This is a genomic window from Rhodococcus sp. EPR-134 (assembly GCF_001647205.1).
GTDB classification, from domain to species: Bacteria; Actinomycetota; Actinomycetes; order Mycobacteriales; family Mycobacteriaceae; genus Rhodococcus_F; species Rhodococcus_F qingshengii.
In genome coordinates this window covers 1-57,671 of sequence record NZ_LVCT01000672.1, presented here as the reverse complement: position 1 = coordinate 57,671, position 57,671 = coordinate 1, and the positions used below count along the sequence as shown (strand labels likewise).

At 62.2% G+C, this 57,671-nt stretch carries 54 protein-coding genes and 1 pseudogene (1 of these 55 running past the window's edge); 23 read left to right on the top strand and 32 right to left on the bottom strand.

Translation table 11 applies throughout. The annotated features are described in order from the left end of the window. A protein-coding gene (locus tag A2J01_RS29300) for a DUF222 domain-containing protein (protein WP_231916047.1) crosses the window boundary here: on the top strand, window positions 1-366 show its final stretch. The gene continues 714 nt to the left of window position 1, outside the view; 366 of the gene's 1,080 nt are visible here — the last part of the coding sequence; its start codon lies beyond the left edge, outside the window; its stop codon occupies window positions 364-366. 381 nt (window positions 367-747) lie between these two features. Here the strand turns inward: A2J01_RS29300 and A2J01_RS36670 are convergent, their stop codons facing one another. Further along, window positions 748-903 (bottom strand): hypothetical protein, encoded by a 156-nt coding sequence (locus A2J01_RS36670; protein WP_197494331.1) that lies wholly within the window; start codon window positions 901-903, stop codon window positions 748-750. Between the two features lie 135 nt (window positions 904-1,038). Here A2J01_RS36670 and A2J01_RS29295 point away from each other — a divergent pair, with 135 nt between their 5' ends. Next, entirely contained in the window at window positions 1,039-1,863 is an 825-nt protein-coding gene (locus A2J01_RS29295) for a mycofactocin-coupled SDR family oxidoreductase (RefSeq protein ID WP_003940537.1), read from the top strand. Between the two features lie 31 nt (window positions 1,864-1,894). On the opposite strand, the gene A2J01_RS29290 is transcribed toward A2J01_RS29295, so the two are convergent. The 7 genes from A2J01_RS29290 to A2J01_RS29260 form a co-directional block, all read right to left on the bottom strand. Then, window positions 1,895-2,683 carry an SDR family NAD(P)-dependent oxidoreductase gene (locus tag A2J01_RS29290; RefSeq protein ID WP_064114134.1) on the bottom strand — a complete coding sequence of 263 codons (789 nt, stop codon included), beginning with the start codon at window positions 2,681-2,683 and terminating at the stop codon, window positions 1,895-1,897. A gap of 78 nt (window positions 2,684-2,761) precedes the next feature. After that, entirely contained in the window at window positions 2,762-3,412 is a 651-nt protein-coding gene (locus tag A2J01_RS29285) for a PaaI family thioesterase (RefSeq protein ID WP_003940283.1), read from the bottom strand. After that, window positions 3,412-4,281, bottom strand: a complete 870-nt coding sequence (locus tag A2J01_RS29280) for a MaoC/PaaZ C-terminal domain-containing protein (protein WP_064114133.1) — start codon at window positions 4,279-4,281, stop codon at window positions 3,412-3,414. The genes A2J01_RS29285 and A2J01_RS29280 overlap by 1 nt, the downstream gene beginning before the upstream one ends. Beyond that, window positions 4,281-5,483, bottom strand: coding sequence for a lipid-transfer protein (locus A2J01_RS29275; RefSeq protein ID WP_064074283.1), 1,203 nt, complete (start codon window positions 5,481-5,483; stop codon window positions 4,281-4,283). The genes A2J01_RS29280 and A2J01_RS29275 overlap by 1 nt, the downstream gene beginning before the upstream one ends. A 7-nt stretch (window positions 5,484-5,490) precedes the next feature. Continuing rightward, on the bottom strand, window positions 5,491-7,671 hold the full coding sequence (locus A2J01_RS29270; protein ID WP_064114132.1) for an acyl-CoA dehydrogenase: 2,181 nt from the start codon (window positions 7,669-7,671) through the stop codon (window positions 5,491-5,493). Window positions 7,672-7,705: 34 nt separating this feature from the next. Next, window positions 7,706-8,869 (bottom strand): steroid 3-ketoacyl-CoA thiolase, encoded by a 1,164-nt coding sequence (locus A2J01_RS29265; RefSeq protein WP_007732681.1) that lies wholly within the window; start codon window positions 8,867-8,869, stop codon window positions 7,706-7,708. A 192-nt stretch (window positions 8,870-9,061) separates the two neighbouring features. After that, complete coding sequence (locus A2J01_RS29260) at window positions 9,062-9,688, bottom strand: TetR family transcriptional regulator (RefSeq protein ID WP_030536987.1); 627 nt, start codon at window positions 9,686-9,688, stop codon at window positions 9,062-9,064. Window positions 9,689-9,841: 153 nt separating this feature from the next. On the opposite strand from A2J01_RS29260, the gene A2J01_RS29255 reads away from it, so the two are divergent. Further along, window positions 9,842-11,374: an FAD-dependent oxidoreductase gene (locus A2J01_RS29255; RefSeq protein WP_064114139.1), complete on the top strand. Its 1,533-nt coding sequence runs from the start codon at window positions 9,842-9,844 to the stop codon at window positions 11,372-11,374. A 79-nt stretch (window positions 11,375-11,453) separates the two neighbouring features. On the opposite strand, the gene A2J01_RS29250 is transcribed toward A2J01_RS29255, so the two are convergent. From A2J01_RS29250 to hsaA, 7 genes are all read right to left on the bottom strand, one after another. After that, window positions 11,454-12,005 (bottom strand): pyridoxamine 5'-phosphate oxidase family protein, encoded by a 552-nt coding sequence (locus A2J01_RS29250; protein WP_064114131.1) that lies wholly within the window; start codon window positions 12,003-12,005, stop codon window positions 11,454-11,456. 30 nt (window positions 12,006-12,035) lie between these two features. Beyond that, the gene (locus A2J01_RS29245; RefSeq protein WP_042924836.1) at window positions 12,036-13,052 is read right to left on the bottom strand and encodes a TIGR03617 family F420-dependent LLM class oxidoreductase; all 1,017 of its coding nucleotides are present in this window, start codon (window positions 13,050-13,052) and stop codon (window positions 12,036-12,038) included. A gap of 1 nt (window position 13,053) precedes the next feature. After that, complete coding sequence (locus tag A2J01_RS29240) at window positions 13,054-13,935, bottom strand: SMP-30/gluconolactonase/LRE family protein (protein ID WP_030536983.1); 882 nt, start codon at window positions 13,933-13,935, stop codon at window positions 13,054-13,056. An 81-nt stretch (window positions 13,936-14,016) separates the two neighbouring features. After that, window positions 14,017-14,478 (bottom strand): SRPBCC family protein, encoded by a 462-nt coding sequence (locus tag A2J01_RS29235; protein WP_042448421.1) that lies wholly within the window; start codon window positions 14,476-14,478, stop codon window positions 14,017-14,019. Further along, window positions 14,471-14,830 (bottom strand): ArsR/SmtB family transcription factor, encoded by a 360-nt coding sequence (locus A2J01_RS29230; RefSeq protein ID WP_003940373.1) that lies wholly within the window; start codon window positions 14,828-14,830, stop codon window positions 14,471-14,473. The genes A2J01_RS29235 and A2J01_RS29230 overlap by 8 nt, the downstream gene beginning before the upstream one ends. Window positions 14,831-14,895: 65 nt before the next feature. After that, a complete protein-coding gene (locus A2J01_RS29225; protein ID WP_042448424.1) occupies window positions 14,896-16,188 on the bottom strand; it encodes a glutamine synthetase family protein in 1,293 nt (430 codons plus the stop codon). A gap of 38 nt (window positions 16,189-16,226) precedes the next feature. Next, a complete protein-coding gene (gene hsaA / locus A2J01_RS29220; RefSeq protein ID WP_042448427.1) occupies window positions 16,227-17,393 on the bottom strand; it encodes a 3-hydroxy-9,10-secoandrosta-1,3,5(10)-triene-9,17-dione monooxygenase oxygenase subunit in 1,167 nt (388 codons plus the stop codon). 237 nt (window positions 17,394-17,630) lie between these two features. On the opposite strand from hsaA, the gene A2J01_RS29215 reads away from it, so the two are divergent. Genes A2J01_RS29215 through A2J01_RS29200 form a run of 4 tightly spaced genes read left to right on the top strand, consistent with a single transcriptional unit; the run spans window position 17,631 to window position 20,397 of the window. Further along, the gene (locus A2J01_RS29215; RefSeq protein ID WP_064114130.1) at window positions 17,631-18,794 is read left to right on the top strand and encodes a Rieske 2Fe-2S domain-containing protein; all 1,164 of its coding nucleotides are present in this window, start codon (window positions 17,631-17,633) and stop codon (window positions 18,792-18,794) included. Next, a complete protein-coding gene (locus tag A2J01_RS29210) occupies window positions 18,772-19,068 on the top strand; it encodes a hypothetical protein (RefSeq protein ID WP_047270703.1) in 297 nt (98 codons plus the stop codon). Before A2J01_RS29215 ends, A2J01_RS29210 begins: the two co-directional genes overlap by 23 nt. Window positions 19,069-19,098: 30 nt before the next feature. Then, a complete protein-coding gene (locus A2J01_RS29205; RefSeq protein WP_020909164.1) occupies window positions 19,099-19,887 on the top strand; it encodes an SDR family NAD(P)-dependent oxidoreductase in 789 nt (262 codons plus the stop codon). Window positions 19,888-19,938: 51 nt separating this feature from the next. After that, complete coding sequence (locus tag A2J01_RS29200) at window positions 19,939-20,397, top strand: nuclear transport factor 2 family protein (protein ID WP_030536978.1); 459 nt, start codon at window positions 19,939-19,941, stop codon at window positions 20,395-20,397. Window position 20,398: 1 nt separating this feature from the next. Here A2J01_RS29200 and A2J01_RS29195 read toward each other — a convergent pair whose 3' ends face one another. Then, a complete protein-coding gene (locus A2J01_RS29195) occupies window positions 20,399-21,193 on the bottom strand; it encodes an SDR family NAD(P)-dependent oxidoreductase (RefSeq protein ID WP_003940521.1) in 795 nt (264 codons plus the stop codon). Between the two features lie 214 nt (window positions 21,194-21,407). On the opposite strand from A2J01_RS29195, the gene A2J01_RS29190 reads away from it, so the two are divergent. After that, a complete protein-coding gene (locus A2J01_RS29190; RefSeq protein ID WP_064114129.1) occupies window positions 21,408-21,986 on the top strand; it encodes a GNAT family N-acetyltransferase in 579 nt (192 codons plus the stop codon). On the opposite strand, the gene A2J01_RS29185 is transcribed toward A2J01_RS29190, so the two are convergent. The 6 genes from A2J01_RS29185 to A2J01_RS29160 form a co-directional block, all read right to left on the bottom strand. Further along, entirely contained in the window at window positions 21,977-22,483 is a 507-nt protein-coding gene (locus A2J01_RS29185) for a ClbS/DfsB family four-helix bundle protein (RefSeq protein ID WP_003939682.1), read from the bottom strand. The genes A2J01_RS29190 and A2J01_RS29185 overlap by 10 nt on opposite strands. Window positions 22,484-22,570: 87 nt before the next feature. After that, window positions 22,571-23,506 carry an alpha/beta fold hydrolase gene (locus A2J01_RS29180; RefSeq protein WP_007732711.1) on the bottom strand — a complete coding sequence of 312 codons (936 nt, stop codon included), beginning with the start codon at window positions 23,504-23,506 and terminating at the stop codon, window positions 22,571-22,573. 32 nt (window positions 23,507-23,538) lie between these two features. After that, entirely contained in the window at window positions 23,539-24,618 is a 1,080-nt protein-coding gene (locus tag A2J01_RS29175; protein WP_064114128.1) for a dipeptidase, read from the bottom strand. Between the two features lie 97 nt (window positions 24,619-24,715). Beyond that, the gene (locus tag A2J01_RS29170) at window positions 24,716-26,110 is read right to left on the bottom strand and encodes a serine hydrolase domain-containing protein (protein ID WP_003940270.1); all 1,395 of its coding nucleotides are present in this window, start codon (window positions 26,108-26,110) and stop codon (window positions 24,716-24,718) included. Between the two features lie 217 nt (window positions 26,111-26,327). Next, window positions 26,328-27,083, bottom strand: a complete 756-nt coding sequence (gene hutC / locus A2J01_RS29165; protein ID WP_024487384.1) for a histidine utilization repressor — start codon at window positions 27,081-27,083, stop codon at window positions 26,328-26,330. 109 nt (window positions 27,084-27,192) lie between these two features. Next, window positions 27,193-31,839 carry an NAD-glutamate dehydrogenase gene (locus A2J01_RS29160; protein WP_231916040.1) on the bottom strand — a complete coding sequence of 1,549 codons (4,647 nt, stop codon included), beginning with the start codon at window positions 31,837-31,839 and terminating at the stop codon, window positions 27,193-27,195. 234 nt (window positions 31,840-32,073) lie between these two features. On the opposite strand from A2J01_RS29160, the gene A2J01_RS29155 reads away from it, so the two are divergent. The 12 genes from A2J01_RS29155 (at window position 32,074) to A2J01_RS36110 (ending at window position 45,963) form a co-directional block, all read left to right on the top strand. Then, on the top strand, window positions 32,074-33,243 hold the full coding sequence (locus tag A2J01_RS29155) for an acyl-CoA dehydrogenase family protein (RefSeq protein ID WP_007732726.1): 1,170 nt from the start codon (window positions 32,074-32,076) through the stop codon (window positions 33,241-33,243). 11 nt (window positions 33,244-33,254) lie between these two features. Continuing rightward, window positions 33,255-34,397, top strand: a complete 1,143-nt coding sequence (locus A2J01_RS29150) for a CaiB/BaiF CoA transferase family protein (RefSeq protein ID WP_064114126.1) — start codon at window positions 33,255-33,257, stop codon at window positions 34,395-34,397. A gap of 37 nt (window positions 34,398-34,434) precedes the next feature. After that, the gene (locus A2J01_RS29145) at window positions 34,435-35,097 is read left to right on the top strand and encodes an IclR family transcriptional regulator (protein WP_030536970.1); all 663 of its coding nucleotides are present in this window, start codon (window positions 34,435-34,437) and stop codon (window positions 35,095-35,097) included. Window positions 35,098-35,188: 91 nt separating this feature from the next. Beyond that, the gene (locus A2J01_RS29140) at window positions 35,189-35,980 is read left to right on the top strand and encodes an IclR family transcriptional regulator (RefSeq protein ID WP_042448445.1); all 792 of its coding nucleotides are present in this window, start codon (window positions 35,189-35,191) and stop codon (window positions 35,978-35,980) included. Between the two features lie 109 nt (window positions 35,981-36,089). Then, window positions 36,090-37,658 carry a histidine ammonia-lyase gene (gene hutH, locus A2J01_RS29135; protein ID WP_007732730.1) on the top strand — a complete coding sequence of 523 codons (1,569 nt, stop codon included), beginning with the start codon at window positions 36,090-36,092 and terminating at the stop codon, window positions 37,656-37,658. Next, on the top strand, window positions 37,655-38,728 hold the full coding sequence (locus A2J01_RS29130; protein WP_064114125.1) for a histidinol-phosphate transaminase: 1,074 nt from the start codon (window positions 37,655-37,657) through the stop codon (window positions 38,726-38,728). The genes hutH and A2J01_RS29130 overlap by 4 nt, the downstream gene beginning before the upstream one ends. A gap of 16 nt (window positions 38,729-38,744) precedes the next feature. Continuing rightward, on the top strand, window positions 38,745-40,109 hold the full coding sequence (locus A2J01_RS29125) for an FAD-binding oxidoreductase (protein WP_003940494.1): 1,365 nt from the start codon (window positions 38,745-38,747) through the stop codon (window positions 40,107-40,109). Between the two features lie 203 nt (window positions 40,110-40,312). Next, on the top strand, window positions 40,313-41,749 hold the full coding sequence (locus A2J01_RS29120) for a purine-cytosine permease family protein (RefSeq protein WP_003940251.1): 1,437 nt from the start codon (window positions 40,313-40,315) through the stop codon (window positions 41,747-41,749). A 42-nt stretch (window positions 41,750-41,791) separates the two neighbouring features. Beyond that, window positions 41,792-43,465, top strand: a complete 1,674-nt coding sequence (gene hutU, locus A2J01_RS29115) for a urocanate hydratase (RefSeq protein ID WP_064114124.1) — start codon at window positions 41,792-41,794, stop codon at window positions 43,463-43,465. A 37-nt stretch (window positions 43,466-43,502) separates the two neighbouring features. Further along, a complete protein-coding gene (gene hutI / locus A2J01_RS29110; RefSeq protein WP_064114123.1) occupies window positions 43,503-44,693 on the top strand; it encodes an imidazolonepropionase in 1,191 nt (396 codons plus the stop codon). Between the two features lie 21 nt (window positions 44,694-44,714). Next, window positions 44,715-45,683 (top strand): formimidoylglutamase, encoded by a 969-nt coding sequence (gene hutG, locus A2J01_RS29105; protein WP_064114122.1) that lies wholly within the window; start codon window positions 44,715-44,717, stop codon window positions 45,681-45,683. A 121-nt stretch (window positions 45,684-45,804) separates the two neighbouring features. Beyond that, window positions 45,805-45,963: a hypothetical protein gene (locus A2J01_RS36110; RefSeq protein ID WP_155277930.1), complete on the top strand. Its 159-nt coding sequence runs from the start codon at window positions 45,805-45,807 to the stop codon at window positions 45,961-45,963. Window positions 45,964-46,485: 522 nt separating this feature from the next. On the opposite strand, the gene A2J01_RS29095 is transcribed toward A2J01_RS36110, so the two are convergent. The 6 genes from A2J01_RS29095 to A2J01_RS29070 form a co-directional block, all read right to left on the bottom strand. Further along, window positions 46,486-47,394: an ABC transporter substrate-binding protein gene (locus tag A2J01_RS29095; protein ID WP_030536963.1), complete on the bottom strand. Its 909-nt coding sequence runs from the start codon at window positions 47,392-47,394 to the stop codon at window positions 46,486-46,488. Between the two features lie 11 nt (window positions 47,395-47,405). Next, complete coding sequence (locus A2J01_RS29090; protein WP_064114121.1) at window positions 47,406-48,146, bottom strand: ABC transporter permease; 741 nt, start codon at window positions 48,144-48,146, stop codon at window positions 47,406-47,408. Next, window positions 48,143-48,793, bottom strand: coding sequence for an ABC transporter permease (locus tag A2J01_RS29085; RefSeq protein WP_003940005.1), 651 nt, complete (start codon window positions 48,791-48,793; stop codon window positions 48,143-48,145). The genes A2J01_RS29090 and A2J01_RS29085 overlap by 4 nt, the downstream gene beginning before the upstream one ends. Next, window positions 48,790-49,905: an ABC transporter ATP-binding protein gene (locus A2J01_RS29080; protein ID WP_003940114.1), complete on the bottom strand. Its 1,116-nt coding sequence runs from the start codon at window positions 49,903-49,905 to the stop codon at window positions 48,790-48,792. The genes A2J01_RS29085 and A2J01_RS29080 overlap by 4 nt, the downstream gene beginning before the upstream one ends. 99 nt (window positions 49,906-50,004) lie before the next feature. After that, entirely contained in the window at window positions 50,005-51,477 is a 1,473-nt protein-coding gene (locus tag A2J01_RS29075; RefSeq protein ID WP_003940419.1) for an aromatic amino acid ammonia-lyase, read from the bottom strand. Between the two features lie 196 nt (window positions 51,478-51,673). Further along, window positions 51,674-52,348 carry a TetR/AcrR family transcriptional regulator gene (locus tag A2J01_RS29070; protein WP_058037649.1) on the bottom strand — a complete coding sequence of 225 codons (675 nt, stop codon included), beginning with the start codon at window positions 52,346-52,348 and terminating at the stop codon, window positions 51,674-51,676. Window positions 52,349-52,458: 110 nt separating this feature from the next. On the opposite strand from A2J01_RS29070, the gene A2J01_RS29065 reads away from it, so the two are divergent. Further along, window positions 52,459-52,833: a nitroreductase family deazaflavin-dependent oxidoreductase gene (locus A2J01_RS29065; RefSeq protein WP_064114120.1), complete on the top strand. Its 375-nt coding sequence runs from the start codon at window positions 52,459-52,461 to the stop codon at window positions 52,831-52,833. A 9-nt stretch (window positions 52,834-52,842) separates the two neighbouring features. Here the strand turns inward: A2J01_RS29065 and A2J01_RS29060 are convergent, their stop codons facing one another. The 4 genes from A2J01_RS29060 to A2J01_RS29045 form a co-directional block, all read right to left on the bottom strand. Further along, window positions 52,843-53,394, bottom strand: coding sequence for a TetR/AcrR family transcriptional regulator (locus A2J01_RS29060; protein ID WP_007732757.1), 552 nt, complete (start codon window positions 53,392-53,394; stop codon window positions 52,843-52,845). 27 nt (window positions 53,395-53,421) lie between these two features. Continuing rightward, window positions 53,422-54,108, bottom strand: coding sequence for an ABC transporter ATP-binding protein (locus A2J01_RS29055; protein ID WP_003939803.1), 687 nt, complete (start codon window positions 54,106-54,108; stop codon window positions 53,422-53,424). Then, on the bottom strand, window positions 54,105-55,235 hold the full coding sequence (locus A2J01_RS29050) for an ABC transporter permease (RefSeq protein WP_030536958.1): 1,131 nt from the start codon (window positions 55,233-55,235) through the stop codon (window positions 54,105-54,107). The genes A2J01_RS29055 and A2J01_RS29050 overlap by 4 nt, the downstream gene beginning before the upstream one ends. 142 nt (window positions 55,236-55,377) lie before the next feature. Next, entirely contained in the window at window positions 55,378-56,328 is a 951-nt protein-coding gene (locus A2J01_RS29045; protein ID WP_064114119.1) for a TauD/TfdA dioxygenase family protein, read from the bottom strand. Between the two features lie 175 nt (window positions 56,329-56,503). Between A2J01_RS29045 and A2J01_RS29040 the strand changes: the two genes are divergently transcribed. Next, window positions 56,504-57,271, top strand: a complete 768-nt coding sequence (locus A2J01_RS29040) for a MerR family transcriptional regulator (protein ID WP_030536956.1) — start codon at window positions 56,504-56,506, stop codon at window positions 57,269-57,271. Between the two features lie 78 nt (window positions 57,272-57,349). Continuing rightward, window positions 57,350-57,671: pseudogene (locus tag A2J01_RS29035) on the top strand (alpha/beta hydrolase); the annotation flags it as partial.

Here is a 57,671-nt window from a genome sequence, read left to right as displayed (position 1 = left end):
GTTGTCGTTCGTCGGCCCGTGGTTCACGTCGTGATGACTGATTCCACTCTGCACGGTGGCGGCGAGCCCGCCCACCTCGACGGGTACGGGGTGATCAGCGCTGAGCATGCTCGCGATATCGCCCGTGACGCCGTAATTCGAAACGTCCGAGCACCTGCTGATGACGTCGCAGAGCCGGTGCCTGCTTCGGCGCGCGTCTACCGACCGGGCGCCGTTCTCGATACCTGGTTACGGATCATCGCGGGCAGCTGCCAATGGCTGCATTGTGATGTCCCGGCCTGGAATTCCGATCTGGACCACAATGAACCGTTCCATCACGGCACGGCGACCCCGAATGCGGCGGTAAAACGGTCGCGTCGAATTTGAGTGCGTTCTGCCGCAACCATCATCGCCTCAAGCATTCCGACCGGTGGCGGTTCACGTCGAACGTGGATCGGACCATGTCGCTGACGTCGCCGACCGGGCATTGTTACCGAACGCGACCCGCAGGATTGATGGCTGGATCGCACGAACCGACACCGCCCCAGGGCGGTCGAAATCGGCGGACCCAGGCGGAGAACAAAGCTGCCCGTATCCAGAGTGAACGCAATCGCCAGCGCCGACGGATACAGAAACGAGCAGAGGAGCACGTTCAATACAAGCGGCGGAAATCACCGCGAGCCCGCCGAGAACCCAACGACTACGGGGACGACCCGCCACCGTTCTGAGATACCGAGCGGTGTCGAGGCGCGCCGACGGGTCGCAGGGTCAGTCTGACGTCGGCTTGGTGCCTTCTTCTGGTGCCGGATCGTCGTCGGCAAGCGGATCTATGGTGTCGACACCTTCGAGGACGGTCAGCTCTTCTTCCGCCTCGGCGAGGAGCCCTTTGGCTTCAGCTTCGACCTTCTTCACCCAATCGGACATCCCGAGCCTCTTCTCTTCCGAAGCGAGTTCCCGCTGTAACTGAACTCAGACTACGTCGCCGGCGACGAATTTCGCCGTCCCCTCGGGTCAGTACTCATGACCGAGTAATCATGATTCACGACGGACGGAGCACGCATGCCCGGACAGTTGGAAGGCAAAACCGCACTGATCACCGGGGCCGCCCGAGGTCAGGGCAGGAGCCACGCCGTGCGATTGGCGCAGGAGGGCGCGAACATCATTGCGCTCGACATCTGCCGTCAGATCGAATCGGTGGCCTACCCGATGGGAACCGCCGACGATTTGCGGCAGACAACAGCAGCGGTCGAGAACCTGGGACGAAGTATCGTCGCGCGAGAAGTGGATGTTCGCGATCTGTCCGCACTGCGAACTGCGGTATCCGAAGGAATTGCGGAGCTGGGCAGCGTCGACATCGTCCTGGCCAACGCCGGTATCGGCATGATGTCCCCGGATATCGACGATGCTCGCGCCTTCCGCGACCAGATGGAGGTCAACCTATTCGGCGTCTGGAATACCGTCCAGGCCGCAGCGCCCGCGATGATCGAACAAGGTACAGGTGGCGCAATAGTCCTTACCGGATCAACTCTGGGACTTGTCGGTCGTGGAGGTGACGGCACCGGCGGATCCGACGGCTACTGCGCGAGTAAACACGCCATCGTGGGGCTTGGGCGCACGTGGTCGCACTGGCTTGCTCCCCACAATATTCGTGTCAACTCCGTGCACCCGACTGGCGCGAATACACCGATGGTCGTCAACGACGCGGTCGCGAAGCTGTTTGCGGACTCCCCGACATCGAGCGGAGCCGACGTGGGCAACCTCTTGAACGTCGAGTTGATCGAAGCTGCCGACGTCAGCAACGCGATAGCCTGGCTGGTTTCGGATCAGGCTCGATACGTCACAGGTATCGCGTTGCCGGTCGACGCCGGGTTCACGGCCAAATAGATGCCGGATACACCGGCCGAGTCGCCGTCGATCAGTCGACGGTCGGCGCCCACTGCACGCCGTTGATGTGCCCACCACCGTCGACGAAGAGGGTGTTGCCGGTGACGTAACGGCTGTCGTCACTTGCCAGGAAGGCCGCAACGGGGCCGATGTCGTCGAGGGGATCGCCGATCCGCCCCATCGGGTTCTGTGCGGCCATCACTGCCACGTTCTCCGGATTGGCTTCGGCGACACGCTTGTACGCCGCACTCTGCGCACCGGGACAGATGACGTTGCAGTTCACCTGCTTGGGAGCCCACTCGCGGGCAGCAGTGCGAGTCAGGGTTCGCAATGCTTCCTTCGCCGCGTTGTACTGCACCGAGTACATGTGAGCATTCACGCCGTTGAGGCTGCACATGTTGATCACGCGGCCCGTGCCGTGACGCTCCAGTTCCGGCAGGGCAGCCTGCATCGCCCAGAATGCCGCCATCACTGCCATGTCGAAACCGCCGCGCAATTGCTCGTCGGTCACCTTCTCGAGCCGAGCGAAACCGAAAGTCCGCCAAGCATTGTTGACCAGGATGTCGAGGCGTCCGAACCGCTCGACGGACTTGTCGACCATGGCAACAACCTGAGCTTTGTCAGTGACGTCGGTCCGGACGAATTCCGCCTCCGCGCCCCATTCGTCCCGCAACCACTGGGTGGTTTCGAGGCCCGCTGCCTCGTCGATCTCGGCAACCAACACCGACGCGCCTTCACGCGCGAACGCGCCCGCCACTCCGCGCCCGATGCCCATACCGGCACCGGTGACCACTGCTACACGTCCGTCGAGCTTGCCCACTGGGCCCTCCTTCGTCAGAACCCCTGTGCGCCTTTTTGGTAGTTCCCACTACCAAAAAGGCGCACGGGGGCGAAGCCCCTACCTGGGGCGCGGCACGGTCTTGTCGATGAACAGTCCCTCTACCGATACACACAATTCGCCGTCCGCAGTTTTGATCTCACCGACGGTGTGAATCTTGCGGCCGTCCTTGGACAGGAATTTGCCGCTGATCGTGAGTGGCTCGAACAGCGGAGTCGGGCGATGGTACCGAGTGCTCAATTGTGCTGTCATGCCGGAAGTTCCACCCCAGGCGTTCGCGACGCCGAGAACGTGATCGAGCAGCAGCGCCGAAACACCGCCGTGCACATGGCCGGGAGGGCCCTGGTACGGCAGCGTCAACGTGACCACTCCCTGCACCGACCCGTCAGCGAGCCCTTCCAGAACGAGCGGCGGCGCAATGGCGTTCTCGGGGCCGGTCACGGGGTCGTGACGAGTCACGCCCTCACCGTTCCACATGTCGATCAACCGCTCGGCCACCTCGGGTGAGTGCTGTTCGAGATGCTCTGCAATGCTGTTGAGCTCCTCCGCAACCCGGTCCAAATTGGCGTTTCCGCGGTCGGTGCGCAGCATCGCGTCGACAACGCGACGCGCTGCTGCCGTGGCCCGGTCGACCGGGGCGTCCTGCGGCGGCGACGTCAGAATCGTGCCGCCCGGATGTGTCGCTGCTGTGGGGTGCGAACCGAGGTCCATCAGTTGATCTCCATTTTTGCGTGCGTGAGAACCGGGGAGTTCTCGCGTTCGGGGCACGTCGCCGCCAACGTCAGTGTGTTGCCGTCCTGCCATACCGAGGTGGTGATGGATTCGCCGGGGAAGAGCGAACCTGCAAACCGCACCGAGTAGTTCTTCACCCGCGTCGGATCTCCGTCGAGAATCCCGTCTACCACGGCCTTGCAGACGATGCCGTACGACGCGAGGCCGTGCAGAATCGGTGCATCGAAGCCCGCCATCTTCGCGAAGGAGGGATCAGCGTGCAGCGGGTTCATGTCTCCACTGAGTCGGTACACCAGCGCCTGTGAGGGACTCGTGCTCGACGTCAGTACCTTGTCGGGCGCTCGATCAGGCACCCCGGCAACAACTTCGGGCCCGGTGTTGCCGCCGAATCCACCTTCGCCGCGCGCCCAGATCTGCATTCCGGTGGTCCATAACGGATTCCCGTCCAGGTCCTCGGCCGCCGTCTCGAGAACGATCACAGCTGCCTTTCCCTTGTCCCAGACATCGGCGACCCGAGAGGAAATACGGGCAGCACCCGTCGACGGGATGGGCGCGTGAAGTGCCAGCGACTGCCCACCGTGCAGGATCTTTCGCAGATCGATGTCGATTCCCGGCATACTCATCGACGGTGCGGGCAGTACACCCGCCGAAACTCCCTGGCCTGCAACCATTGCAAACGTCGGGAGTACCTTCAGCCCCTTTTCGTACACCCAGGTCAGTTCGGCGGGATCGAGAGCATTCGCCCCTGCCCCGAGTCCCAATTGGTAGAGCATGACGTCGCGATCGGTCCACGACGCCTCGCGCACAGTCGGTTCGGCGGCCAACGCCACCTCGAGATCGATAGCCATCAGTTCTCCAAAGTTCCGGCTCGGTAGACCGTCACGACGCACGCGCCGCCCAGTCCGAGGTTGTGTTGCAAGCCAATACGAGCGCCTTCGACCTGCCGCGCATCCGCGGTCCCGCGGAGCTGCCACGTGAGTTCGGCGCACTGCGCCAAGCCCGTCGCGCCCAGCGGGTGTCCCTTCGAGATCAAACCACCCGACGGGTTGACGACCCACTGGCCGCCGTACGTGGTCGCGCCGGATTCGACGAGATTTCCGCCTTCTCCGACCGCGCACATCCCCAGGCCCTCGTAGGTGATGATCTCGTTGATCGCGAAGCAGTCGTGCAGTTCGATGACGTCGACGTCATCGATGGTGATCCCGGCCTGCGCAAAGACCTGCTCTGCCGCAGCTGCCGTCATAGGCGCGCCGACCACGTCGATCATCGACTTCTCGGCGAACGCTGCCTCGGTGTCAGTGGTCAACGCCTGTGCGACGATTTCGATCGCCCGGTCTTCGAGGCCGTGCTCACGCACGAACTTCTCGCTCACGACGATCGCGGCTCCGGCGCCGTCCGAGGTCGGCGAGCACTGCGAACGTGTCAGCGGCTCGTGAATCATCTTGTCGCCGAGTACCTGTTCGAGGGTGTACTCGTCACGGAACTGTGCGTACGGATTGTTCACCGAATGCTTGTGATTCTTGACCGCCACCGCTGCGATCTGCTCGACCGTGGTGCCGTACTTCTTCATGTGCTCGACGGCAGCGTTACCGAACAGCTGAGCTGTCATCGGCGATCGGGCGAACCCGTAACCCTCGACCATGATCTTCAGCTGAGAGTCCAAGGTCGTGACCTTGGGCATCTCACCGTTACCGGTCAACGCCGTTTTGGTCATCTTCTCGAAGCCGACGGCCAAGGCGCACTCGGCTTGTCCGGCCTGGACCCACTCGCGCGCCATCATCAGCGCCGTCGAGCCGGTCGCGCAGTTGTTGTTGACGTTGAAGATCGGAATGCCGGTCAGACCGGTCTCGTAGAGAGCTCGCTGTCCTGCTGTCGACGCGTTGAACACGTAACCGACCGCAGCACGCTGAATCTGGCCGTAGCCGATCCCGGCATCGGTCAGGGCATTCGAGACGGCTTCGGTCACCATGTCCGGGTATTCCCAGTCGCGGGTCTCGATCTTCTCGAACTTGGTCATGCCGACGCCGATGACGAAGGTGCGATTGCTCATGTGCAGGTCACTTTCCCGGTTCAGGGTCGCGAGGCAGACCCAGGATTCGCTCACCGATGATGTTGAGCTGAACATTGGTTGTACCACCCGCGATGGACATGCACTGCGAGTTCAAGAACATCTGGGTTGCAGACATCCGATGCTGTTCGCCCAGAAGTGAACTCGGTCCGGCCCACTCCATTGCCACGTCCCAGACCTGCTGGATGTGCTCGACACCGATCAGCTTCGCCACCGAGGATTCGGCACCCGGCTGCGCGCCGGTGAGCGAGCGCAGCGTGGTGCGCAGACCGAGCAGACCACCGGATTGCGCGTCGCACAGCACCTTTCCGAGCACGGTCAGCTGCTCGTCGTCGATGCCACCGGGCAGTCCGTCGACCAGGCTCAGAAGAGCCTCGCCACCCGATCCGAGCGACGAGTCGTTGGACAGCGAGACACGCTCGTTGGCCAGCGTGGTGCGAGCGAGCTTCCAGCCGTCGCCTGGCTCGCCGACCAGGCACTCGTCGGGAACGAAGACGTCGTCGAAGAAGACTTCGTTGAACAGTGCTTCACCGGTGATCTCGCGCAGCGGACGAATGTCGAGGCCACTGTTCTTGATGTCGATGAGGAAGTAGGACAGGCCCTTGTGCTTGGGTGCGTCGGCGTCGGTGCGCGCGAGGCAGATTCCCCAGTGCGCGTCGCGTGCCATCGACGTCCACACCTTCTGGCCCTGCAACTTCCAGCCACCGTCGACCTTGGTGGCCTTTGTACTCAGCGCGGCGAGGTCGGAACCTGCGCCGGGCTCGGAGAAGAGCTGACACCAGACGATGTCGCCGCGCAGTGACGGCGGGACGAACTTGGCGAGCTGCTCTTCGTTGCCGTGCGCGATGAGCGTCGGGATGACCCAGTTGCCGATGATCATGTCGTGCGGCTTGATCTTCGCAGCGCGCAGTTCTTCGGCGATGACCAGCTGGCTGACGGCATCGGCGGATTTGCCCCACGGAGCCGTGAAGTGCGGTGCGGTGTAGCCCTTTTCCGCGAGATACGTTTTCTGGGCGGCGCCTTCGAGTTCGAGTGCAGGAGCGAGCTCGGCTCGGACGTCGGCTCGGATCGCCTCGGCCTCGGGCGGCAGCTCGACGCTGAGCACGCGACGGGTTCCGGCAATGGTCAGCTCGGCAACGCGACGACGCCAGGATGCCGTGGAACCCAGCAGAATTCGCAGGGACTGCGCGCGGCGCAGGTACAGGTGCGCGTCGTGCTCCCACGTGTAGCCGATTCCGCCGAGCACCTGGATGCAGTCACGCGTGACGGAGAAGCCAGCCTCGAGGGCCGTGGCTCCGGCGACGGCTGCTGCGAGAGAAGCCTCTTCGGCACCGACGCCGTTGGCGGGAGTCAGCGCATGCGCAGCGTCCCAAGCGCAGACGCGTGCCTGCTCGGAAAGCGCGAGCATACGTGCAGCCTTGTGCTTGACACCCTGGAACTGGCCGATCGGGCGACCGAACTGCTGACGTACCTTCGCGTAGTCGGCCGACGTCGTAACTGCCCAGTCGGCCAAGCCTGATGCCTCGGCCGCGAACAGTGTTGCGGCAATGTCCAGTACACGCTGGGTATCGATGGTGAGGATCTCGGAATCGGTGAGCACCAAACCGTCGACGGTGACCTCGGAGTTACGACGCACGACGTCGTAGCTGGCCAAGTCCGTGACCTCGAGGCGGTCACGTCCGAGCAGAACGAATCCGCTGTCCGTCGCGAGGAGGAACAGGTCAGCGACATGGCCGCCGAGAATAGGGCTGGACGTTCCGCTGAGGGTGGTGTTGTCGCCGTCGCGGGTGATCTTCAGCGAACCCGGCTGCAGTGCAACAGCTCCGAGCGTGCTGCCATCCACGAGCGTCGGCAGTCTGTCCGTTTCTCCGGCATCGCTGAGAACAGCGCTGACCACTACCGTCGGCAGGAATGGTCCGGGAACCATCGAGCGTCCAAGTTCCTCGACGACGATGGCGAGTTCGACCAATCCGTATCCTGCGCCGCCGAATTCCTCGGCTACGTGTAGTCCGAGAAGCCCCTGCTCGGCAAGCCCGTTCCAGAGTTGGGGGCGAGTTTCGACCTTCGCCTCGACGGCTTCACGGACGACGGTGGGTGTTGCGTGACGCGCCGCCCAGCCCCGTACGGAGTCGCGGAGGTCACGATCTTCTTCACTCAATCCAATAGTCATGTCTACCTCGTCAATTCGACAGTGTCAGTACGGGTCAGATGCGTTCGATAATGGTGGCGGTCGAGAGAGCGCCACCGGCGCACATCGTGACCAGAGCCGTCGACTTGTTCGAGCGCTCGAGTTCGTGCAGCGCAGTGGTGATCAGACGAGCGCCCGTGGAACCGACGGGATGTCCGAGCGCGATCGCACCACCGTTGACGTTGACCTTGGACAGGTCTGCGCCGTGAACCTGCGCCCAGGAGAGCACGACCGAGGCAAAGGCTTCGTTGATTTCGACGAGATCGATGTCGTCCAAGGTCATTTTGGCCTTGTCGAGCACCATCTGGGTGGACTCGATCGGCCCGTCCAGGTGATAGAAGGGATCGGATCCGACCATGCCGGACGCGACGATCCGCGCGCGGGGCTTCAATCCCAGTTCCTGTGCGCGCTCTTCGCTCATCAGCAGTACCGCAGCCGCGCCATCACTGATCTGCGACGAGTTGCCGGCGGTGTGGATATGGCCTTCGATGACCGGCTTGAGCCCAGCCAGCGCTTCTGCCGTCGTCTCACGCAGTCCCCCGTCGCGAGTGACAGTGGCGATCTCACCGGTAGGCACGCCTTCCTTGTCCACCACGGGAGCCTTGACGGGCACGATCTCGCGGTCGAAGCGTCCTTCTGCCCAAGCCTGAGCTGCGCGGCGCTGCGATTCCAGACCGAACGCGTCGACGTCGGCGCGCGTGATCCCACGCTTCTCGGCAATTCGCTGCGCGGAGGTGAACTGGTCACCCATGTCGATGGTCCAGTCGTCCGGGTACGGGTTTCCCGTTCCCGGTGCGTTTGCCTGACCCAGGAACACACGGCTCATAGCCTCGACGCCGCAGCCGATACCGGCCGAGATCTGACCAGACGAAATCAGGCCGGAAATCAAATGCACTGCCTGCTGGGCGGATCCACAGGCGCAATCGATAGTGGTTGCCGCGGTGCTGTACGGCAATCCGGCGTGCAGCCACGCCTGCCGCGTGACGTTGTTGGACTGCTCACCTGCCTGGGTGACACAGCCGCCGATGATCTGTCCGATGTCTTCCGGTGCGACGCCTGCCCGTTCGAGAACGCCGAGCTGCGCTGCTCCCAGAATCTCGGCGGGGTGCAGTCCCGCCAGGGCGCCGCGACGACGGCCGATCGGTGTCCGAGCGGCCTCGACGATGACTGCATGACCCATGATGTTCGCTCCTTCGTGGAGTTTTCGGTCGGCGAGCTGGCTCACCGTCTATTTTTCTGTAATTTATTCTATTAATGATGTCAGGGCAATGTCCGGATTGACATCAACTCCCAACCGATGCGGATTCAAAAATAGAATTGATTTCAATTTTGCGAACATGACGAACCCACCCCAGAGAGGGGCGAAGTCACGTCAGTGCCGTGAGAGATTCACCAGAAGCAGGTCGCATCCCTTGCGGATGTCGTACTCCGCATCGGGGATGGAGATTCGACCGTTGAGGCACGATTGGATGACCCCGAACCACAGCTGCATCAGCAGACGCAACCCGGTGTTGTCTTCCTCGGTGGGGTTCTCGATCCCGGCCGCGTCGAGGATGATCTGCCGGAAGCCGCGATCGATCTTTCCCACGTCCGGCACCGTCGCGACGTTGGCGGTACTGGACGACTGCAGCATCGCAGTCGAGAGAGCCGGCCGACGCAGTAACCCGCGAGTCGCGCGAACCAATACCTCGTACACCGCATCCTGCGGATTGTCCGACTGAACCTGATGCCTGACAAAGCTGGCACCGATCTGGTCGATCTGCTCGACCATCACAGCGACGAAGAGGTGCGTCTTCGAGGGGAAATAGCGATAAAGAGTGCCGATGGCCACGCCCGCCCGCTTGGCGACCTCGTGCATCTGTACCCGTGAGAGTTCCTTCTCGGTCCCCAATTCGGCTGCCGCTTCCAGCATCCGCACATGGCGCGCCCGCTGCTCGTCCGAACTGGGCTCTGCAGCGTCCCTGACCTCGGCAATTCTCGGCAACGTCGCCCCCATCATCGATTCTGTGTCCCGGTCGCGAACGACCTCGCCAATTCTCTCATCTCGACCACCCATCTCGGCATATTGCCCGCTCAGTGGGACCTGGCATGGCCTTCTCTCCCCGTGCGGTATTCCGTGGACACCCCACCCTCTTGGAGTTAGGACGCAATGATGCAGGACTGGACCAACGAGTGCGACGTGTTGGTAGTCGGCTCCGGCGGCGGCGCGCTGACCGGCGCATACACCGCGGCAGCTCGAGGATTGACGACGATCGTCCTCGAGAAAACCGATCGCTTCGGCGGAACTTCCGCGTACTCGGGCGCATCCATCTGGCTGCCGGGAACCCAAGTACAGGAACGTGCGGGACTCCCCGACTCGACGGAGAACGCACGCACCTATCTGCGCGCATTGCTCGGCGACGCCGAGTCCGAGCGCCAGGATGCCTATGTCGAGACCGCTCCCGATGTCGTCGCACTACTCGAGCAGAACCCGCACATCGAATTCGAGTTCCGTGCGTTCCCCGACTACTACAAGGCCGAAGGCCGGATGGACACGGGACGCTCCATCAACCCTCTCGATCTCGATCCTGCCGACATCGGTGACCTCGCCGGCAAGGTGCGTCCGGAACTCGACCAAGACCGCACCGGTCAGGATCATGCTCCCGGCCCGATGATCGGTGGGCGCGCACTGATCGGCCGACTGCTGGCCGCAGTCCAGAGCACCGGTAACGCAGAACTTCGTACCGAATCCATCCTCACCTCCCTGATCGTGGAAGGCGGTCGGGTTGTCGGCGCCGAGGTCGAATCCGGCGGCGAAACCCAGCGAATCAAGGCGAACCGCGGTGTGCTGATGGCAGCGGGCGGCATCGAAGGCAACGCCGAGATGCGTGAGCAGGCCGGCACCCCCGGCAAAGCGATCTGGAGTATGGGTCCCTTCGGCGCCAACACCGGTGACGCGATCTCCGCCGGAATTGCTGTCGGTGGCGCAACCGCTTTGCTCGATCAGGCGTGGTTCTGCCCCGGCGTCGAGCAGCCGGACGGCAGCGCCGCATTCATGGTCGGCGTTCGCGGCGGACTCGTCGTCGACAACGCGGGCGAGCGTTACCTCAACGAGTCTCTCCCGTACGACCAGTTCGGCCGGGCCATGGATGCGCACGACGACAACGGTTCTGCAGTGCCGTCGTTCATGATCTTCGACTCGCGCGAGGGTGGCGGACTACCTGCCATCTGCATCCCGAACACGGCGCCCGCCAAGCACCTCGAGGCCGGAACCTGGGTCGCCGCCGACACTCTCGAAGAACTCGCCGCCAAGACCGGACTGCCGGCCGACGCATTGCGCAGCACTGTCGAAAAGTTCAACGACGCCGCAAAGCTGGGAGTCGACGAAGAGTTCCATCGCGGCGAAGACCCGTACGACGCATTCTTCTGCCCACCCAACGGCGGCGCGAATGCGGCACTGACGGCGATCGAGAACGGTCCGTTCTACGCGGCCCGCATCGTCCTCAGTGACCTCGGCACCAAGGGCGGATTGGTCACCGACGTCAACGGTCGAGTCCTGCGTGCCGACGGCAGCGCCATCGACGGCCTGTACGCCGCCGGCAATACGAGCGCGTCACTGAGCGGCCGCTTCTACCCCGGTCCTGGCGTTCCGCTCGGCACGGCCATGGTCTTCTCGTACCGAGCAGCCCAGGACATGGCGAAGTAACCAGCACAACGAGGACGTGGGGCAGGCAATGTCAGAATCACCTGCCCCAGACTCTTTCGCACGGCGACGCGATTTTGTATCACTCCAGGTCGATACCGGGCAACCCGTCCACACTCTTCGCGTTCTTCTCGGCGCGATAGGCGATGAGCCGCTCCGGCCCCCTCTTCTCCGCTACGCGGTCGAGCACGTCACGATCGGATTGGTAGTCCATCAGCGGTACTGCGTATCCGCACGAATCCGAAATGCGCGTCAGATCGACCACGACGATCGACCGCAGCCCCGGGTGCTCAGGGAACCTACCGACAAGCTCGTTGAACGGTTCCGACCCTGCAAGCAGAACGTGTCCGTGACCGTGCAGTCGTACGATCTTCGGTGCTCCGTCAAACGCCATGAACATCAGTGTTATTCGGGAGTTCTCGCGCACGTGCGCGATGGTTTCCACACCGCTGCCGGTGAGGTCGAGGTACGCCACCCGGTTGGATGTCAGCACCACAAACGATCCGACTCCCCCTTTGGGTGAGCAATTGACCAACCCGTCAGCAGACAACGGTGCGGTGGCAACGACGAACAGCGGTTGAGCCTGCAACCACGTGGTGAGCTTTTCATCGATGCCTTCGTAGACGCGCCCCATGTCGAGAGTGTAGTTCGCGCCGACTGGACGTCACGGGGCAGACGCTGCGGCGGCTCGAATCTCCTCACACATCGCTGCGAAGACGCGGTCGTCGGCGGGATTCGCCGGCACCGCCAGTGCAATGCCGTCGCAGAGACTCGCGTATTTCGAACTCAGCACCTCGGGGAGTTCGGCGTAGGTGCATTGCGTGACCAGCCTGTCGAGAACATCGTCGGTGAGGACGTCAGGTAGTCGAGCCCAATCACCTGCCCGCGCCATCACTGTCAGTTCTTCCCCGACCTCGGATAATCCGAGGACCTCCAGCGCGACTCGGTACGCCGGAGTGGAGTAGAGAAAGGCAAGTTCACTGCGCACCGCTTCTCGTTGAGCAAGTATCGCGGCAGGATCTTTGCCGGTGATCATCTTCGGAACGGCAATCAGTCGCGGCTTCCTTCCTCCTGCCGTCAACGATGGAATGATCCTCTCCGCGAGCACCTTCGGATGGGAGCTGGTGGGGTGAGAAACAAAACCGTCGGCGACGGCTCCCGCCAGTGAGCACATGCGAGAGTTCACTCCCCCGGTCCAGATCTCCGGAGCCGGAACATCGAGCGGCCCCGGATTGAAGTAGGGCTGCAGCCGGTCGAAGGTATAGTGCGTTCCCGCATGGTCGAGTTCACCGCCCTCCTGAAACACTCGGAAGATCTCGCGTACAGCGCTGACGTAATCACGCAGTTGCGCAACAGGATCCGTCCACGGCATCGAGTACCGCCCGACGATGTTCCCACGCACCTGCGTCGCAAGCCCCAGTTGAAATCGCCCACCCGAGAAACCCGCAAGATCCCAGGCAGCCAAAGCCGTCACCATGGGACTGCGCGCAAACGCGACAACCATCGACGTCCGGACAGTGAGAGTACTGCTGTGCTCGACGGCCAGGGCCGCCACCGCAAACGGATCACGAATGGTTTCGGAGATGTGCACCGTGTCGAAACCAAGGTTCTCGATGCGTCGGACGTGCTGAGCTACCTGCCGCAGCGGAGTGTCGGCAGGTAGCGAGGTCACCAATTCCATATCAGCTCAAAGGCTCCAGGCGAATCGACAGCAGCTTTCCTTCGGTAGCCACCTTGCGAGCGTGTTCGTTGAAATCCGGGGCGGCACAAACGAACAGGGTACGACCGTCGGAACCGCCGAGTCCGCAAGCGAAGACACCGCTGTCGAAGGCAATTTCGTCGACTATCTCCCCGCTGGCGCCCACATGAAGAACACGGCTTCCGAGGGCATCGGCCACCCACATCGAATCGTCTCCGTCGATACAACACCCGTCCGCCGCAACGACGATCTGAGCGAGGGTGGTCTCCATCTCGGGTCCACCAGGCACCGGCCCGAACGACGCCCAGTCGCGGCGTTCACCCAGAGAGCCGTCGGCCTGGACGGCAAACGCACTGATTCGATTTCCCAGCGTTTCGTCCACGAGCAGATCTCCGGTCGACGTCAGAGCCATTCCGTTGGGGAAGTGGAGATCTCGCGCGACGACGTGCACCGATCCGTCCGGGTCGACGCGGAGGAGATCTGCCGTCTCGACGGGGGCCAGGTTCATCAGATCGAACCCGAAGTTGCCCACGTACGCTCGTCCCTGTGCGTCGACCAGCATGTCGTTGACGTTGGCACTGACGTACCCGGACAAGTCTGCGTGCACCACCAACTCGCCATCGGATTCTCGCCGCAGAATCTTCTGGTCCCGCATGGAGACGACCAGTAATCTGCCGTCCGGAAGCCACCCCAGCCCGGACGGCTGCCCTGGAACCTCCGCCTCGACGCGTATGTCTGTCCCGTCCTCGCAGGCCGAAATCACCTGGTAGGTGTAGAAGTCCGATACCCAGATCCGGTTCTCGTGCCAGCGCGGGCATTCGAAGTAGGTGTATCCCTCGAGAACTACCGCAACTTCTGGTGCCATCAGGCTCTCCTGCGTCGGTGACGAATGGACTATCAGCCCCATTCAATCACCGGCACCGCTGTCGCGGTGTCCGATTCCCGACTAGTCGCCGGCGCGAACTTCGTCCAACACGTCGAAAGCGGATTCCCATCCGTCGTACACATTCCCGTCACCCTTGAATCCCGGAATTCCTACCAGGTGGAAGGTCATCTCGGTTTTGTCACCCCGTTCTGCGAGCGTGACCGTTATCCGAGGTGCGGCATCCACCGGATCACTCGGATTTCCCCAGGTGAAGACCAGCCTCTTCGGCTCGTCGACCTCGAGATAGGTTCCGCCGGTGGGGTACTCGGCTCCGTTCTCGTCGTTGATCATCAGGTAGCGGTACGTTCCGCCAACTCTGGGATCGATCGTGACATGCTCACGAGGACTGCTGACACCCTTCGGATGCCACCAGCGCGCCGCCTCGTCGGGGTCGGTCCACGCCTGCCAGACAAGGTCGCGCGGCGCGTCGAAGATCCGGGTGATGGTGAATTCTGCAGTGGCATCGACGTTCTGGTCACTCATTGTCCTTCTCCTTCTTCGGTCGACGTTGTTTCAGCTCACGTAGACGCTCGTCGAGGAGGTCGAAGCGTTCGTTCCAGCCTCGCCGGTGTTCGTCGACCCAGGCGCTGGCGTCGTCGAGACCCTCTGCGCGAAGGGTGCACGTGCGCCATTGCGCGGTGGCGGTTCGTTCGATGAGACCGGCTCGCTCGAGCACCTTCAAATGCTGAGAGATGGCGGGTCGACTCATTTCGAACGGCTCGGCCAACTCACCGACGGTCATCGAACCATCAGTGAGGCGAGAGAGCATTTCACGCCTCGTCGGGTCGGCCAATGCGCTGAACACTGCATCGAGTCGGCCGCTTCGCTCGTCCATGTAAGCAACTCCTTAATTAAGGAATAGCTTAAACATAGGACTCGACATCTTGCGCGTCAACCCTTTCAGCTCCAGGTATATCGAAGCCGCTCGACGGTTGTCGCCTCGTCCATCTGGGAGAAAGTCTCGCGCTCAACTCCCTTCACTGACACCATCGCTTCGATGATCGACTCCCCGAAGATTTCCTTCGCCACCGAGGAGGAGTTGAACTTCTGCACTATCTCGCGCAGATCGGTGGGGACTCGGGTCACCCCGCGCTCATCACGTTCCGCCTCCGTGAGAGTCGACGGGTTCACCACAATTTCCGGCGGCAATGGCGAGGCATTGCCGATACCGATATGCGAAAGGCCAAGTATCGCAGCGGTCGCCAGATACGGGTTGGCCGATGGATCGACGATTTTCACTTCGGCGTTGGCGCCGTGTGGATTCGACGGTGACTCGGCGCAGAACCTCAGTGCCGCTTCCCGGTTCTCGAGCCCCCAACAGACGTAGGCCCCCGACCAATTGTCCGGTCGCAGCCTGACCCCGGAGAGCGGTGAGGACGCAAAGACGGCCGTGAATTCCGTGAGGTGAGAGAGGATTCCACCCAAAGCTGATGATCCTTTGTCGGTCATCCCGTACTCCTGCCCGCCACCGGAGAAGACGGGCCGCCCACCTGAGTTCAACGAAAAGTGCTGGTGTGCACCGTTCCCTGTACCTCCGATCGTAGGTATCGGTGAAAACGAGGCCGCCAATCCGTGGGCTCTGGCAGTGCGGCTGATCAAGATCCGGGCCAGTATCACCAGGTCGGCAGCCTGAACAGGAGTTGCCGGAGCGATGGAGATCTCGAATTGATCCGGTCCGTACTCTGCATGAACTTGCTCGATATGAAGTTGTGCGCGTTCGGCATTGCGCAGAAGGTCCTTGAGGAAGTCCTCGCGGCGCAGGACTGCACCTAACCCGTACGCCGACCACGCTCCGTTGCACGCATCACCGAAAAGAGTGAACTCGATCTCGTGACCCACCCGAGCTTCCAGTCCGTCGGCGGCAAGCCGCGCCACGACGGCAGTGAGTGCGGACCGAGTACACACGGCAGCCGTCGCACCGTCTTGCTCGTGCAACGTCGCCGGCGCCCACGACACGCCCCCGCCGAGATCACGGAGGTCGGAGCGGTCGATACGCAACCGGAGATCACCCACGACGGAAAAGGAATCGGTGAAGGCAATCCGATCGTCGCTACAGAAGACGTTCCAGCTCGGTGAGACTCCCGCACCGGCTTTCTCGAAGACACCGGTTCGGCCGGCCGGCATCACCTTCGCGCGCGCGACACCCGCCATGTCGACGATCGAGCCGATGGTCAGAGCCGGTACTTCCCTCATCCAAAGGCAAATACCCCACCCGGTGACGCGCCAACCCGTCAGATCAGGTTGTCCTCCACCGGCAGTCCGAACGCCGCCCGGCCGTAGAGCGCCAACGCGCGCTCGGGTTCGTTGGCAACGTGAACGCTGCCCGCATGAACGTCACGCCACGCACGCTCGATCGGGTTTCCGCGAGAGAGGGAGTTCCCGCCTGCCGTCTTGAAAAGCATGTCGATCGCTTCCACCGAGCGTTCCGTCGCACGAACCTGATCACGACGCGCACGCAGCCTCATCGAGAGTGGGAGCTCCTGACCGGCCACAGCAAGTTCGTACATCTCCCGGATATTGCGATCCATCTGCAGAATCGCAGCATCGATCTCCGACGACGCACGTGCGACGGCGACCTGAGCGAACTGATCCTCGCTGAACCGTCCACCACCCAAACTCAGACGGACGCGCTCACGCATCACGTCCAGGTACCCCTCGTAACAACCGGCGACGATGCCCACACACGGAGCGGCAACCGTCGAGGTGAAGATACTCCCGAACGGAAGCTTGTACAGCGGACCAGGATTGACTGCTTGGCCTGGGCCGCGAAGTTGTGCGGTCTCGTAGTTGCGCTTCAATCGGTGCTCGGGAACGAAGGCCTTGTCGACCACGATCTCGTTGCTCGCGGTGCCGCGCATCCCCACGACATCCCAGACATCTCGGATCTCGTAATCCGTACGCGGCACCAACACCGTCATGAAATCGACGGGACGACCATCCATGCCGACCACCATCGCGCCCAGCAATGCCCAACTCGCGTGATCACAGCCGGAAGAGAAGCCCCACTGGCCCGACAGTTCGTAACCACCGTCCACCGCCGTCAGTCGACCGACCGGCGCGTAGGCGGACGAGATGAGCGTCGTCTGATCCTCTCCCCACACGTCGGCCTGCGCTCGGTCGTCGAAAAGTGCAAGATGCCACGGGTGCACCCCCACCACCGACGCGACCCAACCGGTCGAGCCGCAGGCAGCCGAGATGGCCCTGACCACTTCGTAGAACTGAACCGGGTCGCTCTCGGCACCTCCGTATCTTTTCGGCGCCAGCATGGAGAAGACGCCGGCTTCGGACAGCTCCCGGATGGTCCGTTCGGAGATCTTGCGCGAATCGTCGACCTTCTGAGCGCGGGCCGCGATCTTCGGAAGCAGATCACGGACTGAACTCAGAACCTTGTTGACCATGGGAGACACTCCTCGCACCGAACCGTGAGGGAGCGGATCGGCAGATAGACATAACGGCTGCCCCGTCACGATATGTCGGTCACGCGTTCCGGTGATCGGAAGTCCCGGAGGCCGGGATCAGCCGCCGGATCCTCGCGCTCGCCGCTGGTCCCGGCCAGTGAGACGAGATCCCAGAGGCAATTCACGCTCCCCTAGCGTCGGGCGTCGACACTGCCCCTGGAAAGGACGGGACTCATCGTGACGATCACTCAGTCCGACAACGACGAGGTTCGCGAGATCCAAGCTGGAACCGCGCCTACACGCTTTGCGCGTGGATGGCACTGCATTGGACTCACGGAGTCCTTCAAGGACGGCCAGCCGCACTCCATCGAGGCGTTCGGCACCAAACTGGTCGTCTTCGCCGACAGTGAAGGCAACGTCAAGATCCTCGACGCGTACTGCCGTCACATGGGTGGCGACTTGAGCCAGGGCACCATCAAGGGCGACGCCATTGCCTGTCCGTTCCACGATTGGCGCTGGGGCGGCAACGGCAAGTGCCAGAAGATTCCGTACGCACGCCGCGTCCCCCCGCTGGCCAAGACGCGCGCCTGGCAAACCCTCGACCAGGACGGTATGCTCTTCGTCTGGCACGACCCCGAGGGCAACCCGCCGACCGACGACGTGGCTATCCCCCGCATCGAAGGCGCGCTCAGCGACGAGTGGAGCGACTGGGTCTGGTACACCACGACCGTCGACACCAACTGCCGCGAAATCGTCGACAACATCGTCGACATGGCGCACTTCTTCTACGTGCACTACTCCTTCCCGACGTACTTCAAGAACGTCTTCGAAGGCCACGCCGCAACGCAGTACATGCGCGGCGTCGCTCGCTCGGACATGCGTCCCCACGCAGCAGGCACCCCGAAGATGGTCGGCAGCAACTCGGTTGCCACGTACTTCGGCCCCTCCTTCATGGTCGACGACCTGACCTACGAGTACGAGGACTACAACGTCGACTCTGTGCTCATCAACTGCCACTACCCGGTCAGCGCTGACAAGTTCGTGCTCCAGTACGGCATCATCGTCAAGAAGTCGGATCGCTTCCAGGGTGAAGCCGCCGACGCGATGGCCGCGAACTTCGGCACGTTCATCGCCAAGGGCTTCGAGCAGGACGTCGAGATCTGGAAGAACAAGACTCGCATCGAGAACCCGCTCCTGTGCGCCGAAGACGGCCCGGTCTACCAGCTCCGTCGCTGGTACGAACAGTTCTACGTCGATGTCGCGGACATCGCTCCCGAGATGACCGAGCGCTTCGAATTCGAACTCGACACCGCGCGACCCGTCGCAGCCTGGCAGAAGGAAGTCGAAGACAACCTCGCTGCAAAGAAGGCAGACGAAGATGCAGCCTCTTCAGTGCGCTGAGTGCAAGGCTCAGGTCCTGGTCCAGAAGAACAGTTGGGAACACACCACCGTTCAGTGGAGTGACCAGGCCCGCGCCCAGTGCCTCGAAATCGCCGACGACCGTGAATTCGGGCAGCGAGAGGGACGACCCGGTGCCCCTCGCAAGCAGTGCGGCGCCTTGATCGCGTCCATCGTGAACGCTGCAACAGCGGGCCAACTCGAGATCCTCAACGACGAGCCGGTGCCTCAGCCGATCGTCGACGACAGCGAACCCGTACCGACTCCGTTTCACTAGTCAAGCCAACATCTTTCGAAGAAGGTAGTAATGATCGATCCTCAGTACTACGGCCCGTGGGCAGTCATCGCCGGCGGTTCAGAAGGTGTCGGCGCAGGGTTCGCCGACGAGCTCAGCAAGATCGGCATCAACCTCGTTCTCATCGCCCGCAAGCCGGGCCCGCTCGAGGAGACCGCGGCCAAGGCACGCGCCAACGGCGTCGAAGTACGCACTCTCGCATTGGATCTGCTCGTTCCGGACGCGCTCGATCAGATCAAGGCGGTCACCGACGACGTCGAGGTCGGCCTGCTCATCTTCAACGCCGGCGCCAACAGCTACGGCCACGAGTTCGTGACCGGTGATCTGACGGGATTTGCCGGAGTCATCGAGCTGAACATCAACAAGCAGCTCGAACTCTCGCACCACTTCGGCGGATTGATGAAGGATCGCGGACGCGGCGGCATCATGCTGCTTGGTTCGCTGGCCGGATTCATGGGCTCCGAGCACCAGAGCATCTACGCGGCGTCCAAGGCATTCGGGCGCATCTTCGCCGAAAGCCTGTGGCTCGAACTCCAGCCGTACGGCGTTCACGTCGTCGAGTTCATTCTCGGTGTCACTCGCACACCCGCTATGATTCGCGCGGGACTGAACTTCGACATCCCGGGCATGAACGTCGCAGAGCCCGAAGATGTTGCACGTGAAGGTCTCGAACACCTTGCCGACGGCCCGATCTGGGTGGCTGCAGGAAACTACGAAGGCGCCAAGAAGCGCAGTGGCTTCCCCCGAGACAAGATGGTCAAGGGTGCTGCCGAAGCGATGCGCAAGCTGCTCAACCGCTGACATCTGCTGTGCGCCTTTATTAACCCCCCGACGTTAAGAAAGGCGCACAGCATGAGCATCGACATCACCACTCTTCTCGACGAACGCGAGATCACCCGCTCCATCTTCGAGTTCGCCCGAGCCATGGATGCGCGAGCGTGGGATGAACTCCACCGGATCATGACGCCGGACGCTACGGCAGAATTGGGCACCGGAACTCTGTGCGGACCCGCCGAGGTAGTGGCGTCCATCCGCTCGTTCCTCGACGAGTGCGGTCCCACCCAACATCTGATCGGTAACGTGCTGGTCGAGGTGGTCGGCGATCTCGCCACCAGCCGCTCCTATGTCAGCGACATGCATGTGGGCACCGGGAGCAAGGCTCACCTGAACTTCTTCACCCTCGGCGACTACCACGACTCATGGGCGCGGATCGACGGAAAGTGGCGAATGACGCACCGCACCAAGCATTCACACGCCAGTCAGGGATCCATCGAGGTTCTGGGCGCCGGCCCCAGCGGTTGGCGGAGCTGATTCAGCTCAACATCGACGAACGGCCGGTCGCGAGCGGACTCTTGCTGGTGAGTCCGCCGTCGACCACCAGGGTCTGCCCCGTCATGTAGCGAGATTCGTCCGAAGCCAGGTAGACCATGGCATGCGCGATGTCTTCGGGTTCGCCGAGGTAAGGCAGGGCGTTTGCCTGCTTCATGCCGTCGATGACATCAGCGGGGATGTTGTCCACGAGAGCGGGTGTCATGATCGCGCCCGGCGCTACGGCATTGCACCGAACGCCGTTTGCTCCGTACTGGACTGCGATGTACTGCGTCAGACGAATGACTGCCGCTTTGGCGGATCCGTAGGCAGACTGCAGGGAATCCCCGATCAATCCACCTACCGAGGCCGTGTTGACGATCGATCCTCCACCGGCACTGTTCATGTGCGGAATGGCAAGTCGTGAAGCGACGACAGTGCTGCGGACGTTGAGCGACATCACGCGATCCCACTCGTCCAAGTCCATCCGGAGCAGGTCGAGATCCTTGCGCGGGTTACTACCGCCCACGTGATTACACAGGACGTTGATGCCGCCGAATTCGGCGACCGCCTTTTCGATCATCGCTGCCAGAGAGTCCTCGTTCATGACATCGACGCCGAAACCCATTGCATTGCCACCGGTCTCGCGAATCGCCACCGCTGCTTCCTCTGCACGCGCAGGATCGAGGTCGGCGACCAGCACCTTGGCGCCCTCTGCCGCCATGAGTTGTGCTGCTGCACGCCCGATTCCACTGGCGGCGCCTGTGATCACTACATTCTTGCCTTCGAGCCTGTTCATATCTGTTCCTTTCGCGGAGAATCGCCGTACCCGGATCTCACGTGCCCGGAGTTGACAGCTCGGCGATTGCCCGATCACTACCAGTCAACGCAGGATCGACAGCCTCGTCCAACTTTCTTGAATGAACTCACAAGTACGCGACCACGGCCCGCGCACCTGCTACACCGCCGAAATCGAGTGGCGACGGAAGACCTCACTGTGCTGAAGTGGCACTATGCAGAATTCTGTTCGACCGCTGTCCATCGACGACCTCGACCGTGCCGCCGAGGTTCTCGGCGAGGCGTTTGCCGACTACCCCTGGACGAACTGGTGCGTCGCCGAAGACTCCCACGTGGAACGCGTCGCGACTCTGCAACGGATCTACCTCGAACACCTGGCACTACCGTTCGGGCGTTCCTACATCGACGATTCCGGCAACGGCGTCATCGCAGTCCTGCCGCCGGACACTCCAGAGCCTGATGAAACGACCGTCGAGAAGATCGTCGAACTGCACGGAGATCGGTTCGAGCGCGTTCTTCAGGCTGACGAACAACTGTCTGCGCTTCCCGTCCCCGACAACGCGTGGTCGTTGGCAACGATCGGTACGACGCCGCGCTCACGCGGAACCGGATTGGGTTCTGCGCTACTGAAACATGCTTTGGCGGAACTGGATCGAACCGAACAGAATTGCTGGCTCGATACGTCGACCGAACGAAATCTACCGCTGTACCAACGGTTCGGTTTCACGATCGTCGGCCAGAACTCGCTCCCCGACGGACCGGACGTATGGCGGATGCATCGACTTCAGGGCTGATTGTTCGACTTCAGCACTCGCCGAATCATTTTCGACAACGACGCGTATTGGGTGATCGTGTTGACGGCGATCCACCTCGAGACCGGCCACGTCCGGGTCCACGAGAAAACCCCGACCGACAGCAGGTGATCGTCGTCAAGGGTCTCGATGTAGTTGCGCAACATCGCAACAGCAGCTCCCAAGCGGTCACGAAGCTCCTGAGCCGGAATGTCGATGCTCGCGTCGACAACCGACTGGTTCAGTGCGGGTGTTTGCGTCCACTTGTAACCCGCCGCCGGCGTCTGCGGAGCCTCGTCTCGCAGCCCGGCACCTATCCACTCTGCGACGGCCTCTGCCCACCAGACACGCACAGCGAGTACGTCGTGCACCGTCCACGCGTCGACGGCAACGGCGTCGAACGCATCGGCCTCGGCGACGCCGTCGAGTAACGCTTCGAGTTTCGAATACGCCGAGTCCAGCTCGCTCACCAGTTCTTCGCGTGACCAGGTCTGCGCCACAATGCCTCCGAACGATCAGTGGAGAAGAAAGAAGCGGGACCATCTCGACTCGATGGCCCCGCCTCCAACTTTAACGTCCTCCCGGATTCAGTTCAGCTCACCCAAGAACCTTCCGAGGTTCTCGGCGATTTCCTTCGACCTGGTGTGGTGCAGGTAGTGGTCTCCGTCCAGCAAGATCACCTCTCCGTGATCGACGGAGGCTGCCTGCCCCTCGTGCAGCTCTGTCCAGCCCTGAACTTCTGAATTGTTCACGGCGAACAACAGAATCGGAAGATCGGCTGGGAACGTCTTGCCGATTGCTTCAGCGAAGTTACTGGAAAGATGATCCATCTCGTTGAGATAGGTATCGCTGAAGTTGTTCTTCGCAGTCAACTGTCGCATCTCGTCCTTTGCGGCGGGATCGAGGTACTCGTCCGAGGCTTCACCACCGACGACCTTGGACAGCAATTCCGCCAAGCCCAATTGCCTTCCAACTCGGAGTGCGTCGATCGGGAATTTGGTATCCATGTTCGGCTGCCCTGGAACACTGCTGTCGATACCCACGAATGCGGTGACCTCGTCACGGTACTTCGCGGTGTAGTCCAGCGCATAGAGACCAGTGATCGAGTGCCCCATGAGGATGTATTCGTCAATTCCCAGCGACTGTACTGCCGTATGAATCTCTTCGACGATGTTCGCAGTCGTGCGGTCCTTGTCCGTTCCGTCACTGTAGCCGTAACCGAAGGGCTCGATCGTGACGACGCGGTAGTCGGGTGCGAGCTCGTTGACAAGCGGTGTGAAGTCGAGAATCGGTGCGGACGTTCCGAACCCGGGTAACAGCACTATGGTCTGATCGCCGTTGCCGCGGATCGAGTAGCTCATGTTCTTTCCGTCGACCGACACGAACTGGTTGCCCGTCTCCCCGGCCGGAACGCTCGCTTTGCTGGAGCCGACATTGAATACGAGCGCTATCGATACCAGCACAACCAGAACTACGGACACCGAAGCAACCAGCTTCAGTGCAACGGTACGAATCTTCTTCATTCTCATCCTCATCTTCTCGGGCGTCGATACGGCTAGGAAAGGCTCGACATCGAGGCCGCACTGATCTCGTCGAGCACACGCAACACGTTGTTGCCCATCAGCTTTGCCAAGTCCTCCGCGGACCAACCGCGTTCCGCCAGACGGTCTATCAACACCGCGAAACCGGATACGTCCTGCATACCGTCCGGAAAGTCGTCGAACCCATCGTAGTCACTGCCCAAACCGATGTGGTCGATGCCCGCGACGTCTCGGGCATGCTCGACGTGGTCGGCGAGATGGTCCACTGTCATCGCCGGTCGTGGGCCGACTCGCCCGCCTTTGAACCATTCGTTGTACTCGGCAGAAAGGAACATGGGTACAAAGGCGATCATGATGACCCCGCCGTTGTCCGCGAGCAGTCGCATGACGTCGTCGGGAACATTACGGGGGTGACCGCATAGCTGAGAGCACGACGAATGGCTGAAAATCACCGGCGCCGACGACGTCTCGATGGCATCTCTCATCGTTTCCACCGAGACGTGCGACAGGTCGACGAGTACGCCGAGCCGATTCATTTCGCGCACGATCTCGCGACCGAAGTCGGTCAGCCCGCCGTGTACTCGAGTGTCCGTCGCGGAGTCCGCCCACCCGGTGTTGTCGTTGTGCGTCAGCGTCATGTACCGAAGACCAAGGCGCGCCATCATTCTCAGGACACCGAGCGAGCTGCCGATGCTGTGACCGCCCTCCGCGCCCAACAAGGACGCGACCTTGCCCTCGCTCCAGATGCGACGCACGTCGTCACCTGTACGCGCGAATTCGAAAGTATCCGGGTATCGCTCGATCATCCGGTACACGTAGTCGATCTGTTCGAGTGTGTACTGAACCGCCTCTGGCTCCGTCCGGTCACACGGGGTGTAAACCGACCAGAACTGCGCACCGACGCCGCCGCGACCGAGTTTGTCGATGTCGGTTTGGAAGATGGAATCCTTCTCGAGATTCTCCACCGAGTATGCGGCAGTTTCGCGAGCCGTCCAGGCCAGATCGTTGTGACCGTCGATGACCGGCGCAAGGCCGTAAGCATCCAGTGCCGCGGGGTGATTCACGTCCGGAAAAGGAGCGAGAGGTTTCATCATGAGTTTTCCTCGAAAAGTAGTGCGGGCAGGTCGAGGGCCCTCATCGCCTTCGACCTGCCCGAGATTTCATTCAGCGGAGAGAATCATCTCGCCGCGACTAGTCGGAAATCTTCTTGAAAAGCCTTGTCATGTAGAGATATTGCTCGCCATCGATCGTGAGATGAGCCATCTCACCCGAAGCGCTCTCGTTACTGATCAAGAACCGGGAGGCGGACAGAGGTACGACCTTGGTGGGCGGAGCCGGCGGCTCGCCGTCGATCTCGACCTTGGCGAAGTTCTGCACCTGGAATCCGCCGTCCTCGCCGCGCGTGAGTTCGATTCGCACGGTTGTCGATTCATAGGTTCCGAGAATGTGCGACAGGTCTATGTCTTCCGCATTCGGCTCGGACTTCGGCTCCGGCAGAACGAGATCGAGCTCCTGGGCGATCTCCTTCTCGATGTCGTGGGCCAGGGCGCCGCCGCCACGCGAGTTGGTCACCACGGCCATGGCGAGACCGAGCTCGGGGAAGGTGTGAAAACGAGTGATCTGGCCGATTGTCGCACCACCGTGCTGCGCGGACGTCACGCCACCCCAGTCGGACAGGATCCAGCCGAGACCCCAGGCCTGATCGACGCTCGAGACCGCGGTCAGGTCGAATTGCGGAGTGCGCATCAGGCGCGCGGATTCTTCGGACAGAATGCGTTCACCCGTCAATGCGAGTCCGTCACGCATGTGTGCAGCACCGAAGGTCAGGAGCGAGCTGACCGATCCGGTGATGATCCCGGCCGGACCGATACCGCGCGGAAGCAGCCACTGCTTGGTCGGAATCACCTTGTCCGGCGACGTCCGATCCGGGTTGGCCACGTGGCCGACGGCCGTGCGGAACAGCGGCGCGTCCTTGGCCTTGGTGATGATGTGCGTCAATCCGAGTGGCTTCCAGAGATATTCGACCAACGCCTCGTCCCACGTCATCTCACGAAGGACCTCGACGATGCGGCCGGCAACGGCAAAACCCGCGTTGCTGTAACTCAGATGCCCGCCGGGCTCGGTGACGCTGATCGCGGTCGCGAGTTCGTCGACGTACTTCTCGACGCAGTCGTCACCGTCACCGGTGTCGTTGAACAGGTCTCCGTCGATACCGCTTGTGTGCGTGAGCAACTGGCGGATCGTGATTTCCTTCGTGTTGGAAGGATCCGCGATCGTGAACTCCGGAAGCACCTCCACCACCAGGGTGTCCAGCGTCAGCTTGCCCTCGTCGACGAGCTGCATGATCAGCGTCGTCGTCCAGATCTTGCTCGCGGATCCGTACTGGAACAGGGTGTCTGCGTCGACGTCGACGCGCGTGTTCAGGCTCGTCACTCCGGTGGTGATGACACGGATGTCCGCCGCGCCGTCTTCGCCCAGCGCGATCACACCGACCTGCGCGCCCGGTACCGAATGCTTGGCTGCCAGTTCGTCGAGGCGTTCCTGCCACTTCGGGGCGACAAGTAGGTCCTTGGGCAAGTCGGTCACAGGTCGAACTCCTTCGATCATGGAAGCGAGCGGCGTAGACGGCGTTGCTGGGATCCGCTCAGGTCTCACTCGTCGGGAAGTGAGGTTGCGGAAGCAATAACCGTCCACCCATGATCTCAGTGTGCTCGCAGTCACGTCCTGGTCGATTGCACCGAAGTCGGCCCCGAAAATGGTGCAATCGGACGAGCGAGTGTTCAGGATTCGCCATTCGAAACGATCAGCGCTCGAAGGTTCCTTCCAAGCGATTGCGTGAACCCGGATGGATCAAGCGCGCCGCGCTGACCAATCCGTTAGCCGACCAGGTGCGGCGGCGAATCAGCAGGCACGGTTCCCCGCGATCGATGCGTAACAGCTCGCATTCGTCCGGGCTACCCAACACCGCTTCCACGACATGCTCGCCGCGAACCAGAGGCGCAACGTCACTCAAGTAGTTGTTGGGGGTGATCGCGGTGAAGTCCTGGCGCAGATAGTCGGGCGCCTCGTTCGGATTCACGAATCGGTCTTCCACCTGAATCGGAGTTTCGTCCTCGAAGTGCACCATCAGCGAATGGAACACCCGTTTGCCCACCGATTCACGAAGGAACGTCTGCCCGTGGTCGGTTTCTTCCTCACGAACGAAGACGACCTCGGTTCGATGACGGTGGCCGCGGCGCTGAATCTCGTCGGCGATGTTCTTGACTTCGAACAGCGGGGACGCGGTCTTCGTGGCGGCGACAAAAGTACCGACCCCCATCATCCGCACGATCAGACCGTCGCTGGTGAGTTCGCGAAGCGCTCGATTGATCGTCATTCGTGACAACCCCAGCGCACTGACCAGTTGATTCTCCGAAGGCAGCTGATCGCCTTCGGTCCACCGACCCGAGTTGATCTGCGAGACCACGAGGTTCTTGACCCGTTCGTAGGCAGGGGCGGACTCGCCGCCTGCCTCGTTGAACAGCACGGCGAGTTCTGCGTCCACTTCGGCAATCGCCATCGCCACCACCCGTTCGTCGAAAACCACCGAGTCGGTTCTCCCGTTCGGCCTCCGAAGTCTATCCGCCTCGTGCACCTTTCCGATCCATCCGCGAGCGTCCGCGCCGGACCTAACCCACCATGCGCCGCAATTGGCTCGTCGCAACCGAAAGCGCAGCAAGATCGTGTTGCCCGGACGCCTCGATCTCTGCGAGCGCGAGAGTGGACCTCTCGATTCTCGACGCATTCCTTTCTTCCCACCTCGAGAGTTTTTCCGCTGTCGTGTCACCCGCTTCCGCGTCGGCCAAGACGTCGAGGGTCAGGGCCCGCACCGTCGAGTACAACTCGTCCCGCAACGACAACCTCGCCAACGCGTTCCATTTTCCGTCCTTGCTCAATGCCGACACTCGATTGAGCATCGGGACGAGCCCAACATGCTCACCGAGCCGGAAATAGAGTTCGCCGGTCTCCGAGATCGTCCGATCGGCGAGGTCCGCGATCTCCACCACGTCGAGCAGTCCGAACTGATCGAGCAATATCTCCACTCGCCTGACCAGGTTCTCCGGCGCGCCCTTGTCCGTGATGAGGACCGTTCGCGCAGCCAGGTTCCGCTGATCTGCGCCTACCAGCCAGCCATCGAGCTCTGCCGACGCCTCCGCGAGGCGATCACCGAATCTGCTGATCTCGGCCCCGACGGCCAGCGGTTGCGGACGACGTGTCAGCATCCACCGTGACGCCCGGTCGAGCAGTCGCCTGGTGAGCAGGATCAACTCGTCGGATACGGCGGTCGAGATCGAGGCTTCGCTGATGTCGTGCCACAACTTCCACAGTCCGAACACCTCGGAAACCACGGTGAAGGCACGTACCGCGTCTTCCGGATCAGCGCCGACCTCTTCACCGAGCCGATATGCATAGGTGATGCCGCCCCGATCGATGACGTTGTTCGTCAGCACGGTCGCGACGATCTCGCGCCGCAGTGGGTGCCGGTCGAGGGCGTCGCCCCCTGCAACTCGAACGCCCTCCGGAAAGTAGTTCACCAGCGCCTTGCGGTAGATCTGGTTGTCGATCGAGCTTCCCGCCAACAGCGTGGATTTCAGATCGAGCTTGACGTGGGCCATCAGTGTGGCGAGTTCCGGCGACGTCAGCCCCGTTCCCGACTTCTCAGCCGCGGCGAACTGCTTCTTGGTCGGAAACCCTTCGATGACACGGTCGACGATCCCGCGCGATTCGAGGTTGGAAATCACTCTGCCGTGCACACCGATCATCGCCCCCGCATCCGCCCGCGTGGTACCCATCAGTTCGTTCTGCGAACGGTTGTCTGCGAGAACGAGTTCTGCGACCTGGTCGGTCAGCGATTCGAGTAGTGCGTCACGACGTGAGTCCGTGACGACGCCTGAGCTGATCAGGGAGTCGAGAAGGATTTTGATGTTCACCTCGTGGTCGGAACAATCGACTCCGGCCGAATTGTCGAGGGCGTCTGTGTTGATCCGTCCACCGCCGCGTGCGTATTCGATCCGTCCGGCCTGGGTGAGGCCGAGATTGCCTCCTTCACCGATCACTCGGGCACGCACTTCGTTGCCGTTCACCCGAACGGCGTCGTTGCTCTTGTCGCCGACTTCGAGGTCGGACTCACCGGAGGCCTTGACGTACGTTCCGATGCCGCCGTTCCACAACAGATCTGCCGGGGACCGCAAAATCGCCCGAACCAGTTGCGGTGGAGTCAGTTCGGTGACGCCGTCCTCGAGGCCCAGCGCCTCTCGTATCTCGTCACTGATCGGAACGCGCTTCGCCGAGCGTTCCCACACTCCGCCGCCGGCACTGATCAAGGTCGGGTCGTAGTCGGCCCACGAGGATCGGGGGAGCGCAAAGAGACGTGATCGCTCGTCGTACGAGCGCTCAGGCGACGGGTTCGGATCGACGAACACGTGCCGATGATCGAACGCCGCGATCAGGCGAATGTGCTTGCTGCACAACATACCGTTGCCGAAGACGTCGCCACTCATGTCTCCGATCCCCACCGCGGTGAAGTCATCGTGCTGGGTATCGACGCCGAGCTCACGGAAGTGCCGCTTGACACTTTCCCAGGCGCCCTTCGCCGTGATACCCATGGCTTTGTGGTCGTAGCCGACCGACCCGCCGGACGCGAAGGCGTCGCCGAGCCAGAATCCGTACTCCGCGGCAACCTCGTTCGCGATGTCGGAGAACTTCGCAGTTCCCTTGTCCGCGGCGACAACAAGATACGTGTCGTCTCCGTCGTGGCGAACGACCCGCCGCGCCGCGACAACGGCCCCGCTCTGCTTGTCGACGTTGTCGGTCAGATCGAGTAGTCCGCGAATGAAGGATCGGTAGCAATCGATCCCGGCCGCCAACGCAGCTTCTCGGTCTGCGTCTGCGCCCAGCCCTGGAACCGGTGGGCGTTTGACGACAAATCCGCCCTTCGCTCCGACAGGCACGATGACTGCGTTCTTGACTGCCTGCGCCTTCACCAATCCCAGTACCTCGGTGCGAAAGTCCTCTTTCCGATCCGACCAGCGCAAGCCGCCGCGAGCCACCGTACCGAAACGAAGGTGCACACCTGCTACATCGGGTGAGTACACGAATATCTCGAACTTCGGTCGAGGGAAAGGCAATACGGACAGCTTCTCCGAATCGAACTTCAACGAGAGCGCGCCGAGCGATTCAGTGGGATACACGAAATAGTTGGTACGCAACGTGTTACGGACCAGTTCGGACAACGCGCGCAGGATCCGATCGGCGTCGAGTCCTTGCACCTGCGCCACGGCCGTTTCCACGTCCGCTGCTGCACGTGCACCTCGATCTCCGTCGACGACGTCAGGATCGAAACGGCTCTCGAACAATTCGCACAATCTGCCGGCGATCTCGGGATGATCGGCAAGTACCTCGGCGACGCGACCGGTGCTGTAAGGAAATCCCGCTTGCTGCAAGAACTCCGCGTACGCCCGCAGCACCACTACCTGTTTCCAGCCGAGTCCCGCGATCGCGACCAATTCGTTGAACGAGTCCGGCTCGGCGTCACCGTTTCGAACCGCGGCAAACGTCGCCCCGAATCGCGCAGCAAAGTTGTCGAAGCCTTCGACCGGAGCACTCGGGTAGTAGAGCGTGAACTCGTAGATCCTGGACTGTTCGGTTCCCACCGGTGCGATCTCGTACGGACGTTCGTCGACCACTTCGACGCCCAGGCTCTGCAATACGGGCAGCACCTCGCCCAGAGAGAGCGGATCACCCGAGACGTACAGCCCGAGACGGTGAGTACCCGGTCCGTCGACAGATCGGGCCAACCGTGGACTTACTTCTCCGGGCGCGAGGCCCTCGAACACCGCCATGTCCTCGGCGGCTCGGACAGCGTCGAAATCCTGCTTGTATGCCGCCGGAACTCGCTCGGCGAACCGAGCACGCCTGCGCCGCTCGTCGTAGTGCGAAGCATCCAGAACGAATCGTTCGTCCCACGTCAGGCACGCGTCGACGACGAGGTCCCGAATCTCCCGTGCTTGTCGCGCCGACGCGAAGTTCGCGCCGCCGCCGACTGTGGCCGTGAAATGTACGACGGCCAAGGGGGATTCCGAGACTCGACTGGAGAACTCGATATTGTGGGCACCGAGTGCGTCGGCGAGTACCGACTCGGCCGTTGTTCTGATCGTCGTACTGAATTTCTCGCGCGGAACGAAGAGCAAAGCCGACAACTCTTGATCTCGCCCTGTCGCCGGGGAACTTCCCACCGGTTGCAAGAACAGATGGATCGATGTGCGGCCGTCCACGGAAGTGAGTTCGTCCAGCGCGTCCGCGATTCGGGCCGGCTCGGCCGCCAGGAGCACTGTGACCGGAATCGACTGAATCACTGCCAGCATCGATTGTCCGACAAACGAATCGACGGTGGATCCTGAGGCCTCGAAGATGTCTGCGACGCGTCCTCGCACGAGCGGGGTTAGCCTGACGTCGGCGACGATACCGGTCGCGGTGAAGAACCCGACGAATCGGTACGCACGGTCGCCGACGGACACGTCGATCGCGGTGGCGTATTCGGATCCACCGAACCCTTGCCGGAGGTACACCACTGCAATCGCGAGGGGCGCCGCTTTCGAATCCGAAGAGCCGGTTGGATCGGGGAGCACGCCGATGGCGTACGGCTCGTCACTGTCGACAGTTCGCGCACCACCGATGACACTGAAGTTTCCGGCGCTGCACCACCGGAGAAAGTCAGCTTCTTCGGCGTAGCCGTTCGAGTCCAGTTGCTCGCGCGCCTCGTCGACGAGGTCCCGCAGGGGCACGGAATCGCGGAAGGCACGCGCGATACGGTCGAGGATTCCGGCGACGTCGTCCGCGATCACCTGCGCCTGCGCGTCCGAACAGTGTGCGGGTAGTCCTATGTGGATCCATGATTCGGTGCGCTCCCCGGCCCGGGCGTCTTCGGTGCTGTGCGCCGGTTGTACGGCTGTGCGAAGCACGGGGTGCACCACGAATTCAGGTTCCACGCGGGCACGGGCAAGTGTCGCCAAGACCGCTTCGACGAGCTGCGGCATGTCGTCGCTGACGTATTGAATCGCGGGGCCATCCCCTAACTCCCCGGCCGGCGCGAGTCGCGAGATCGACGAGTTGTGTCCTCGTCGACGCGAAAGGTCCATGTGCGCGGCGACAATCGCCAGCTTGCGGTCTTCGGCGAGCGCAGCGTATCGATCCGCCGACAAGCCCTCGAAATACGTACTGGACACCCTCCTCACATTCTCGGAGTCCGGTGTCGTGTCGACTGAAACGAGGCTCATGTCAGCACCTTCCGTCGAAAGCCACGCTGCTTCCGAGTTGTAGTGGGTTCGATCCGCAATCAACTTGTCTATACAGGCTTAGACAAGTTGATCATTGCAGAACGTGAGCCGCGACACAACAAATTCACCCCTGGACAAATTCGCCACCCTCGGCCATAGTCAGTCCGTGCCAACTAGTGGCAATTCGATTTCATTAGATGAAATTCGTAACTATTCCGCCTCGAAGGAGCCCCCGTGACTACCCAGACCGCGCCCGACACCGACAGCGTCGATCTCGCAGAGTTCCGCAGCACTGTCCGAGCCTTCGCCAACGCCGAGATCCACCCAGGAGCAGCCGCACGCGACGAGTCCAAGGAGTTCCCGGCGCAGCTGGTCAAGCGCCTCGGGCAGCAGGACCTCATGGGCATTTCCGTGCCCGAGGAATTCGGCGGCCTGGGTCTGTCGACACGAACCCAACTGGTCGCCATCGAAGAAGTTGCACGCACCGACGCCGCGCTGGCATCGATCTACACCGCCCACTACCTGGGCCTCGAGCCGATTCTCGTCGGCGGCTCCGAAGAGCAGAAGCATCGCTGGTTGCCCCAGCTCGCGTCGGGCGAACTACTGGCCGGCTTTGCACTCACAGAACCCGATGCCGGCTCCGACATCGCCTCGATGCGTACCGTCGCCCGACGCGAGGACGACGGCTGGCATCTCTCCGGATCGAAGACGTACATCTCCAACGCCAAGGAAGCCGACCTGGTCGTGCTCTTCGCCAAGACGGACCCGAGCGCAGGATTCCGAGGCATCACCGCCTTCGTCGTCCCCAAGGGAACTCCGGGAATCAGCTACTCGGAGCCGCAGGACAAGATGGGAATTCGTTCGGCCCCGACGTACACCGTCTACCTCGACGACGTCGTTCTGCCGCTCGACTCCGTGATCGGCACCGAAGGTCGCGGCGGCAACATTGCCTTGACCGCCCTGAACCGAGCACGCATCGACGTAGCGGCAATGGCAAACGGCATCGCTCTGCGCGCTTGGGAACTGGGACGCGAGTACGCAACGGAGCGAAAGCAGTTCGGCACGCCGATCTTCGACTTCCAGGCAATCCAGCTACTCCTCGGTGGCTGCGACGCGCAACTTGTCGCATCACGCGTCACCGCAGACTGGGCCGCCGACGTCAAGGACGCCGGTCAGGACATCCGCCGCGCCGCATCGATTTCGAAGTACGTCGCCACCGAAGCCTGCTTCTCGATCGTCGATCAAACTGTACAGATCCACGGTGGCGCAGGTTTCATGCGCGAATCGGAAATCGAACGCCTGTACCGCGATTGCCGCATTCTCCGCATCTTCGAGGGCACCTCGCAGATCCAGTTGCTCACCATTGCCGGCAATGCTCCGTCGCCGCGTTCCACCGAGTTCTGAAAGGCGCGGACATGACTGCACTTCCCCCACTCGACGGCATCCGGGTCATCGACCTCTCGCGCGTCCTTGCCGGACCCTACTGCACCGCACTGCTTTCCGACGCCGGTGCGGACGTCGTCAAGATCGAATCCGAACACGGTGAAGACTCTCGGCACCTCGGCCCGTTCCGCGACGGCGAGAGCATCTACTTCAACGTGCTCAATCGCGGCAAGCGTTCGGTGGCACTCAACCTCAAGAACGGCGAGGACCGTGAGGCGCTGCTGACGCTCATCGAGACCGCCGACGTCGTCGTCGAAAACTTTCGCCCCGGCGTCACCAAGCGCCTGGGAATCGACTACGAGGCTGCGCGGGCTCGCAATCCGCGGATCGTGTACGCGTCCATCTCCGGTTTCGGACAGGACGGGCCCATGTCCGGAGCCGCCGCCTACGACCTTGTAGTCCAGGCTCTTTCGGGAATCATGAGCATCACCGGTTCGGAGGAATCCGGGCCGACACGATTGGGTGAGTCGTTCGGAGACCTGGTCGCCGGGCTGTTCGCCGCCTGGGGAATCAGTACCGCCCTGCTGAGTGCACGGGCGAGCGGACTCGGGCAGCACCTAGACGTCGCGATGTTCGACAGCATGCTCGCCATGCTGCCGACAGCACACAGCCAACTGCAATCCACCGGGCTCACTCCCCCACGCGTCGGCAACCGTCATCCTGTCTCCACACCCTTCGACACCTACAAGGCCGACGACGGACTCTTCGTCCTCGCGGTTGCGAGCCAGTCGGGTTTCGAGAAGCTGGCGCAGACGATGAATCGCGTCGACCTGATCGCAGATCCTCGATTTGCCGACGACACCGCCCGGACCGAGAACGAACCGGCACTGCGCAAGGAGATCGAAAACTGGGCTGCCGGAAAGACCGTCGCCGACGTGGTCGGTATTCTCGGCGACGCGGGCCTCGCCGGCTCGGAAATCTGGGACGTCCAGCAGGCACTCACCTCCGCGCAGGCCGAGTATCGCGGAGTCGTCGAATCGTTCGAGCACCCGGTAGCAGGAAAAATCTCCTACGTACGACAACCCGTCGTGTTCGGTGATAGCCGACGCCCCGATGTCCGCCGCAGTCCCCTGCTGGACGAGCACCACGGTGAGGTACTGCCGGGCTCGCGATAGATTCAGCGCAGACATCCCTCGGCACTTGGAGTAGGACATGGCCCCCGGCGACGTGACCCGCAGCGCGAATCGCACGTTCGAACTTCTCGGTGCGATCGTCGAGCACGGCGGGTTGACGCTCGGCGACGCCGCCAAGGCAACCGATCTGGCAACCAGTACCGCGCTTCGCCTGATCAGAAGCCTCGAACAAACCGAGTTCGTCGTCCGCGGCGAGGACAACGTCTATCGCGTCGGCCCGCGGCTACTACAGATCGGGGCTCGCGCACTCGGTGACAATCAACTGTTGCCGAGAGCGCGGCCCGCGATGAAGGCCATCGCCGAAACCACGAGAGAGTCGACCTACCTGTCGACGAAGGGACCGAAAGACACTGCGCTGTATCTCGATCAGATCGAGGGCACGCACGCGATCCGCCACATGGGGTGGGTGGGCCAGAGCGTTCCCCTGGACGGCACCGCCGTCGGCGCAGCGTTGAGCGGCAAGGTAGGCGAGAGCGGGTACGCCATTGCGCACGACACCATCGAGGATCACTCGACCGGAGTTGCCGCGCCGATCTACAACGCGGTCGGTCAGATAGCCGGAGCGCTCAGCGTCGTGGGCCCGACCTTCCGTCTGACGGACGAGGTCTGCGCCAGCCACGGCCGCGTCTTGGTGGAGCACTGCGCCCGGTTGTCCGCGGAACTCGGCAACCAGACTCCCTGACCACCCCGAGCACTTGGCGATTCAGTCTCGTATCCGAGACAATGTGGGTCCCCGCTCCCACCTCAGCCCTACCCGTAAGGACACACCCCATATGACGACGAGCCGCGTGAAATCTGCTGAGCGCGTGCTCGACGTGCTCGATCTCCTGGCCCGCCGGGGTGTGCCGCTGGCGACGGCAGAAATCTCCAGCGCCCTCGAGCTGCCGAAGAGTACGACGCATCACCTCCTCAATGTCATGCGGGATCGACGGTTCGTCTCGTACTGGGCTGATCAACGCGCCTGGACCCTGGGTGTCTCGGCGTTCGAAGTCGGTGCGTCGTACATGCGGTCCGGCCCACTTCACCGTGAGGGCCAACGATTCATGCTGGCACTCACTCAGTCGACCGACGAGACCTCCCATCTGGCGGTACTTCAGGGTTCTGACGTCATCTACCTCGACAAACGTGAACCTCTGAAGCCCGGCGTTCGGTTGGTGACCGAGATCGGGACCCGCCTTCCGGCGCATCTCACCGCAGTCGGGCGGGCAATTCTGAGCCGTCTGGACGTGGAACAGATCAGCGCGCTCTACGAGGGGTACACCTGGCCGACGCGGACCGGAACGGGACCGTCGACGCTCGCCGAACTGCGAGAACTGCTCGCCGCAGCACGTGAGAGCGGATATGCGGTCGAAGAGAATGCGACGACATCCGGGATCAACTGCATCGCCAGCCCCGTGATCACACGGGACGGTCGTCCGGTCGCAGCTCTCGGCGTCACCTTCCTCTCCGGCTCCAAATCGGCCGAGGAGAGTGCCCTGATCGCCGACCGAGTGCGCACCGTCAGCGCCGAGTTCTCCGCCGATCTCGGAGATCGAATGGTGGAGACCCCGACCGCAGACATGTAACAAAATTCTCCGTTTCGCACTCTGTGGGCCTTGTTTTCGTCTCATATTCAAGACTAGAGTCTCGTATACAAGACTTTGTTAGATAGCCACGCATCATCATTGGAGTCCCATGAACGCCACCCCTGCCACCCAGACAGCCACCCGAACCATCGAGGTCGGAATCGGCGCTGTCACCATCGCCGACGTCGTCGACGTCGCGCGCAACGGATACGGCGTTGCATTGACCGCGGAATCACTGGCCGCGATCGCCGAAAGTCGTGCACGCATCGAAGCGCTGGCCGCAGACCCCACACCGGTCTACGGAGTTTCCACCGGATTCGGCGCACTTGCCACCCGGCACATTCCGGCGCATCTGCGGACACAGTTGCAGCGCAGCCTGATCCGCTCACATGCGGCAGGTTCGGGACCGGAAGTCGAACGCGAAGTGATCCGGGCCTTGATGCTTCTGCGTCTTTCGACGCTCGCCACCGGGCGAACCGGAGTGCGCCCTGTAGTCGCACAGGCGTACGCCGACCTACTCACCGCAGGCATCACCCCGGTGGTGCACGAATACGGCAGCCTCGGATGCTCGGGAGATCTGGCACCACTGGCGCATGTGGCGATGGCAATCATCGGTGAAGGTTCCGTCCGCACCGCCGACGGTGAACTCACCGATGCGGCAACGGCATTGGCTGCCCATGGTCTCGAACCGGTGGTTCTGGCCGAGAAGGAAGGCCTCGCACTGATCAACGGTACCGACGGGATGCTCGGTCAACTGGCCCTTGCGATCACCGATCTCGATCATCTGCTCAAGTTGGCCGACATCGCTGCCGCCATGAGCGTCGAGGGCTTGCTCGGCACCGATCAGGTGTTCGCCGCGGACCTCCAAGCGCTTCGCCCCCACCCCGGCCAGGGCGCGGCCGCATCGAACATGGTGCGTCTGCTTGCCGATTCCCCGATCGTCGCCAGCCATGCGGGCCCTGACTGCACCAGGGTTCAAGACGCGTACTCACTGCGGTGCGCACCGCAGGTCGCCGGCGGCGCACGCGACACCGTCGATCACGCCCGCCTCGTCGCCGGGCGCGAATTGGCCAGTGCTGTCGACAATCCCGTTGTCACCCTCGACGGACGGGTTCGATCCAACGGTAACTTCCACGGAGCTCCCGTGGCCTACGTCTTGGACTTCCTCGCCATCGTGACCGCGGATGTCGCGGGTATCAGCGAACGCCGAACCGACCGCTTCCTCGACGTAGCACGCAATCACGGTCTGACCCCCTTCCTCGCCGACGACCCCGGTGTCGACAGCGGACTGATGATCGCGCAGTACACACAAGCTGCCATCGTGTCCGAACTCAAGCGACTCGCGAGCCCGGCCAGTGTCGATTCGATTCCCTCCTCGGCCATGCAGGAAGATCACGTCTCCATGGGATGGTCGGGTGCACGCAAGCTCCGCCGGTCCATCGACGGTCTCACCCGAGTTCTCGCGATCGAGATACTGACTGCAGCAAGAGGAATCGATTTGCGCTCCCCACTCGAGCCCTCCCCCGCCACCGGAGCCGTCCTTCGGACCCTGCGCGAGAAGGTGCAGGGGCCGGGTACCGATCGCTTCCTGTCCCCCGAGATCGAGGCCGCGGTGGACTTGGCGGCATCGGGTGCACTTGTTGCGGCTGCAGAGAACGCGATCGGCGCCCTGGCATGAGCGCGCCCGGTGCGCTGAGGCCTCGCCCCCGACCCGAAATCGAAGCGCTTCCTCGATACTCCAAAGCCGCCGGCCTCGAGCAGGTTCGGTGGCGGGCGTCGAGCAACGAGTCGACGGTTGCACCCTCGGCGGCCATTCTCGAGGCCGTCAATCTCGCGGCCTCACACTCACACTTGTATCCGTCGCTGTTCGGCGACACACTGATAGCCCGGTTGAGCGACCGTCTGGGCGTGGGCGACGACCAGGTACTGGTCGGCGCCGGGTCGTTGGCACTGCTCCAGCAGGTATTGACCGCATACACGGGCCCTGGCACCGAAGTCGTCTACCCGTGGCGCAGCTACGAGGCGTACCCGATACTGATCGGAATCGCCGGGGCGAGCGGTGTACCCGTCGCACTCGATTCCGAACATCGGCATGATCTGAGTGCAATGGCGGCAGCCGTGACGCCGCAGACCCGCGCAGTACTCGTCTGCAACCCCAACAATCCGACCGGAAGCGAGTTCTCGACCGCGGAGTTCGTCTCGTTCGCCCGCTCGATCCCGAGCGACGTCCTCATCCTTCTGGACGAGGCTTACCGGGAGTTCGCGACCAGCGACGTCGACGGCGTCGACCTGCTTCGAGCCTTTCCCAACATCGTCGTCTTCCGAACCTTCTCCAAGGCTTACGGATTGGCCGGACTTCGTGCCGGCTATGCCGTCACCAACTCGGCGATCGCAGCGGATCTTCGCAGCGCTGCACCGCCCTTCGGGCTCAGCGCCGTTGCCGAGGCCGCGGCCTGCGCGGCCCTGACCGATCCGGCACACACCGATTCGATAGTCGAAACGGTGACCGAGGGTCGTTCTCACCTACGTGAGCAATTGGCTCTGCGCGGCGTCGAGACGGTCCCGAGCGGTGCCAACTTCGTGTGGATCCCTCTCGGCAAGAGAGCTTCTGCACTCGAAGCGGCCTGCGTCGCGCAGGGTGTCTCGGTCCGGATGTTCCCCGGCGAGGGAGTGCGGGTGACCGTAGGTGAGCGGGCAGCAGAAGCCGCCGTGATCTCCGCTGTGGATGCACTCGCACACAACCTTTGACCGACTGGAGAAAAGAATGTCCGTCCACGAACTTGCTCGGTCGATCGGTTCGAGTCGCCTGATCACCGACCCTGCGGTAATGGACTCGTACCGCCGTGACGAGGCCCATCTCGCCGAACCCGGCCATCCGGCGGCCGTCATGCTCGCCGAAACTGCGGCCGACATTTCCGAGGCGCTGAAATGGGCTACTGCTCACCGTGTCCCGGTGGTAACCCGCGGTGCGGGAACCGGTTTGGCGGGCGGCGGGGCAGCCGTCGAGGGCTGCCTGGTCATCTCGACCACTCGCATGCGCTCGATTCTCGAGGTCAATCCGGACGATCAACTCGCTGTCGTGGAAGCCGGGGTGATCAACGCCGACATCAGTCGAGCAGCAGACGAGTACGGGCTGATGTACGCCCCTGATCCGAGCAGTTTCGAGATCTCCACGATCGGCGGAAACATCGCCACCAACGCCGGTGGACTGCGTTGCGTGAAGTACGGCGTCACCCGCGATTCAGTCCTGGGTCTCGAGGTTGTGCTCGCCGACGGTCGGATCGTGCGGACAGGCCGAAGGACCGTCAAAGGTGTTGCGGGATACGACTTGACCAGTCTTCTCGTCGGTTCGGAAGGAACACTCGGAGTCGTCACGAGTGCCACGCTCAAGTTGCAGCCCAAGCCCAAGAGAGCACCGGTCACCGTCGTCGGCAGTTTCGATTCTCTCCGCTCCGCAGCGGACGCGGTTGCCGCGGTCGTTCGCGACGGAATCGGGCCGAGCCTGCTGGAGCTGATCGATCGAGCAACGCTGCGCGCCGTCGACGACTGGAAACGAATCGGATTGGAAGACAACACCGCCGCGATGCTGATCGCACAGGCCGACGGGGTCGATGCCGACGCAGCAGCCGCGGCGATGCAGAAACACTTCGAGAGGGCGGGCGCCGATTTTGTCGCCGTCTCGCAGGACGCGGCAGAAGCCGCACAGCTACTCGAGATTCGCCGACTCGCCTATCCGGCTTCCGAACGACTCGGGCAATGTCTCGTGGAAGACGTCGGGGTCCCGCGGTCGAAACTGCCCGACATGCTCGAGAGTATCGACCGAGCGGCCGCCGAGCACATGGTCAAGATCATGACTGTCGCGCATGCTGGTGACGGCAACGTCCATCCGACCTTCGTCTTCGACCGCGCTGCCGACGGCTCGGTCCCCGAAGCCGTGTGGACCGCCGCGGACGAGGTCTTCCGGCGTGCTCTCGAACTCGGCGGAACTCTGACCGGAGAGCACGGCGTCGGCGTTCTCAAGCGTCGCTGGCTCTCTCTCGAGCTCGGTGAGGACAGCATGCAACTGCACCGATCGATCAAGGCTGCCTTCGACCCGCTCGGAATCCTCAACCCGGGTAAGGGTTTCTGATTTCTCGCGCGGTGTTACACAGCATTTACGCGAAAACGGGTCCCGGGTATTGACGCCTGTATATACAGGCATATACATTTATCCGCAGTGACAGTGACCCAGCGCACAAAGCACAAGGCGCAAAGCACCAAGCACGAAGAAGGTGGGCAATACCCCGACGTCGATTCCGTCGCTCGACGGGCTCGCAGCAGAAAGACAGGCCTATGACTCACGATGGACCGGCCGAGGTCATCCTCACTCCGGAACGACGCACTATCGACGTCGTCCCGGATGCAGAACGACACGGCACCCCGCGCAGCCAGTTCACTCTCTGGTTCGGCGCCAACATGCAGATCACTGCAATCGTCGACGGCGCTCTCGCCGTCGTATTCGGCGCGGACGCCATCTGGGCGATCGTCGGACTTCTGATCGGCAACATCTTCGGTGGCGCTGTCATGGCGCTTCACTCCGCACAGGGCCCGCGTATGGGTCTCCCCCAGATGATCTCGAGTCGCGCCCAGTTCGGCGTCAAGGGAGCAGTCGTACCGCTTGTTCTCGTCATCCTGATGTACCTCGGCTTCGCTGCCACCGGCACCGTGCTGGCCGGACAGGCCGTCAACAAGATCCTGCACATCGACAGCCCCACCGTCGGCATCGTCGTCTTCGGTCTCCTCACCGCATTCGTCGCGGTCACCGGCTACAAGCTGATCCACATCGTCGGCAGGATCGCCACCGTCGTGGGCATCGTCGGATTCTCCTACCTGGCCGTTCGACTGTTCCTCGAGTACGACGTCGCCTCGTACGTCGGCATCAAGGGCTTCGACATAGTCACCTTCCTGCTCGCGATCTCGCTGGGTGCCGGTTGGCAGCTCACCTTCGGCCCGTACGTCGCCGACTACTCGCGTTACCTGCCGCGCAGCACTTCCGAGAGCACCACGTTCTGGTCGACGTTCCTCGGTAGTGTCATCGGATCGCAGTGGTCCATGACCTTCGGCGCTCTCGTCGCGGCCTGCGCCGGCGACGCGTTCCTGGGTAACCAGGTCGGCTTCATGGGAGATCTGGCCGGACCCGCTGCCATCGCCTTCCTGATCTACTTCGTCATCCTGGTCGGCAAGCTGACGGTGAACGTGCTCAACGCCTACGGCGGATTCATGTCGATCCTGACCACCGTCACCGCCTTCAACGGACAGTCGCGAATCTCGAGCACCGCGCGCACCCTCTACATCCTCGGTTTCACTGCGGTCTCGGTCTTGATCGCCATCGCCGCCAGCGCCGACTTCCTGGACAACTTCAAGAACTTCGTCCTGGTGTTGCTGATGGTGTTCACGCCGTGGAGTGCGATCAATCTGATCGACTACTACCTGATCTCCAAGGAACGCATCGACATTCCGGCGCTGTACGACGTCAACGGTCGATACGGAGCATGGAACTTCACCGCATTGGCTTGCTACGCCGCCGGCGTTCTCGCCCAGATCCCGTTCCTCGCCCAGAAGATGTACACCGGCCCCGTCACGGACATGCTCGGCGGCGCCGACATCTCGTGGCTGGTCGGCATCGTGTTCACCGGGCTGATCTATTACCCACTCGCCAAGCGCACGAGCAATCCCCCTTCGTCGATGATCTACCCCGATCACACCGCGATGACCGACTCTCGCGTCTGATCCCCCAACGTCTTTCGAACTTCAGCAAGCTAGGAGAACACAATGGAAATCAGCACCCCCGGCCACGAGCCGCGCCCCGTCCGTGCTCCCCGCGGCCCCGAGCTCACGCCGCTCGGTTGGCAGCAGGAGGGTGCCCTGCGCATGCTCATGAACAACCTCGACCCCGATGTTGCCGAGCACCCGGACAGCCTCGTCGTCTACGGCGGAACCGGTCGCGCAGCGCGTAGTTGGGCTGCCTTCGACGCCATGGTCGCCACGCTGAAGACGCTGAAGAACGACGAGACCATGCTGGTGCAGTCCGGCAAGCCGGTCGGTGTCTTCCGCACCAACGAGTGGGCACCGCGAGTGCTGATCGCCAACTCCAACCTGGTCGGTGACTGGGCGAACTGGGAAGAGTTCCGCCGTCTCGAAGACCTCGGCCTGACCATGTACGGCCAGATGACCGCAGGCTCCTGGATTTACATCGGCACCCAGGGAATCCTGCAGGGTACGTACGAGACCTTCGGCGCCATCGCGAAGAAGCGCTACAACGGCTCACTCGCCGGAACGATCACCCTCACTGCGGGTCTCGGCGGCATGGGCGGCGCTCAGCCTCTCGCCGTCACTATGAACGACGGCGTCGCGATCTGCGTCGACTGCGACATCACCCGCATCGACCGTCGTATCGCCCACAAGTACCTCGACACCAAGGCAGACAGCATCGAGCACGCGCTCGAACTGGCGACCGCGGCACGCGATGCCAAGAAGCCGCTCTCCATCGGCCTCGAAGGCAATGCGGCAGAGATCTTCCCGGCGCTGCTGGAGATGAAGGCCCCCATCGACATCGTGACCGACCAGACCTCGGCGCACGATCCCCTCGCCTACCTGCCGATCGGCATCGACTTCGGCGACATGAAGACCATGTCGGAGAAGGATCCGCAGAAGTTCACCGAAGATTCCCGCAACGCGATGGCCGCACACGTCAAGGCCATGGTCGGATTCATGGACGCCGGCGCCGAGGTATTCGACTACGGCAACTCCATCCGCGACGAGGCCCGCAAGGCCGGCTACGACCGTGCATTCGACTTCCCCGGATTCGTTCCCGCCTACATCCGTCCGCTCTTCGAAGAAGGCCTCGGCCCCTTCCGCTGGGCAGCGCTCTCGGGTGATCCCAAGGACATCGAGGCCACCGACAAGGCCATCCTCGAGCTCTTCCCCGAGAACGAGCACCTGCGCCGCTGGATCACCATGGCCGGCGAAAAGGTTGCCTTCGAAGGCCTTCCGGCTCGCATCTGCTGGCTCGGATACGGTGAGCGCCACCTCGCCGGCCTCAAGTTCAACGAGATGGTGGCCTCGGGCGAGCTCTCCGCACCGATCGCCATCGGCCGCGATCACCTCGACTCCGGATCGGTCGCCTCGCCGTACCGCGAAACCGAATCGATGATCGACGGGTCCGACGCGATCGCCGACTGGCCGCTGCTCAACGCCCTGGTCAACACCGCGTCCGGCGCTTCGTGGGTTTCACTCCACCAAGGCGGCGGCGTCGGGATGGGGCGCTCCATCCACGCGGGACAGGTGTGCATCGCCGACGGCACCGAACTCGCAGCCAAGAAGCTCGAAGCAGTTCTCACCAACGATCCCGGGATGGGTGTTATCCGGCATGCGGATGCAGGATACGACCACGCCATCGACACGGCAGCCACCCGCGGCGTCCGAATCCCGATGACCGAGAACTGAAACAGCCCCACCACCTCACCCTGAGTTAGGAATTACATTGACCACGAATGGTTCTCGAACCACAGTTCTGACCAACATCGGAACCCTCGTCACCAATGACCCGACTCTGGGTGAGGGCAAGCTCGGCGTACGACACGACGCGGCAATCGTTTTCGACGAGGGCGTTGTTGCTTGGGTCGGTGATTCCGCCGACGCCCCGGCTGCCGATATCGGTCAGGATATCGGCGGTCGGGCCCTGCTCCCCGGATTCGTGGAGAGTCACTCGCACCTGGTGTTCGGTGGCGAGCGGGCCGAGGAATTCGCAGCTCGCATGGCGGGCGAGAAGTACGCGGCGGGCGGTATTCGCAACACCATCGAAGCGACGCGCTCGGCCACCGACGAACAATTGCAGGCCAATGTTCGACGCCTACTCGACGAATCCCTGCGCTCGGGCAGCACAACCGTCGAATGCAAGACCGGATACGGGCAGAACACCGAGAGCGAACTACGCAGCGCACTGATCGCCGGACAGTTCACCGACGAGGTCACACTGCTGGCCGCCCACGTTCCACCACCCGAATATGCCGGCCGCGCCGATGACTACGTCGCCATGGCGTGCGACGAGATGATCCCTGCCTGTGCGCCACACGCGAAGTGGATCGACGTCGTCTGCGAACGAGGGGCGTTCAACCGCGAACAGGCACATGCAGTCCTGAGCGCAGGCGTCGCCGCTGGACTGATCCCCCGCGTCCACGGCAATCAACTCGGCGAAGGGCCAGGAGTTCAGCTCGCCGTCGAGATGGGAGCCGCGTCCGTCGATCACGTCACCTACGTCACCGCCGAGGACATCGACGCCCTGGCTCAGAGTTCCACCGTCGCAACACTGTTGCCAGGTGCCGACTTCTCCACCCGCAACAAGTACCCCGACGCCCGCGCACTGCTGGACGCCGGCGTCACAGTAGCTCTCGGCGCCGACTGCAATCCCGGCACCTGCTACACCACCAGCCTCCCGTTCTGCATAGCAATTGCGGTGCGAGACATGCACATGACACCCGCCGAGGCAGTCTGGGCAGCCACTGCAGGAGGCGCCCGGGCGCTGCAGCGCACCGACGTCGGAACCCTTTCTCTCGGAACACGTGCCGACGCCATCGCGCTCGATGCACCGTCGTACCTCCACCTCGCCTACCGCCCGGGCGTCCCTCTGGTGCGCGAGGTCTGGAAAAACGGCGCACTCGCCACAAGCTACTGAAATACTCACCGGGAGGCCGTCGTGGCACATCAGATCGCAGTCGACATCGAACCCAAGCCGTGGACCGGGCGCTCCGACGGCACCACTGCCAAGCATCTGCGGTGGCATCATGCCGTGCAACCGTATTCAGCCGAAACAGCTCCCGGCGACTGTGTTCTGATCGGATTCTCCAGCGACGAAGGAGTCCGCCGCAACAAGGGCCGCCGCGGTGCCGCGGATGGCCCCGACGCTTTGCGAGCCGGGTTGGCTTCCATGGCGCTGGCCGAACCACTGCAGATTCAGGACGCGGGAACCGTTGCCGTGTCGGGTGAAGAACTCGAGGCCGGTCAGGCCGCACTCGGGAACGCCGTCAGCACTGCGCTTGATTCGGGACACTTCCCCGTGGTTCTCGGGGGAGGACACGAAATCGCCTACGGCACATACCTCGGCGTCGCGGGCTCCGAGTTGCGAACCGCTGGAGCCAAACTCGGAATCCTCAACTTGGATGCGCACTTCGACCTGCGGGGCGATCCGATATCCAGCTCCGGCACACCCTTTCGTCAGATCGCCGAGGACGAAGCCGCGGCAGGCACCTCGCATCAGTACAGCGTGATCGGAATCAGCCAACCGAGCAACACCACGGCACTGTTCGACACGGCTCACCGCCTCGGTGTTCGCTATCTGCTCGACGAAGAATGCGGAGCGATCGGCCGAGGCGTCGTGGATCAGTTCCTCGCAGACTTCCTCGACGACGTCGATCTGGTCTACCTGACCATCGACCTCGATGTCCTGCCTGCAGCTGTGGCGCCGGGCGTCAGCGCACCTGCGGCCTACGGAGTCAGCCTCGAAACCATCCAATACGTATGTGACCGAGTCACGTCCAGCGGAAAACTCGCGGTTCTCGATGTCGCCGAACTGAACCCGAGCCTCGACGTCGACAATCGCACTGCCCGAACGGCTGCTCGTCTGATCCACCGGATAGTCACGAAGCACGTGCCGGTTCAGCGCTAGCCTCGGCGCGCCTCCAGCAGATCTACGGGACTGCCTGAAAACTGATTCCACGAGTTCTGTCCGAGCACTCCAAACTATGTCCTTTGCCACCTCACAAGTGATGCCGCCTTGCAGATTGCCGATGGCGGCGACAACGCCTGTCTCGGGGTACGTGATCGTTCCGCACCCCTCGGATGTGGATGCCGTCGGCAATCGTGAAGTCGAAGTCGACGAATTGCCCGAGCAGTACTCGAAGCCGGGGACACCACCGATCACAGGAGGCCCGACCGTACCGTCGTGAATCGAAAAGCCGATCAACCCTCCGGGGTCGCCATTACCGACTTGCCTTGGATCACCGGTGGTGACGAAGATCGATTGGCCTGACTCAGTCTGAATCGTCCGTGTCGAATGATCGTTGCCGTAAACCGATTCGATCTGAGCGACGGTGGAGCCGTCACCGACGCCGCGGTCGGTCAGCGTTCCCGGCGGTGATTCGATGACGGTGACGCCCTCGCTGGTGAGAATTGCCCGTCCGGTGCCACCAGGCGTCGTGAGCGGAACTACAGCGCAACTCGGAAACTGCATGGGCGTTCCAGCCTGATGCCAGACACAGGCCGGCCACTACAACCGTGGTTGTAGTGGCTGCGCCGTTCCGAACTCGTCCAATGGGTGTGCGCGGTCGGCTTCTCGGCATGTCGGCATCCTTGGTCGGAACGGCTCGCCGCGAGGTCGAGGCATGCCTGACTTCGCGACGTTACCCCGAGCGGGGTCGTATCGATATCGTCTGTTCGACCGACGACAAGGACGCCACCCCGGCCTTCGATCATGGCACCAGGGAGTTCTCCTGCAACCAGTCCTGAGCGATGTCACTCATGTCGTCGAGATCGGCAACGCGCTGGTTCATCTCGATGAGATCTTCGGTGGTCAGCGCCGCCGAAACCCCCGCGAGCACGGATCGGACGTCATCGCGAGCCTTCAACTCGTTGATGATCGGCGTGATGTTCTCCGCGAGGAAGAGGTGCTTCGTATCCTCGAGTGCAACCAAGTTCTCCGAGCGCATCGCAGGATCGGTACTGAAGACATCGGCAACCTGTATCTGCCCGCTCAGAAGCGCATTGAGCGTGAGGGGTCCACCTGCATCGAGTGCCAGGAACTCCCGGAATGTCAGGCCGTATTTGGTCTTCAAGCCGGCGACGCCATTTTCGCGCGTCTTCCATTCCGGCGGTCCGCCGAGAGTCAACTCGTCGGCATGCTGCACCAGATCCTCGACGGTCTCCAGCGAATACTTTTCCGCCGTCTCCTGTTTGACGGCAAGTACATCCTTGTCCTCTGCGGGCGAGGGCTCGAGAGCCACCAGACCCTTGGGCAATTTCGCATCGATTTCAGCGGATACTTCATCTGAAGCCGTCGCCGTTGTCTTGCTGTCCAGATATTGCAACAAGGCGCCGGAATACTCGGGGATCAGATCGATGGAACCGTCGCGCAGTGCCGGTACATAGAGTTCTCGGCTACCGATGTTCAACTTCTCGGTAACGTCGATACCGTTGGCACGAAGCGCTTCGGCGTAAATGGTCGCAATCAGTTGGCTCTCGGGAAAATCGGCGGAACCGATCACGATGGCGCCCTCAGCACTACCGCCGCCGTCCGTAGCCAAGGGGTCCTTGCCGATTCCGCAGCTGGACAACGCAACCGCTGTCACGCCGACCAACGCGGCGATCAATACCTTCTTCATGTCGAACGTCCTCAGATCGGTGCGGGCTCAGGCACAGCGGTGCGCTGTGAGGGGGCGGCGGTCTTCTCGGTCTTCTTCTTCAGATCGCGCCTGGTCAGGCCAGGCGAAACGACCCGCGCAGTCAGTGCTCCGATTCCGAGATCGAAAACCAGGGCAATCAGCGATACCAGTACGGCTCCGGCCGCCATCTGGCCGTAATCGCTCTGAGCTTTTCCGTCGATCAACAACCGGCCGAGTCCGCCCAAAGAAATGTAAGCGGCGACAGTCGCAGTGGAGACGATCTGAAGCACGGCACTTCTGATGCCGGACAACATGAGTGGTAGGGCACATGGAATCTCGACCTCGGTCAAGATCCGCATCGACCGAAATCCCATCCCCCGCGCGGCGTCGACTGCAGCCTGATCGACCGCTCGAACTCCGGCGTACGTGTTGGTGAGAATGGGAGGGATCGCGAGAAGCACCAGGACGATGAGGCTGGGGATCAGATACGCGAGTTTGTTCGGGAATGACGGCGCGATGATGAGAACCAGTAGGATCAGCAGACCGATGGTCGGCAGCGCTCGTAGCGAGTTGGCCAGTCCAGCAACAACAACGGAGCCACGGCCCGTATGTCCGATGTAGAGACCGAGCGGGATCGCGATAACCGCAGCCACCGCCAGCGCGGCGAATGTGTACATCAAATGCTGAACGAGAAGGGTGGGGATGCCGTCCGGCCCGGTCCAGTGGGATCCGTCGAGAAGGAAGCTGATCATGATGTAGTCACTTTCGGGGTCCACGGCGTCAACAGCCGATTCGCCAACATGATGAGGAGATCAAGGATCAACGCCAGCACCAGACACAGAGCGATACCCGCGATGATGGGCGTGTAGAAACGCAACTGAAATCCCTGGGTGAACAAGGAACCTATCTGCGGAATACCCAGGAGTGCGCCGAGTGAGACAAGACTGACGTTCGAGACGACTGCGACGCGCAAACCTGCACAGATCACCGGAACTCCTACTGGCAACTGCACTTTCAACAGCGTCTGATACGGCCGGTAACCCATCGCCGTCGCTGCCAGAACCGTCTCCGGCGGAACCGAATCGAGCGCGTCGGCCACTACCCGCACGAGCAGAGCAACGGTGTACACGGTGAGCGCCACGATGATGTTCATCGGATCCAGAATCTTGGTACCCAGAATTGGAGGCAGGAGCACGAAGAGCGCGAGCGAAGGGATCGTGTAGAGCAATCCGGCCGTCCCCACCACGTAGGGATGCAACCGACGACTGCGATAGGCGACCCAGCCGATCGGCAACGCGACCACCAAGCCGATCACCAAGGGAATCAACGACAGCAGAACATGCCATCCCACCAAGTCCATGATCCGGTCGGACTGACGTCCGAGCCATTCGAAGTTCATCGAAGCGCCCTCCCCGCGTCAGCCAGATCGGCAGCCTCGATGGCTTCCACTGCAGCATGCGCAGTGACGGTTCCCACCAGGCGTCCGGCGTCGTCCACGACAACGCCCCGCTTGCTCGGCGCTGACAGCGCCGCATCCAGCAGAGCGCGCATCGTCCCGGTGGAATCAGCAAGTGTTCCACTGAGATTCAAGTCATCCGGGCGGATACAATCCGTGAGCGCGTCCGGCCTCACCCATCCGAGCGGCTTGTTCGCGGGATCCACTACCAACAGCCACGTATCGCCGGTGAGTGCGCGGGCCGCCGCAGCGGAATCGCCCAGATGCGCAACGGGTTCTGACACCGTCGGTAGGTCGCCGTCCAATGTCGTGAACCCCAACGATCGGTACCCACGGTCACGTCCGACGAAGTCGGCAACAAATTCGTCGGCAGGTTGAGTCAGCAATTCGAGGGGCGTCGCCGCCTGCGCAAGAATGCCGCCGGTACGCAGAACCACCACTTGATCCCCGAGTTTCAGCGCTTCGTCGATGTCGTGGGTGACGATGATGATCGTTTTTCCGATTTCCTTCTGCAGACGGAGAAACTCGTCTTGCAGCTGGCCGCGAACAACCGGATCAACGGCGCTGAACGGTTCGTCCATCAGCATGAATGACGGATCCGCAGCCAATGCTCGCGCAACACCGACTCGTTGCTGCTGCCCTCCGGAGAGCTGCCACGGATAGCGGTCGGCGAAGTTGGTCGTCAGACCAACCGTTTCGAGCAATTCCATAGCGCGAGTGCGAGATTCCTTTTTACTCGCACCGAGCAATCGAGGCATGGTCGCTATGTTGTCGACGATGGTGCGATGGGGAAAGAGACCCGCGTGCTGGATCACGTACCCGATGCGTCGACGCAGAAGGGCCGGATCCATTCCCGCCGTGGACTCGCCGTCGAGCGAAATCGTGCCTGACGTCGGTTCGATCAGCCTGTTGATCATGCGGAGTGAGGTCGTCTTGCCGCAGCCGGAAGGACCCACCAACGCGGTGATCTTTCCCGTCGGGCACTCCAGATCGAGAGCATCGACGGCAATGGTTCCGTCTGGATACGCCTTGGTGACCTTGTCGAATTTGATCATCTACGAACTACTTTCGTGTCGACCTGAGTCCGGACGCACCCAGGAGAAATGGTCGAGTTCCGTTCGAGCACACACCTACTTGTGATTCGGTCCACCTGCTTACTGGTCGAGCGGTTGAGAAAGAAAGTTCACGGCGGCACTCAGATCTGCACTGAGTGGCCGGTCTTCGGTCCTCGTGTCCAGCACCAAACGCGCACGCGCGAGGTACGCGCCGAGCTCGGTCGCCGGATCCAGCTCACGCTGTTGTTGCGAGAGTGCGCGAACTGCCGAGATCAGTTCACACGCCAGCACCAATCGAGATTGGGCAAGAATGTCCGCCAATTGAGTTGCAGCTTGGGATGCGAAACTTGCGTGATCCTCGGTGCCGCGCGAAATTACCGTGTGGCCCAACGACCCCGGTGCCGCCGACGAGCGGATCTCGGCAATGGCAGCAGAAGTCGTGTATTCGAGAAGCATGGTTCCGCTGCTGCCGTCGGGACCGTCTGCAAGGAACGCACGAAGGCCGGTGACTGCGGGGTCGGAGAGGTTGGCGAGCCGACATTGCGAGAGCAGGGCAGCACTGGCGACCGCCAACTTCGCCTCGTCGACTGCAAGGGCTATTGGCATTGCGTGGAAATTTCCGTTGTGGAACACCATGTCGTCTTCGACCGACACCAGCGGATTCTCCGAAGACGAATTCATCTCGATACTCAGCGTGTTCTGCAGTCGATGCACCGCTTGCCAGGTGGCACCCAAGATTTGCGGTAGGGCGCGAAACCCGAACGAGTCCTGAACTCTCACGGGTGTGATGTCGTGTGGTGCCAGCAGATCGCGAACCCGCTCTGCGACTTCCGCTTGACCGAAGTGCATTCTTGCCGACTGTACTTGTGCAGCAAACGGTTCGACAGAACTACGCGACGCAAGCACGGAAAGAACACTGACAACCAAGCAGTGCTGAAGCCACCCCGCGACTTCGATACTGGTGTCGCCGGCGATCGCCACCGTCATCGCATTGGTGGAAATGAACGGAAGTGCATCACCGTGGTGCGGAGTCCAACCGATTCCGGTGCGTCCGTCGCGAAGCGGGCTCTCGCCGATCAGCCCCATGGCGATTTCGGAGAACGCACTCAGGTCACCCGTTCCGATCGCACCGCGTGCGTGCACTGTCGGCAGGTTCTGTGAAGCAACAGCAGCAACCAGACCGTCGATGATGTCGGGATGCATACCTGAGCCGCCGTTGAGGATCTGGTTGGTGCGGATGACGATCGCGGCGCGCACCAACCGGTCAGGGAGCCTGGGGCCCGATCCCGTTGCGTGACTTCTCAGAAGCCTCAGATCCTGCTGCACACCGTCGGAGACGGATGTTTCGCGATTCCCGCCTACCCCGGTAGTGCGCCCGTACACCGCTTGACGGGAGGAAACCCGAACCGCGGTCTCCCATGACCGCCGTGTGAGCTCGAGAGCCGCGTCGGCAGGTCGAATCACGGCCGGCTCTCGCGCGATTTCGTTCACCCGGTGAACCGACAACCCTTTCCCGTCGAGCAGGACATTGTCGTCTTCCGTCCGGTCTTCTCCAGGAAGACGTTCAGTCATCAGAACTCCATCGATCGAAGGACTCGGCCACCGCGGGCGTGCATCACATCATCTACGAAATGTGCCTTGGGTCACTTTTGATGAATGTATAGTCCTGTATATACAGCCACCTGTCAATAGGGACACTGCAGCTCACCCGCGTGCACACAACCTTGCGTCACCTCAGTAAGGGTGAGCAACTGGACACGAATCGTCGCTATTCGAGGACCGGTGCCGCCGATGCGCGACGCGCCTCGAGCGCATCGAGGATGAGATCGAGACCGTAGGCGAACTCACTCGTGTGGTCGTAAGCCGGACTCAGACCGTGATCGACGATCATCTCGTGAAGGAAGGGCAACTCTTCAGCCGGAAGGCGCTCGAGGATGTCACTCGCAACTTCTTCGACGTCGACGGGCCCGCTGATCGGCAGATTCGCCTCCTGGAGAACATATCCGCCGATGTAGCTGTCGATCAGCGAGGCTCCGTGGGCGGCCATCGGGAGTGTGAACCCGGCCTTCCGGAGCACTCCGAGCACAGCGTCGAGATGACGCAGGGTCGCCGAGCCAGGGCTGCGTCGCGAATCCAGCAGACCGAGAGCCCAACGGTGCTGCGACAGGACTGTGCGAGCGGAAAAGGCGCGTCCACGGATTGCATCTCGCCAATCCGCACACTCACTGTCGGGCAGGTCGATCGCCTCGAAGACCGCATCGACGAGGCCGTCGAGAATCGCATCTTTGTTGGGCACGTGGTGGTAGAGCGACATCGCCTCGATGCCCAGCTCCTGGGCCACCCGTCGCATCGTGACGGCCTCGACACCACCCGCGTCGGCAACGCGGATCGCACCCTCGATTACGCGAGTCCTGTTCAGCGACTGTCGCGGTTGCCGTGACACACAGACTCCCCTCCGAGGAACGAATACGTTGACAACCTTACATACGTAAGTCACCCTTACAGGTGTAAGCCAGCCTTACGTTCGTAAGGCGCTCGCGAAGGGAGATCGCAATGCCGATGCCGAGATGGTGGGGACATGTCAACAAGCGAGTGTTCAACCCGCGTGCAATTTCGAGCGGTAAATGGCCGGTACTGACTCACGTCGGACGCACATCCGGCACGACCTACCGGACGCCCCTCGACGCCTATCCGGTCGAGGGTGGCTACGTCTTCATTCTGGTGTACGGATCAGGCTCGGACTGGGTGCAGAACGTCCTGGAAGCGGGAAGCGCTCGACTGTCGGTCGACGAGACGGAGGTGAGACTCGGCACCCCACGCCTCGTCGCGAAAGACGAAGCATTTCAAGCACTTTCCTCAAACGTGTCCCAACCCCCGAGGCTGCTCCGCATCACCGAGTACCTTCGGATGGATCTGATTACGGCCTGAGGGTGCCCGTCACGCGAGGACCTCACGCACGGCGGACCTGACTTCGTCCATGCTGCAACCGGATTCGATCAGTTCAGTACCCGTATGCACCAGCGAGTTGATCAACTTGGCGGTGAGCTTCGGGTCCGACACGCCACGGAGGCGAAGGGCCTCGACCAGCGGAAGCACAAGACTGTCGTGCATTTCCATGATCCGCGAATCTCGAAACGTTTGCGGGGTCAGCGTCGCCAGCGCTCCGACTATCGCATGCTCCCCGTCGGCAACCAGTTGGAGGTTTGCCTCGACGTACGCCCATACCGGATCGTCTGCGCCTGCCATCGCCTCGACGATCTTGTCGTTCCAGCGCGGGAACATGTCTTCGACGACGGCACTGAGGAGATCTTCCCGGGACCGGAAGTAGTGGTAGGCACTCGACCTGGCGAGCCCTGCCTTCGCTGCCACCTCACCGAGCCCCGGCGGCCGGTCCGGGGCCTCGGACAGAAGAGCGTGTGCAGCGTCGAGGAGGGCACGGCGCTGAGCAGCACGATGCTCGACCACAGTGGGCGCATCGATCCTCGGCACCGAATCTCCTCCAGTCCCCTCGCGGGCTTACTCGCTCTGACGCAACCGACCGTCAACCATTTCGAGGATGCGGTCGCAGTGCCCGAGCACGTCGTGATCGTGGGTCACCATGATCGTAGCGACGCCTGCCTCGTGAGTTTCGCGCGAGAGCAGTTCGACCACCTCATGGCTGCGTTTGCGGTCGAGAGCAGCCGTCGGCTCGTCGACGAGCAGTAGTGAGGGATTGCTCATCAATGCCCGAGCGATACCGACGCGCTGGCGTTCACCGCCGGAGAGTTGACCGGGTCGACGATCTGCACGGTGACTCATACCGACCGAGTCGAGCAACTCCTCGGGATCGCGACCCGGCCGCCCCGTGAGCTTGGGAATCAGCCGAAGCTGATCGCGCGCCGTCAGCGCTGGAATCAGGTTGCCGGACTGAAAGACGAAGCCGACCTTGTCTCGTCGAAGTTTGGCGAGAGCACGGGCCGGCATCGCCGACACGTCCACGCCGTCGATGACAATCGTTCCACTCGACGGCCGACCGAGTCCGCCGGCCACAGCGAGCAAGCTCGACTTTCCAGCGCCTGACGGTCCGACGATCGCGACAAGTTCGCCGCACGAGACCTCCAGGTTCACGTTGTCGAGGGCGAGCACGGTGGAGTCACCGTCACCGAATCGAAGACTGACAGCGGTCAATACCAATCCGGTTGTGGTCTTTTCGACTGTGGTCATCGGTTTTCTCCCAATGCGGTGAGCGGGTTGACACGGGTAACACGGACGATGGCAACGGCTGCGCCGACCAGCCCGAGTACCGCCAAGAGCACTGCGCCGTTGACGACTGGGCCGGACTCGAGGGCGAACGGCATCCCCCCGCCTTCGAGCCCCGAACCGAGCCCCAAGCCCAGCAACACACCGAGGCCGATGGAACCAAGCAGCACTACCAGTGCCTGCGCCATGCCGTCACGAAGCAGGAAGCCGGTAGAGGCTCCCATCGCGCGCAACACTGCGAGTTCACGACCGCGCTGAACCGTCCAGATACTGAAGAATGCACCGACCACCAGGGCCGAAATCGCGTACAGAAACGCCTTGATCATCGACATAGTCATCATTTCCGCGGAGAACCCTGGTGAGGAGTCGAAAGATTCCTCGAGCGTCTTTGCGGACGTTCCCGCCGCCGCATCGCCCGACACGAGATCCGGTAACGCGCCACCAATGCCCCGAATCGCAACAACACTTGCTTCGGAATAGGCACTGGCATTGGCGGTTTCGCCGATCTTGGCACCGGCGTGAACCTCCTGCCAAGTACGCAGGGGCAGGTAGGCGACGTCGACGTGACCGAAAGTGCGCTTGTCTTCGGTGAATCCGACAACTGTCAGCTCCGTACCGAGTCGATCGAGTATCACGGTGTCACCGATCGCAACACCGTCGTCACGGAAGGTAGAGCTGACGATGATGTCCGTGTCGGCTTGCAGCCCCCTCCCGTCGGCGGAGACGGGCTCGAGGAAGGAGCCAGGTTCGATGCCGAAGAGCGTGAGATCGACAGGCGTGCCACTGCGAGTTTTTGCATTGACGATCATGTTGCCGAAGAGCTCGGCGTCTTGGACATCGGGTTGCATGCGCCATGCCTGCGCCTGCTCCTCGGTGACGACCGAGCGCGAAAACGCTGAGTCGGCTTTGGTGTCCGGCGCGAAGGCAAACGCCTGAATCGGCGTCCGCTGCAAAGCGGAGACACCGTCGTTTACCAGGCCGGACGAGAGGCCGGACAGAATCACCATCAGGATCGAGATGAGGGCAACCACGGCACCCATCAAGAGGAATCGATTTCGCGCAAACCACAGTTCACGCAGGGCGAGGAACATTCGGGAAGCTCCAAAGTCGTCGGTGCGAGTCACGCCGACTTTTATCGACGCCTTGTCGAAATCATATCGACAAGGCGTCGAAAAACTATGTGAGGTGCGTTACTACTTCCCGTAGTAGACACTCGAGGCGCTGAGCGTCGTATCAGCCCCCGACGCCCACCGGTCGATCCCCGACAATCGAGATTCGATCCATCACACGACGAGCCGGGAAGTAGTCACTGGCCGCGTAGTGCTGGCAGGTCCGATTGTCCCAGAAGGCAACAGTATTCGGCTCCCACTTCAAACGGACCTGAAATTCCGGACGATTGACGTGGCGATACAGCATCGTGAGAAGTTCGTTCGATTCTTCTTCTGACACACCCAAGATCCGTTGCGTGAAGGTCATGTTGACGAACAACACCCGCCTGCCACTTTCCGGAATGATCCGAACCACCGGATGCTGCACAGCGGGGAACTTCGGACGCAACATCTCGACCGCATCCACCGGCATCGACCTGCCGAACGAGTTGATCCAATCGTGTTCTGCAACAAGCGGGTCGATACGCTTCTTGATGTCTTCAGGAAGCAGATCGTAGGCAGCTGCAGTATCGGCCCACAAAGTGTCACCACCCACCTCCGGCACCTCGACCGCACGAAGAACTGCTGCGAACGAAGGAAACTCGTGCCACGTAACGTCGTTGTGCCAGTTGTTCTCGACTCCGCCGACCATCACATCCTTCGCCAGTGTCGTAACATCGACGTCCGTCTGCCCGGGCTGCGTGTACTTGAAGAACGGATGCTGTTCGAGATCGCCCCAACGCTCGGCAAAAGCTCGATGTTCCGCTCGGTCGAGGTCCTGATCGCGGAAGAAGAGGACTTTCCATTCGAGGAGAGCTCGGCGGAGTTCCGCAATCACGGCATCAGACAGACCCCCACCGAGTCGAATACCGGAGATTTCCGCTCCGATCGTCGGCGCGACTGCCTTGACCGCAAAGTGTTCGTACGGTGCCGGAACTACCGACTCGGGATTCCGGCGAGCAACGAGTGGACCGTACGCAGCAAGCGGGTCGGTGGGGATCGGAAAGATTGTTGCCGCAGGAAAAAGGGTAGCCATCAGGGCACTTCCTCGAAATCGCCGATGTCGTAAAGGACAAAAGTCAGATTAAGTCCGTCTCCTTAAAGTGTCAACGGTCACGTTCTCCGGCGCGAATCTTGACCCTGACGCCGCGTCAAGGTTGGAGAATGGTTTTCACAGACGGAATCCGATTCGATCACGGGAGGGCAGGGCGATGATGACCATCGGCGAGCTGGCCAAATTGGCCGGCACCACCGTCAGATCCGTGCGCTACTACCACTCGAACGGCCTTCTCGAAGAACCACAACGCCAACCCAACGGCTACCGCATGTACCGGGCGGTGGACCTGGCACGACTGAGTCGCATCCGCCGCCTGCGCGATCTGGGGATTCCTGTTGCCAAGATCGCCGAACTACTCGACGGCGACGCTCACGACACTCGGACCGCACTCGATGCCCTCGACAAGGAATTGGCGACGAAGGCCGAACAGATCGCTGTTCAGCGTGCGCACATCGAGTCGCTACGCCGCAATGCCGATCCTGAACTACCCGACGCGTTTTCGGAAGTGCTCGCACAGTACGTCGTTGCCGGTGCGCCGACAGCGTGGATCGACAACGAGCGTGAACTTCTGATCCTCGCACTCACGGTCTCCGGGGGCGATCCCGAGGTCTGCGATTCACTCCTGTCCGCCCATCGCCGGGTATTGGCCGAGCCGAACCGCGAGCAGGCCATCGAATTGATAACTCGCATGTATGCCCTCGCCGACGCACCGGCTGACGCGGACACGATTGCGGCCCTTGCCATTCAGTTCTGCGACTTCACCGAGAGCGTGCTACCCGAACAGGCTGCACCGGAGGACGCTTCCCCCACCCGGCTGGTAGCGGTACTGCGCGAACACCAAGCGGATCGACGAACCGTCACCCAGGAAAGATTCGCGAAGGCTGTGGCCGCGGAATTCGCCGCCCGTCAATCCCGCCTCTGAAAACCCCTGATTAACCCCCACATTCGAAGTGGGGTGACCAACACTGCCCGAAAATGGGCTCAACGCAAGGACACGACAATGACTGGATTCACCATGCCCAGATCACGCATGCCTCGACCACGAAGGTGGCTGGCTACCACAATCGCCGCTGCCGCGCTCGCCGTACCTGCATTGGCGGCGTGCTCGGATCCTGCTACTCCGCAGGAAGATCCACAATCGAATCTCAGCGCGTTCTACGAACAGGATCTCGAGTGGGGGCCATGCGCCACAGACACCGGAGCGTCGACCGCAAGTGAATGCGCCATGGTCACAGTACCTTTGGACTATTCCGTCCCTGACGGCAAAACGATCGAAGTGGCGATCTCGCGGGTCGCATCCACCGACCCCGCACAGCGACGCG

Excerpts from the sequence above, each read along its gene's own strand:
- A2J01_RS29090 (WP_064114121.1), bottom strand. The coding sequence starts at position 48,146 with ATGATCAGCTTCCTTCTCGACGGATCCCACTGGACCGGGCCGGACGGC.
- A2J01_RS29260 (WP_030536987.1), bottom strand. The coding sequence starts at position 9,688 with ATGATGGGGGCGACGTTGCCGAGAATTGCCGAGGTCAGGGACGCTGCA.
- A2J01_RS29065 (WP_064114120.1), top strand. The coding sequence starts at position 52,459 with ATGCCGATGCCGAGATGGTGGGGACATGTCAACAAGCGAGTGTTCAAC.
- A2J01_RS29080 (WP_003940114.1), bottom strand. The coding sequence starts at position 49,905 with ATGATCAAATTCGACAAGGTCACCAAGGCGTATCCAGACGGAACCATT.
- A2J01_RS29175 (WP_064114128.1), bottom strand. The coding sequence starts at position 24,618 with ATGATGAAACCTCTCGCTCCTTTTCCGGACGTGAATCACCCCGCGGCA.
- A2J01_RS29125 (WP_003940494.1), top strand. The coding sequence starts at position 38,745 with ATGTCCGTCCACGAACTTGCTCGGTCGATCGGTTCGAGTCGCCTGATC.
- A2J01_RS29040 (WP_030536956.1), top strand. The coding sequence starts at position 56,504 with ATGATGACCATCGGCGAGCTGGCCAAATTGGCCGGCACCACCGTCAGA.
- A2J01_RS29295 (WP_003940537.1), top strand. The coding sequence starts at position 1,039 with ATGCCCGGACAGTTGGAAGGCAAAACCGCACTGATCACCGGGGCCGCC.
- A2J01_RS29250 (WP_064114131.1), bottom strand. The coding sequence starts at position 12,005 with ATGGGGCGCGTCTACGAAGGCATCGATGAAAAGCTCACCACGTGGTTG.
- hsaA (WP_042448427.1), bottom strand. The coding sequence starts at position 17,393 with ATGGTCAACAAGGTTCTGAGTTCAGTCCGTGATCTGCTTCCGAAGATC.
- A2J01_RS29225 (WP_042448424.1), bottom strand. The coding sequence starts at position 16,188 with ATGAGGGAAGTACCGGCTCTGACCATCGGCTCGATCGTCGACATGGCG.
- A2J01_RS29190 (WP_064114129.1), top strand. The coding sequence starts at position 21,408 with ATGCAGAATTCTGTTCGACCGCTGTCCATCGACGACCTCGACCGTGCC.
- hutH (WP_007732730.1), top strand. The coding sequence starts at position 36,090 with ATGAACGCCACCCCTGCCACCCAGACAGCCACCCGAACCATCGAGGTC.
- A2J01_RS29270 (WP_064114132.1), bottom strand. The coding sequence starts at position 7,671 with ATGACTATTGGATTGAGTGAAGAAGATCGTGACCTCCGCGACTCCGTA.
- A2J01_RS29245 (WP_042924836.1), bottom strand. The coding sequence starts at position 13,052 with ATGGAATTGGTGACCTCGCTACCTGCCGACACTCCGCTGCGGCAGGTA.
- A2J01_RS29280 (WP_064114133.1), bottom strand. The coding sequence starts at position 4,281 with ATGGCTATCGATCTCGAGGTGGCGTTGGCCGCCGAACCGACTGTGCGC.
- A2J01_RS29255 (WP_064114139.1), top strand. The coding sequence starts at position 9,842 with ATGCAGGACTGGACCAACGAGTGCGACGTGTTGGTAGTCGGCTCCGGC.
- A2J01_RS29145 (WP_030536970.1), top strand. The coding sequence starts at position 34,435 with ATGGCCCCCGGCGACGTGACCCGCAGCGCGAATCGCACGTTCGAACTT.
- A2J01_RS29120 (WP_003940251.1), top strand. The coding sequence starts at position 40,313 with ATGACTCACGATGGACCGGCCGAGGTCATCCTCACTCCGGAACGACGC.
- A2J01_RS29050 (WP_030536958.1), bottom strand. The coding sequence starts at position 55,235 with ATGTTCCTCGCCCTGCGTGAACTGTGGTTTGCGCGAAATCGATTCCTC.
- hutC (WP_024487384.1), bottom strand. The coding sequence starts at position 27,083 with ATGGCGATTGCCGAAGTGGACGCAGAACTCGCCGTGCTGTTCAACGAG.
- A2J01_RS29085 (WP_003940005.1), bottom strand. The coding sequence starts at position 48,793 with ATGAACTTCGAATGGCTCGGACGTCAGTCCGACCGGATCATGGACTTG.
- A2J01_RS29210 (WP_047270703.1), top strand. The coding sequence starts at position 18,772 with ATGCAGCCTCTTCAGTGCGCTGAGTGCAAGGCTCAGGTCCTGGTCCAG.
- A2J01_RS29075 (WP_003940419.1), bottom strand. The coding sequence starts at position 51,477 with ATGACTGAACGTCTTCCTGGAGAAGACCGGACGGAAGACGACAATGTC.
- A2J01_RS29200 (WP_030536978.1), top strand. The coding sequence starts at position 19,939 with ATGAGCATCGACATCACCACTCTTCTCGACGAACGCGAGATCACCCGC.
- A2J01_RS29140 (WP_042448445.1), top strand. The coding sequence starts at position 35,189 with ATGACGACGAGCCGCGTGAAATCTGCTGAGCGCGTGCTCGACGTGCTC.
- A2J01_RS36110 (WP_155277930.1), top strand. The coding sequence starts at position 45,805 with ATGGCGGCGACAACGCCTGTCTCGGGGTACGTGATCGTTCCGCACCCC.
- A2J01_RS29180 (WP_007732711.1), bottom strand. The coding sequence starts at position 23,506 with ATGAAGAAGATTCGTACCGTTGCACTGAAGCTGGTTGCTTCGGTGTCC.
- A2J01_RS29285 (WP_003940283.1), bottom strand. The coding sequence starts at position 3,412 with ATGGACCTCGGTTCGCACCCCACAGCAGCGACACATCCGGGCGGCACG.
- A2J01_RS29240 (WP_030536983.1), bottom strand. The coding sequence starts at position 13,935 with ATGGCACCAGAAGTTGCGGTAGTTCTCGAGGGATACACCTACTTCGAA.
- A2J01_RS29150 (WP_064114126.1), top strand. The coding sequence starts at position 33,255 with ATGACTGCACTTCCCCCACTCGACGGCATCCGGGTCATCGACCTCTCG.
- A2J01_RS29055 (WP_003939803.1), bottom strand. The coding sequence starts at position 54,108 with ATGACCACAGTCGAAAAGACCACAACCGGATTGGTATTGACCGCTGTC.
- A2J01_RS29275 (WP_064074283.1), bottom strand. The coding sequence starts at position 5,483 with ATGAGCAATCGCACCTTCGTCATCGGCGTCGGCATGACCAAGTTCGAG.
- A2J01_RS36670 (WP_197494331.1), bottom strand. The coding sequence starts at position 903 with ATGTCCGATTGGGTGAAGAAGGTCGAAGCTGAAGCCAAAGGGCTCCTC.
- A2J01_RS29265 (WP_007732681.1), bottom strand. The coding sequence starts at position 8,869 with ATGGGTCATGCAGTCATCGTCGAGGCCGCTCGGACACCGATCGGCCGT.
- A2J01_RS29130 (WP_064114125.1), top strand. The coding sequence starts at position 37,655 with ATGAGCGCGCCCGGTGCGCTGAGGCCTCGCCCCCGACCCGAAATCGAA.
- A2J01_RS29205 (WP_020909164.1), top strand. The coding sequence starts at position 19,099 with ATGATCGATCCTCAGTACTACGGCCCGTGGGCAGTCATCGCCGGCGGT.
- A2J01_RS29235 (WP_042448421.1), bottom strand. The coding sequence starts at position 14,478 with ATGAGTGACCAGAACGTCGATGCCACTGCAGAATTCACCATCACCCGG.
- A2J01_RS29230 (WP_003940373.1), bottom strand. The coding sequence starts at position 14,830 with ATGGACGAGCGAAGCGGCCGACTCGATGCAGTGTTCAGCGCATTGGCC.
- A2J01_RS29160 (WP_231916040.1), bottom strand. The coding sequence starts at position 31,839 with ATGAGCCTCGTTTCAGTCGACACGACACCGGACTCCGAGAATGTGAGG.
- A2J01_RS29195 (WP_003940521.1), bottom strand. The coding sequence starts at position 21,193 with ATGAACAGGCTCGAAGGCAAGAATGTAGTGATCACAGGCGCCGCCAGT.
- hutU (WP_064114124.1), top strand. The coding sequence starts at position 41,792 with ATGGAAATCAGCACCCCCGGCCACGAGCCGCGCCCCGTCCGTGCTCCC.
- A2J01_RS29045 (WP_064114119.1), bottom strand. The coding sequence starts at position 56,328 with ATGGCTACCCTTTTTCCTGCGGCAACAATCTTTCCGATCCCCACCGAC.
- A2J01_RS29095 (WP_030536963.1), bottom strand. The coding sequence starts at position 47,394 with ATGAAGAAGGTATTGATCGCCGCGTTGGTCGGCGTGACAGCGGTTGCG.